Here is a 56,317-nt window from a genome sequence, read left to right as displayed (position 1 = left end):
GTCCTCGATCGCGCTCCTGTCACGCAGCAGCACCGGGAAGACCAGCAGGTCGGCGGCCTTGACCACGTCGGCCCTGAGATCCAGCCGGTCGGCCAGGTCGAGCGCGCCGGCCGCCTCCCTGAACGAGGTCACCACGCCGCCGGGGCCGCGCTGCGGACGTCCCACGCCGACCCGCCATCCGGCCGGGAAGCGGGCCCGTACGTGATGGGTGAACTCCCCCACTGCGGCCGGCAGCGTGGCCGGCGCCACGCAGACCAGCAGATCGTCGCGCACCGCCACCAGCACGTTGTGCGAGCCGAACCGGGCGATCAGCTCGCGCTCGATCCGCCCGGGATCCGCCCCCTCGCCCGCGGCGGAGCCGTCGAGCATGCCCCTGGCCACCGCCACCACGTACGACTCGGCCAGCCGCAGCCCGAAGTGCTCGGCCCGCTCGGCCAGCCGCTCGGCGCGGCCCTGCAGCAGGTCGTCGACGAACTCCCTGCGGGCCGTCTCCTCGCCGCGGATCGCCGCGAGCTGCGCCTGCTCGTACCCCTCCATCAGCGCGGACACCGCCCTGCGCAGGGCGGCGAGCACCCCGGGGCCCGCCGTGCCCTCGCCTGCGGCCAGCGCCGCGTCGACCAGGGCCCGCAGCGGGACGCCCAGCTCGGCCGCCGTGGCGCCGGCCGCGCGGTAGTCGTCGAGCGCCTTGCGGTCCGGCATGCGGCCGGTCGCGGCGGCCTGCGCCAGCGCGTGAAGATGCCCGCCGAGCAGGTCAGCGGGCATCCGGGGGCTCGTCATCACACTCCTACGTCACGCCTGTCGAAGGCGAGGACCGCGGTGAGCGCGAGCACGGCCGTCGCCCCCGCGAGCACAAGGTAGTCCCCGACCGGCAGACCTTCATAGACCGGCCGGCCCTCGGCGTAGTAGTGGAACGGCGAGACCCACTTCAGCCACGAGACGGCGGCGACGTCCTTGCCGATGGTGACGACCATGTAGCCGATCACCACCCACACGCCGACCGCGGTGGTGGCGTAGAGCCTGCGCCCGGTGGCCGCGCCGACGGCCAGCGCCACCGTGCCGAAGAACAGCGCCAGCAGGTACACGCCGAGGTGCGCGGCCACCACGTTGCCGAACGGCACCCCGAGCTCCACCGCCTCGCCGACCGCCCACAACACGGCCAGCGTCACCACGGCCACCACCAGCAGCGACACCAGCAGCCCGGCGAAGCGGTCGAGCACCAGCCGCTTGCGCTCGATGGGCAGGGTGATCACCAGTTCCAGCGTGCCGGATTCCTCGGGGAGCACCAGCGCCCGGTTGGCCAGCACCGTGGCGAGCACCACGAACAGCAGCGGGACGAAGAGCTGGTAGACCACCGACTGCAGGAATCCGGCGCCGGAGGCCAGGTCCTGGAAACCGCCCATCGCGTCTCTGAGCAGCCCCGGGTACTTGGCGGACACGAGAGCCTCCATGCTCGCCGCGTCCTGCTTGAAGTTGCCGTAGATCCCCACGTACATGGCGACGAAGGCGGACAGTCCGATCGTCCACCAGATGAGCGCCCGCCGGTACTCACGCAGACTCTTGGCGAACATGGTGCCGCTCCTCCTCGCTGTAGTACGTCAGGAAGATCTCTTCCAGGTCGGGTTCGGCGCTGACCAGGTGCACCACGGTGAAGCGGGCGGCGGCCTTGATCAGCGCGTCCGGCCGGCCGTCGATCGTGCAGCGCACGCTCGCGCCCTCCACGCGCAGCTCGCGCACGCCGGGCAGGTCCTCGAACGCCGCACGCGGCACCGGGGACTCGAAGTGCAGCTCCACCCGGCGCACCGCCTTCTCGCGCAGCGCGGTCACGTTCTCCACCGCCACCAGCCGGCCGCCGCGGACGATGCCGACCCGGTCGGAGACGCTCTCGACCTCGGCCAGCACGTGCGAGGACATCAGCACGGTCCGGCCCGAGGTGCGCACCTCGCGCACCATGGCCAGGAACTCCTGCTGCACCAGCGGGTCGAGGCCGCTGGTCGGCTCGTCGAGTATGAGGAACTCGGGCTCGTGCATGAACGCCTGGATCAGCCCGACCTTCTGCTTGTTGCCCTTGGAGAGCTTGCGGATCTGCACCGACAGGTCCACGTCCAGCCGCTCGGCCAGCTCCTCGATCCTGCCGTCGGGCACGCCGCCCCTGATGCCGCCGAGGAAGCGCAGGTAGTCCCTGGCCCGGTCGCGGCCCTCCAGTGCCAGCTCGCCCGGCAGGTAGCCGGTCCTGCCGCGCAGCGCCGCCTCGCGCGGGTCCAGGCCGAGCACCCTGACCTGGCCGCCGGTCGGCCTGATCACGTCGAGCAGCAGCCTGATCGTGGTGGTCTTGCCGGCGCCGTTCGGCCCCAGGTAGCCGAAGATCTCGCCCGGTTGGATGTCGAGCGTCAGGTCCTCGAGGCCCCGGCGCCTGCCGTAATACTTGGTCAGCCCTTCGGCCTGCACCACTGCTGTCATGGCGGCATCGTCGCGCCGGGACCGCGGGCTCGTCATCGGCAGGTTCCGGCAGCGTGGCGGCGGGCTTCACTTCCGGCATCGGGCAACCACAATGAGGGGGTGGACACGGCGTTCGTGCTCGGTGGCGGGGGCGTGCTCGGCGCGCACGAGGTGGGCATGCTGCGCGCGCTCGACGAGGCGGGCATCAAGCCCGACGTGGTGGTGGGCACCTCCGTCGGGGCGCTGAACGGCGCGCTCGTCGCCGCCGACCCGGCCGGGGCGGTCGCCAGGCTGGCCGAGCTGTGGCGCTCCGACGTCGTACGCACCGCGTTCGCCGGCAACTGGATGACCAGGTTGTCCACACTGGCCAGGACCGGCACCCACCTGCATCCGATCGGCCCGCTGCGCCAGGCGCTCGGCGCGGCGGTGGGGGTGTCGCTGATCGAGGACCTGGCGCTGCCGTTCCAGTGCGTGGCGGCCTCGGTGGAGCGGGCCAGCGCGCACTGGTTCACCAGCGGGCCGCTGGTGGAGGCGGTGCTGGCGTCGTGCGCGGTGCCCGGGCTGCTGCCGCCGGCGGTGATCGGCGGCGAGCACTTCTTCGACGGCGGCCTGGTGCACAGCATCCCGGTGGGCCGGGCCGTGCGGCTCGGCGCCAAACGCGTGTACGTGCTGCACGTCGGGCGGATCGAGCGGCCGCTGACCGCGCCGCGGCGGCCGTGGGAGGTGGGCATGGTGGCCTTCGAGATCGCCCGCAGGCACCGGTTCGCCGAGGAGATGGCCGCGCTGCCGCCCGGGGTGGAGGTGCACGTGATGCCGGCGGGCGTGGGCGAGCCGCTGTCGCCGCTGCGTTACCGGGATCTGTCGCAGATCTCGAAATACATGGAGCGGGCCTATGCCGCGTCTTCCCGCTATCTGCGTACCAGGGGAGGATGAGGGCGAGACCCTTCAGGGAGGCCGACGTTGCTCCCCCCACGCATCATCAGGCGGTTGATCCTCGCTCCTCTGGTCATCGTGGTGACCGTGTTCATGCTGGTCACCCTGCCGTTGTGGCTCGTCGTCACGGCCGCGGCCTCGCTGCGGCTGCCGCCGCCGCAGCGGCGCGGAGCCAGGTTCGTGTGGTTCGCGGTGGCGTGGCTGACGCTGGAGTCGGCCGTGCTGATCGCCTGCCTGTGGTTGTGGGTGGCGGGCGCGTTCGGCCGCGACCGGCATCAGGCCCGGCACTACGGGCTGATCAGGTGGTTCCTGGCCAAGGTGTACGGGGCCGCGGTGCGGATCTTCCGGTTGACGGTGGAGATCGAGGAGCCGGAGGTCACCGAGGAGGAACGGGCGGCGCGGTTGTCGCGGCCCATCGTGGTGTTGGCGCGGCATGCCGGCCCAGGCGACTCCTTTTTACTGATTTATCACCTTTTATCCCTTTATACGCGGCAGCCGCGCATCGTCATGAAGGCCGCCCTGCAGTTCGACCCCTCGCTCGACGTGGTCGTCAACCGGCTGCCGAACGCCTTCGTCCCGCGCCGGACGGCGCAGAGCGGCGTGGTCGAGGAGATCCGCCGGCTGGCCTCGACGATGGGCGAACGCGACGCGCTGGTGATCTTCCCGGAGGGCGGGAACTTCACCCCGCGCCGCCGCCGGCTGGCCATCCGGCGGCTGGAGGAGAAGGGGCTGGCCGAGGAGGCGTCGCGGGCCCGCGGCATGGACCATCTGCTGCCGCCCCGGCCGAACGGCTCGATCGCGGCCATCGAGGCCTGCCCGTCGGCCGACGTCGTCTTCGTCGCCCACACCGGCCTGGACGACCTCATCACGCTCGGCGACGTCTGGCGCAAGCTGCCGGTCAGCGCGCGGATCACGGCCAAGTGGTGGCGGGTGCCCGCCGATCAGGTGCCCAGGGAGCGCGAGGCGCAGATCCGCTGGCTGTTCGACCACTGGGAGCGGATCGACGCCTGGATCGGCGAACAGCGCATGGCCCGCACCTGAGCCGGGCGGACGGGGCAGAAAGCGATTTCCATCATGGGAACAAACGCCCGAAAATATGGAAAACCGGTGGCTCCCCAGCCGGGGCGATCAATGCTGATCTGAAGGGGTCATCCCACCCGACCGCGAGGAGACCCGTGAAGATCCGCAGCCTGCCCGCCGCAGCCCTGCTCGCGACCGCCCTGGGCGCCGCCGTCCTGGCCGGCGCCGTGCCCGCCGCCGGCGCCGCGACCGTCCCGGCCGGAGCGCACGCGCTCTCGCCGCTGCCGCCCGACTGGTACTGGTCCAGCCACTACGCCACCTTGGCCGACTGCCGGGCGGCCTTCACGGACGAGGCCCAGAACGGCCAGTACACCGGCCTCGCGCCCTGCCGCTGGTACAACGGCGACCGGTACCGCCCGGCCGGCTACTACTTCCTCTACTACATCCCCTGACCCACGCTCAGCCGATGGCGGCGATCTCGATCCTGGCCGGGTCGTCCGGCGCCACCAGGCACGGCAGCACGACGCCGCCCCGCTCCAGGCGGTCCTCCATGGCCCGGGCGGGACGGGCGGCGCGCTCGATCTCGTACGCGCCGCCGGACCGGGGCGTCACCCGGAGCTTCAGCCACCAGACGTAGCGCCCGTTGAGCTTGTTCTCGGTGTTCTCGGCGGTCAGGACCGCGGCCTCGCAGGGCAGCGCCGCCGCGCGCTCGGCCGCCGAGAACGTGCTCAGCATGGCCGACTCCAGGCCCGCGAACGAGAAGTGGCCCAGCGCCAGCATCCCCGCGGCTAGGAATAAGATCCCGGCTCCCGCGTACGCCCCGACCCGGGTCTCCGGCCGCCGCCTCAGCCTGAGGAACAACACCACGCCCACGATCACCGCGATCACGGCGACCATCCCGAAGACGTTCGATGCCATCGTCGTTCCCTCACCGTGGGCGGTTGTGATCGCCTAGATCCTGGCGGCTCGGGCGCCCGACGGGCAAGCGCCCCATCAGGCGGGGGCGTCAGGCGGGGGCGCCGGGCGGGAGCACCGGCACGGCGGGCGGGCCGTCTTCGATGAGGCGGAGCAGCGCGTCGGTGTCGAGGTGGCGCTCCACCAGGTCGCCGAGCGCGTCCAGCCGCTCCTCCCTGAGCCTGGCGAAGTCGGTGTCGGGCGCGGGCGTGAAGTCGCGGCCCGCGCGGGCGGCCACGTCGGCCAGGAACGCGCGGCGGAAGCCGTCGTTCTCCATGGCCCCGTGCCAGGTGGTGCCCCAGACGTCGCGCACCCGGCAGCCGTCGAGGAACGGCTCGCCGCCCTCGACCACCGCCCGCCCGTGATGGATCTCGTACGCCGACACCACCTGCCCGTACGCCTCGCCCACCGGCCGGGCCAGCCGCTTGTCCCGGTCGAATCGCACGCGCACGGGCAGCAGCCCGAGCCCGTCCACCCGGCCGGCGCCCGATTCGACCTCGTCCACGATCTCCCTGGCCAGCATCTGGAAGCCGCCGCAGATGCCGAGCACCGGCCCGCGCCGCTCCAGCAGCGCCCCGGCAATGCCGCTCGCGCGCAGCCAGGCCAGGTCGGCGACGGTGGCGCGGGAGCCGGGCAGGACGACCAGGTCGGCGTCGTCCAGTTCGGCCGGGTCGGTGACGAAGCGCACCACCACGCCGGGCTCGGCGGCCAGGGCGTCCAGGTCGGTGAAGTTCGAGATGCGCGGCAGGCGCACCACGGACACCCGCAGCGTCTGCCGCCCGTACGGCCGCCCGCGCACGACCGCGCGGCTGTCCAGGGCCAGGGAGTCCTCGACGTCCAGCCAGAGCCCGTCCAGCCAGGGCAGCACCCCGTAGACCGCGCGCCCGGTCAGGCGGCGCAGCTGGTCGAGGCCGGGTTCGAGCAGTTCGAGCGCGCCGCGGAACTTGTTCACCACGAATCCGGAGATGAGGGCCTGGTCGGCGGGCTCCAGCAGGCCGACCGTGCCGTAGAAGGAGGCGAACACGCCGCCGCGGTCGATGTCCCCGACCACGATCACCGGCAGGTTCGCGGCCCTGGCCAGCCCCATGTTCGCGATGTCGCCCCGGCGCAGGTTGATCTCGGCCGGGCTGCCCGCGCCCTCGCAGACGACCACGTCGTACTGCTTCCTGAGCCGCTCCAGCGACTCCAGCGCGGTGGCGCGCAGCAGGTCGCGTAGCTCGCCGTACTCCATGGCGTCCACGTCGGCGACCGGCCGGCCGAGTAGCACGACCTGGCTGCGCCGGTCGCTGCCCGGCTTGAGCAGGATCGGGTTCATGTCGGCGACGGGTTCGAGCCCGGCGGCCTGCGCCTGCATGGCCTGGGCCCGGCCGATCTCGGCGCCGCCTGCGGTGACGTACGAGTTGAGCGACATGTTCTGCGCCTTGTACGGCGCGACGCGGACGCCCCGGCGGGCCAGCCAGCGGCAGATTCCCGCGGTCACCACGCTCTTGCCCGCGTCCGACGTGGTTCCCGCCACCAGCAACGCCCCGTTCATGCGGATCAGGCTACATCTCGCGAAAAATCACCCATTTACGAAATCTGTGACTTCTGCCACTCTGGCTAGAACGGATGCCTAGAACAGCATTCTAGATTTTCCTACTGGAAGGATGGGCATGGTCGGGACGTTGGGTTCTCCGCGCGCCGGCGCCATCGACGCGCGGACCAGGGCGCCGTTCGGCTGGGCGCCACTGGTCGTGCTCTTCATCGTCGGACTCGTCGACCGCATCGAGCACAACCTGCTGGCGGGCGTGCTCCCCGAACTGAAGACCGAGTGGGCGCTGAGCGACACCACGCTCGGCTCGATCCCCACCGCCGCGGCCCTGGCCGGCGTGCTCGTCGCGCTGCCCGCCGGATACCTCGCCGACAGGCTCAACCGCACCCGCATCATCGCGGTGGTGGTCTTCGTCTGGGCCATCGCCACCCTCGGCTCCGGGCTGGCCACCGGGTTCGTGATGTTCTACCTGATGCGCGTGCTGCTGGCCGCCGCGGAGACCATCGACAACCCGGCCTCGGGCAGCCTGCTGGCCGACTACTACCCGCCGATCACCCGCGCCAAGGCCTACGGCCTGACCCGGGTCACCACCTACCTCGGCGGCCTGGGCACGATGCTCGGCGGCGTGCTGGCCGACACCTTCGACGACTGGCGCGTCGCCTTCTACATCATGGTCGTCCCCGGCCTGCTGACGGCGCTGCTGGTCTGGTTCCTGCGCGAGCCCGCGCGCGGCGAGCTGGACAGGCAGGTGGCGCTCGCCCAGCCGGGCGCCGCGCCCGCCCCCGCCCCCGCGCACCCCAAGATCACCAGGGCCACCTTCCTGCCACAGCTGCTCCGGGTGCTGACCGTGCCGAGCCTGGTGTTCGTCTGCGCCGGGCTCTCCCTGCTCACGCTCGGCCTGGCCGGCATCTTCTACTGGCTGCCCATGCTCATGGTCCGCGCCTACGGCGTGGGCACCGGGTCGGCGGCCTCCCTGACCGGGCTGATCACCATCGCGGGCACGCTGATCGGCACCCTGGCCGGCTCGTGGCTGGGCCGCAAGTGGCACGGCACCCGCAAGGGCGGCCGGCTGCTGGCCGGCGGCGGCGGCATCACCGCCGGCTCCGCCGTGCTGGCCGTGGCGCTGGCCATGGACTCCGTCACCTGGCTCACCGTGCTGACGCTGCTCGCCTGCTGCCTGATGTCGCTGGCCATCCCGAACATGACGGCCTGCCTGGCCGACGTGGTCCCGGCCGGCGTGCGCGGCATGGGCTTCGCCGTCCTGCAACTGCTCACCACGCTGGGCGCCGCGTTCGGGTCGCTGGTGGTCGGCGCGGCCTCGGACGGGTTCGGCTCGCTCACGGCCGGCATGTACCTGCTGATCGTCCCCATGGTGGCCGGCGGCCTGCTCACGCTGGGCGCGCGGGCCTCGTTCGAGCGCGACGCCCAGAAGGTGCTGGACGCCGCCCGCTTCTGAGCATGGCGCGAGTGATCCCGCACCGCCGATAATTCCTCCGCAAGCCACCCCGATGGCCTTCGCTGAGAGGCGGCGCGGAGATGACGTCAGAGGTGCCTTCCGGCGGGCCGTACCGGCTGGCCCGCCGGGTCGTGTCGCGATCGCCGCGATTACCCCTGCTGGCCGGGGTGGCCGCGGCGGCCTGCGCGGCGGCGGCCCTGGTCACCGGCGCGTGGCCGGAGCTCGCCACCGCGGCCGGATTCGTCAGCGGCGCGGGGCTGACCCTGGCCGGGCTGCGCGGCGTGGCCGCCGCGCAGAACGCCGAGCTGACCAGGCTGGGCGAGCTGGTGGAGCGCCGGGCCGAGCAGGTGACCGCGCTCAGCCACGAGCTGCGCACCCCGCTCAGCATGATCAAAGGCGGCGTCGACCTGCTGCTCGAACGCACCCCCGGCCCGCTCACCGCCGCCCAGGAACGTTTCCTGACCACCGTCGACCAGCAGTGCGGCCAGGTGATCGGCCTGTGCGAGAGCCTGCTCACCCAGGCCAAGATCGAGGCCGGGCTCTTCACCCCCCGGCTGGAGAAGATCGACGTCTCGGTCGTCGCCCGCGACGTGGTCACCGCCATGCGCGCGCTGTGCGCCGAGCGGAACCAGCGCATCACGCTCGACACCCCGCAGGTCACCCCGCTCATCGCGGCCGACCCGATGCTGGTCGCGCAGGCGTTCACCAATCTGCTGTCCAACGCCGGCCGGTTCACCACCGAAGGTGGCAGCATCGATGTACGGGTGATGGTCATCGACACGGGGATCGCGGTGTACGTCACCGACGACGGCGCGGGAATGACGAGAGAGCAGCGCCGGCGGCTGTTCCACCGGTTCGCCACCGGGCGGCCGCTGGCCGACGGCACCGGGCTCGGGCTGGTCATCACCAAGACGATCGTCGAACTGCACGGCGGATCCATCATGGTCGACACGACCTCCATGCGCGGCACCACGTTCCTGTTCACCCTGCCGAAGGGGGCACCATGAGCACCGTCCTGGTCGTCGACGACGAACCGCAGATGCGCACCATCGTGGAGTTCGCCCTGCAGACCCACGGTTTCACCGTGCACACCGCGCCCGACGGCGCGACCGCGCTCAACCTGCTCAGCCGCCGGCACGTCGACCTGGTCGTGCTCGACGTGCTCATGCCCGTGCTCGACGGGCTCACCGTCTGCGAGCGCATCAGGGCCACCTCGGACGTGCCGATCATCCTGCTCACCGCGCTCTCCCAGCACGAGGACGTCATCGCCGGCCTGGAGCGCGGCGCCGACGACTACGTGGCCAAGCCGTTCCACCCGCGCGAGGTCGCCCTGCGCGCGGCCGCGCTGATCCGGCGGGCGAACAAGGACACCGGGAAGGACACCATGAAGGCCGGCAAGCTCGGCATCGACGCCAGGCAGCGCGTCGCCACCTTCGACGGGGTGCCGCTCGACCTGCCGTACACCGAGTTCGCGCTGCTCGCCCACCTGGCCAGGTACGCCGGGCAGCCGCAGTCGTGGCGCGACCTGCTGCGCGCGGTGTGGGGCACCACCGAGCTGATCGGCGGCCGCGACATCGTCAAGAGCACCGTCTACCGGCTGCGCTCCCGGCTGGCCGCGCTGCCGGGCGCCGCCGGATACGTGCAGACCGTGCGCGGCGTCGGCTACCTGATGCCGGAAGATCCAAAGGCCGGGTAACGCCGCCGTCACCAAGCCTCACCGACCTGTTACCGGCGATGACCTCCGCGCGGCCTAGGTTCTGATCACGGGAATCCAACGGCCCGTCCGAGGAGGTCATCTCATGGCTTCACCGCATCGCCGCCGCCTGCGTCCGGCTCTGGTGTTCACCGCTGTCGGCGTCCTGGTCTGCGCGGGCTGCGTCCGCCCGGCCGGCGGGGCGCGTACGGAAGAACCGAACAAGGTGACGGTCGCCTGCGGCGCGACCGAGGAGTGGTGCGCGGCGATGACCGCGGCCTTCACCGCCAAGACCGGGATCGCCGCCGAGTTCGTCCGCCTGTCCAGCGGCGAGGCGCAGGCCAGGATCCTGGCCGCCAGGGACAACCCGGAGTTCGACGTGTGGCACGGCGGCCCGGCCGACGGGTACGCGGCGGCGGTCGGCCACGGCCTGCTGGAGCGGTACGTCTCGCCGAACGCGGCCGACATCCCGGCCAGGTACAAGGACGCGGACGGCCGCTGGACCGGCGTCTACGTGGGCGTGCTCGGCTTCTGCGACAACACCAGGGTGCTCGGCGAGAAGCGGGTGCAGGCGCCGCGCTCGTGGCAGAGCCTGCTCGACCCGGCGCTCAAGCAGAACGTCGGCATCGCGCACCCGGTCACCTCCGGCACCGCGTACACCGCGCTGTGGACGCAGGTCACGCTGAACGGCGGCGCGGCGGACGCGGCGTTGCGGTACATGAAGCAGCTGCACCCCAACGTGCTGCAGTACAGCAAGTCGGGGGCCGCGCCCGCGCAGCAGGTCGCCAGGGGCGAGATCGGCGTGGGCGTCGTCTTCTCCCACGACTGCGTGGCCACCAGGGAGCAGGGGTTCACCGACCTGACCGTCACGTTCCCCACCGAGGGCACGGGCTACGAGGTGGGCGGCGTCGCGCTGATCAAGGGCGGGCCGTCGCCGGCCGCCGCGAAGAAGTACATCGACTGGGCGCTCACCCCGGCGGCGCAGGAGATCGGGCCGACCGTCCGGTCGTACCAGGCGCCGACCAACCCGAAGGCCAAGCGGTCCGACAAGGCCGTGGACCTGTCCGCGGTCAAGCTCATCGACTACGACGCGGCCGCGGCCGGCGCGCTCAAGAGCGACCTGATCAGGCGTTTCGACGCCGAGGTCGCGCAGGCACCGAAATCCTGACCCCGGCCCGGGCGGCGATACAGGGGCCCGTCGCCCGGGCCGGTTCACCAGCGGGGAGAACGTTCATGACCACTGTGCTGCCCTCTTCGGAATCACCGCCGGCCGCCGAGTCGCCGCCGGCCGCGCCGCGCCGCCGGCGCCGCGAGCCGGTGGTCGTGCTGGCCATCGCCGGCTGCGTCGTGCTCGTGGTCGCGGGGAGCGTCGTCCCGCTCACCGCGGTGCTGAGCGCGGCGCTGTCGGGCGAGGCCATGCCGCACTACGTGCGCTTCTTCACCTCCGCCGTCGGCCTGCGCATCCTGTGGAACACGCTGGTGCTCGGCGTGCTGACCGGGCTGTGCGGCACCGCGATCGGGTTCCTGTTCGCGTTCACCCAGACCAGGCTGGACGTGCCGGGCAAGCGGGTGCTGCACGTCATCGCGCTGGTGCCGGTGGTCAGCCCGCCGTTCGCGGTGGCCACGGCCACGATCGTGCTGTTCGGCCGGCGCGGCCTGGTGACGCACGGCCTGTTCGGCCTCTCCTACGACATCTACGGGCTCGACGGGCTGGTGTTCGTCCTGTCGCTGTCGCTCTTCCCGGTGGCCTACCTGGGCCTGCTCGGCATGATGCGGGGCCTGGACCCGGCCATGGAGGAGGCCGCCATGACCATGGGCGCCTCCCGCTGGCGGGTGTTCCGCACGGTGATGTTGCCGCTGCTCGCGCCGGGGCTCGCGGCGCCGTTCCTGCTGCTGTTCGTGGAGGCCATCGCCGACCTGGCCAATCCGCTCGTGCTCGGCGGGGACCACACCGTGCTGGCCGGCCGCGCGTACCTGGCCGTCACCGGCGAGTACGACACCACCAGCGCGGCCGTCTACAGCCTGATCCTGCTGGTGCCCGCGCTCGGCGTGTTCGCCGCGCAGCGATACTGGCTGAGCAGGAAGGTCCGGGCCACCGTCACCGGGCGGCCGTCCGGCAGCGTGCACCTGGTCACGAGCTGGGTGCGCTGGCCCGTCTACGCGCTGGCCGTGCTGGTGGCGCTGGTCATCGTCGCCGTGTACGGCACCGTGGTGGCCGGCGGGATCACCCGGGTGTTCGGCGTCGACTACGCGCTGACCTTCGAGCACCTGCGCGAGGTGCTGCTCGGCGTCGGGCGCGAGGCGCTGAAGGACACCACGCTGCTGGCCGCGATCGCGACGCCGGTGGCCGGGGTGTCCGGGCTGGTGATCGCCTGGCTCGCGGTCCGGCACCTGCCCAGGGCCGGAGGCTGGCTCGACCTGGCGGGCACGCTCGGCGTGGCCGTGCCGGGGACCGTGCTCGGCATCGGCTACCTGCTGGCCTACCGTCCGGACCGGTACGTGGGCGACTGGCTGGTCGTGCCGGGAATCGTGGGCGGCGGCGCGGTCGGCGGCGGCGCGGTCGCGATCGTGCTGGCGTACATCATCCGGTCCGTGCCCGCGGGGCTGCGTACCGGGACGGCGGCGCTGTCGCAGCTGCACCCCAGCCTGGAGGAGGCGTCGGCGGACCTGGGCGCGGGGCCGCTGCGCACGTTCCGCCGGGTCACGCTGCCGCTGATCCGGCCGGCCCTGCTCACCGGGCTCGGCTACGGCTTCGCCCGCTGCATGACCTCGATCTCGACGATCATCCTGCTGGTCACGCCCGGCACCAGCATCATCACCTCGCAGATTCTCAGCGCCGCCAACACCGGCCGCTACGGCGTCGCCTTCGCCTACTGCACCGTGCTGACCGCGCTGGTGCTGGCCGGGTTCGGGGTCATCAGGCTGATCGTCGGCCGGGCCCCCACGCTGCACAGAGTCTCTTCGGAAAGGCAGGGCGGATGACGGCCGTCACCTGGCAACCCCAGAACCGCGCGGAGACCCGGCCGGGCCGGCTCCACCTCGACCGGCTCACCAAGGCCTTCCACGCGGCGCGCGGCTCCGACCCGGTCGTCGCGGTCGACGCGGTCACGCTCGACGTGGCGCCCGGCGAGTTCATCACCCTGCTCGGGCCGTCCGGCTGCGGCAAGACCACCACGCTGCGCATCGTGGCCGGGCTTGAGACCGCCACGCACGGCCACGTCAGGCTCGACGGCCAGGTGATCGACGCGCTGCCGCCGCAGCGCCGGCCGATGGCCATGGTGTTCCAGAGCTACGCGCTGTTCCCGCACCTCACCGTGGGCGAGAACATCGCGTACGGGCTGCGTACCAGGCACCGCGGCAAGGACGAGACGGACACCGCCCTGCGTATCGCGCTGACCAGCATGAACCTGGTCGGTCTGGCCGACCGCAGCCCGCACGAGCTGTCCGGTGGCCAGCAGCAGCGGGTGGCGCTGGCCCGCGCGCTGGTCGTCCAGCCCAAGGTGCTGCTCTTCGACGAGCCGCTGTCGAACCTGGACGCCAAGCTGCGCGGCGCCATGCGCGCCGAGATCCGCAGGATCCAGCGCAGGCTCGGCATCACCAGCCTGTACGTCACCCACGACCAGGACGAGGCCATGACCCTGTCGGACCGGGTGGTGGTGATGAACCAGGGCCGCATCGAGCAGGTGGCCACCCCGGCCGACATCTACTTCAGGCCGGCCACCGTGTTCGTGGCCGACTTCATCGGCCGGGCCAACTTCGTCGAGGTCGTGCCCGAGCGCGTGGACGACACGGGCGCGGCGGTGACCGCGCTCGGCCGGCCGATGACCGTGCCCGCGCACCCCGAGGTGCGCCCGAACTCCCCCGCCTACCTGATGCTCCGGCCGGAGACGCTCTCCCTGGCCCCGGCCGGGGACGGCGGCACCGGGTCGGTGCTGCGCGCCACCTTCCACGGGCACAGCGTGGACTACGAGGTGGAGACGCGCGCAGGAACGCTGTCGGTGACCGTGCCCGGGCCTGATCCGCAGGGCCTGCTGGCCGAGGGCACGAACGTCACCGTCACCGCCGATCCGGCTCGGGCGTACGTGTTGACCAAAGCGCAGTAGTCTCGACGGGTCATCGGGGCGGATCGGCCGGCGGGAGTGCGGATGGAACGGTGGGACCGGTGGCGCTCAGCCACCTCACTGCGGTTGCTGGCGCTGGCCCTGGCCGCGCTCCCCCGGCTGCTCGACCTCCGGCTCCCCAGCCCGCCCATGGCCGAGGACGAGTGGGAGCACGCGTTCGTGGTGGGCAGCGTGCAGGTGGCCGACGGCTACTTCGATCCGCCGCTCGCCCAGCAGTGGTTCGAGTTCGTCGGGTCGTCCGGGCTGGTCGTGCTGGTGCTCGCGGTGGTGTTCGCTCTGCCCGACCGGCACACTCGCCCGGCCACCCGGTGGGCGGCCGGGCTGCTGGCCGCGTACGGCGTGATCAGCGGCTGGGTCGGGATGAGCGCGCTGGAGCACGCGGACAGCGCCGGGATGGGTGAGCAGTTCTTCCTCGCGCCGTTCTACTTCCTCAGCGCGCTGGCCCTGCTGGCGAGCCTGCGCGTGGCCCGCCGCACGACGCCGCCGGACTGACCCGGCAGTGTCGCCGGTCGGCGTTCCTGCCGGCTGCCGGTGACCTTCCGCGTCCAGAACGGTCGTACCGGCCTCCTACCATGACGGCCATGAGCACGCACGCATTCACGCTGGCCGCGAAGGGGCCGTTCGACTTCGGCGCCATGCTGCGTTTCGTCGAAGACTGGCCGGCCACCAGCGCGCTGCCCTCCGACGGGCGCACGCTGCGTTTCGCCTATTGCGCCGAGTCCGACTGGCGGCCGATCGGCGTGAGCGTGACCGCCGCGCCGGGCGGGGTCGAGGTCGTCACCACGCGGCCGGCGGGCCCGGCGATCCGGGGCGAGGTGGCGCGCATCCTGTCGCTCGACGTCGACGGCGCCGGCTTCGCCGCGCTCGGCGCGGCCGATCCGGTGCTCGGCGACGTGCAGCGGCTGCGGCCGGGGCTGCGTCCGGTGTGCTTCTGGAGCCCGTGGGAGGCGGCGTGCTGGGCGGTGATCGTGCAGCGCTCGTCGATGCACATCGCGGCCCGCATCAAGCAGCGCATCGCCGACCGCTACGGCGCGCGGGTCACCGTCGACGGGCACGAATACACCGCCTTCCCGCCGCCGGTGTCACTGCTCGACGCCGACGGGCTCGGCCTGCCCGCGCAGAAGGAGGAGTGGGTGCGCGGCCTGGCCCAGGCGGCGCTCGACGGCGTGCTCACCGCCGAGCACCTGCGCTCGCTCGACCCCGACGACGCCCTGGCCGAGCTGCGGGCCCTGCCCGGCGTGGGGCCGTTCTCCGCCGGGCTGATCCTGATCCGCGGCGCGGGCGCGCCCGACGCGTTCCCCGGCGACGAGCCGCGCCTGTTCGGGATCCTGCGCGAGGTCTACGGGCTGCCCGACGACGCCACGCCGGCCGCCTACCGGAAGCTGGCCGACGCCTGGCGGCCCTACCGCTCGTGGGCCTCCTTCCTGTTCCGCGCCACCGGGTATCAGAACCCGCGCTGACCAGGCGCCCCGGCGGAGTCCGCGCTGATCGGGCCCGCGCCGGAACCCGCGCTGATCGGCCCCGCGCCGGAACCCGCGCTGATCAGGCGCCGCGGCCGACCGCCAGTTCGGCGGTGTGCGTACGGCCGCGCGACCCGGCCAGGTTCACCGTGATCGCCGGGCGCTCCCCCGGCACCACGGTGACCGTCGGGTCGGCCGCGATCAGGCGGTGCGCCGGGTGGTCGAGCGTGACGGTCACGCCGCTCACCGTACGGCCCGGGTCGGAGACCGCCACCGTGATCCGGCCGGCCGCCTGCCTGACCAGCACCGCGCACGGCGCGCTCGCGGTCACGCCGCCCGCCGCGCCCGCCGCCCAGAACGTGGCCGCGAGCAGGACGCCCCGGCCGACCGATCTGCCGTGCGCGCGCACGGCCTGCACCTCGGCGGTGTTGGCCAGCACCTCGGCCCGGTCGAACGCCTCGGTCTGCGCCAGGCTCGCGGTCGGCAGCAGGATGTAGGCGTAGGCCGCGTTCGCCGGGTTCGCGCCGTGGTCCAGCCAGAGCGTGACGTAGTCGCGTGCCACCTGCCCGTTCCCGCCGCCAGTCGAGGCGCCGTCGTTGATCGCCCGCCAGCTGTCGGCACGCCGCTCGCGCAGCGTGCGCAGCCCGCTCGAACCGGACGGGAAGACGTAGCCGCCGACGCCGTCGAGGTGCGCCCAGCGTCCGTCCTGGCCGGTGGTCAGCTCGGCGGTGGTGCCCCGGTTCTCCACGACCGTCTCGATCGGGCGGCCGTCGCCGCTGGTGATGCCCGCGCCCAGGCAGACCACCGCGTCGTCCAGGAACACCCAGCTCTTCCTGGCCCGCAGCGTGGTGCCCGCCGCCATCAGGTCGAGGCTCGCCAGCCCGTACGTGCCCGCCGCGACGCCGCCGGCCCAGGCGTTGGCCGGGCGGAACGTGCCGGTGCCGCCGGACGAGACCGCCGGGTCGCGGTGCCTGGTGTCGACGGTGGTGCCAGGCAGCCGGTAGGAGTTCACCGTCGGCCAGTAGTCGTCGGCGTAGTGCCCGGTGTCGGTGTGCAGGTAGGTGACGCCGTCGCCCTGGTACCAGGCCCGGTAGTTCTCGCCGTTGCCGCACTCGTACATGGCGATGCGTCTCGACGACAGGCTGAGCGCCATCGACCAGCCCGGACGGCGGTGCACGACCCGGTCCATGGCCGCGAACACGTGGTGCGCGGTGGGCCTGGGCACCGGGGTGAGCCGGGCGTCGGCGAGCACGGCGCCGGCCCTGGCGGTGGCGGCGATCCCGGCGCTCGCCAGGAACTCACCCCGCTCGATCCAGCCCTTGGCCAGGCAGCGGAACCGGGTGGCGTACGGCTCGGGCGCGCCGGCGGCGAGTTGCAGGATGGCGTCCACGGTGTCGCGTCCGGCGTCGGAGTCGCGGTTGAACTGCCGTGACACCGCCCGGCCGCGCACGCTGTCCATCATCAGGCCGTCGTGGATCCACGGCGCGTAGGTGCGTTCGACCGCGTCGAGCACGACGGCCACGGCCGGGTCGGTGACCTGCCAGGGCGAGCCGCCGAGCAGGCCGAGCACGGCGCTGACCGACTGCAGCAGCACCACGCCGTACGAGCCGGTGTAGGCCACCACGTCGTGCTGGATGAACGAGCCGTCGGCGTAGTAGCCGTCGCCCGAGCTGACGTAGCCGAACAGGGTGCGCCGGCCGCCGTCGCGCACGTCGGACAGGCCGTCGCGGGCGAGCGCCAGCTTGGCCGGCTCGTCGCCGACCGCGCCGCGCAGCGCCACGATCAGCGCCTTGTCCGCCCGGTTCGCGCCGGTCTCGGCGAAGTTCGCGAGGTTGGTACGGCGGTCCGGGTTGGGGCAGAACCGGTCGACGGCCCTGATCCAGGCGGCCCGCTGCGTATCGCTGATCACCTCGTGCATGAGGACGCAGGTGTCCATCAGCGCCCGGGGCGCGCCGATCTCCCAGTGCCACCAGTTGCCGGTCTCGCGCTTGGACTCGTTGTAGGCGCGGGCGTGGAGGAAGTCGAGCCCGCCGAGTAGGTCGGCGGTCAGCGTGTCGTCGCCGTGCAGGGCCGAGCCGGGCGTGGCCCAGGCGACGGCCAGGGTGCGCAGCCGCTGGTAGCTGCTCGCGATGTCGCCGGACACGCCGGTCAGCGGCAGGTCGGCCCAGAGCGAGGTGCGGCCCGCGGCGGTGTTCAGTCCGGCGCGCAGCTCGGTGGCGGCGGCGTTCAGCCTGGCCAGCGGCGCGGCGAAGGCGGGGTCCGCCGGGTCGAAGGGGACTCCGGTGATGAGCGCGGCGGCCTTGGCGCGCAGCGCGGCGTACGTCTCGGGCGTGGGAGCGGCGGCATTGGTGGCGGGGGTGGCAGTGGCGGGGGTGGCCGTGTCGGCGGCGGCCGGGGTGCCGCCGAGCAGCGCCGCGCCGGCGCCTGCGGCCAGCGTGCCGAGGAAGGCCCGGCGTCCTGGACGAATGGACGGCATGCTCTCTCCTGCAACGTGGGGGGATGCACGCAGAGTATGTAAGCGCTTTCCGAAGCCGTCAACGGCTTTCCCGATCTTTCTGCCGCTTTCCATCGCCTTACTGCGGCGCTCCGGTAAAGCCGGATAGAAAGCGCTTGCTGTCCAACCGCTCGCCGCTTTCCCGCATCAAAGACGTCAGGGAACTCGATCACGGGGGTTGTCGATGGGACGCGTTCCACTGCTGCCGGGCGACCCCCGGCAGATCGCGGACTACTGGCTCGCGGGCCGCCTGGGGGCGGGCGGCCAGGGCGTGGTGTACGAGGCGTACGACGCGGCGGGCGCCCGGGTGGCGGTCAAGGTGCTGCACGGGACCATGAGCAGGCTGGACAAGGAGGTCACCGCGACGCGCCGGGTGGCGTCGTTCTGCACCGCCAGGGTGCTGGCCGTGGGCGGCGACGGTGACGGCGAGGGGGCCAGGCCGTACCTGGTCAGCGAGTACGTCGAAGGCCCCAGCCTGCGCCAGGCGGTCGCCGGCGGGCCCGTCTTCACCGGCGACGACCTGCGCAGGCTGGCGATCGGCATCGCGACCGCGCTGCTGGCCATCCACCGGGCGGGCGTGGTCCACCGGGATCTGAAGCCGGAGAACGTCCTGCTGGGCGCGGACGGGCCGCGGGTCATCGACTTCGGCATCGCCCGTACCGAGGACATGTCGCTGACCGCGTCGCGGCAGGTGGCGGGCACGCCCCGGTACATGGCACCGGAGCTGCTGCACGGCGACAGGGCCGGGCGGCCGGCCGACGTGTACGGGTGGGGCGCGGTGGTGCTGTTCGCGGCCACCGGGCGCGACCCGTTCGAGGGCGAGCACCTCGGTTACGTGATGAACCAGGTGATCACCGCGGATCCGGACGTGTCCGTGCTGGCCGAGCCGCTGCGCACGCTGGTGGCCGCCGCGCTGCGCAAGGACCCGGCCGCGCGGCCGACGGCGGAGACGCTGCTGCGCGGGCTGCTGGGCGGCACCGGCACGCCCCTCGACCAGGCACCCCCCGATGACCCGTCCCTCGACCAGGCGGCCCCCGCGGGCGGCGGGGACTTGCTTCGGGCGGGCAGCGATGCCGCCGCCGAGGTCCGGCCACGGGACGCCGAAGGCGACCCCGCGCTCGCCGACCTGGCCGAGCAGGCGTACGCCGGGCTGGACGAGGCGGGCCGGCGGCTCGCGCCGCACCTGCTGCTGCGCCTGGTGAGCCCGCTGCAGCAGGCCGCCGACGTGCTGCGCCCGGCCGGCGCCGACGAACTGCTGCACGGCGACGACCCGGACACCGCCGAGCGGGTCCTGACCGCGTTCGACGGGCTGCTCGTCCGCCAGGACGACACGGTCATGCTGGCCAACGCGGCGCTGTTACGCGCCTGGCCCCGGCTGCGCGAGTGGGTCGACGCCGACCGCGACGGCCTGCGCCTGCACCACGAGCTGAGCAACGCGGCCCGCCTGTGGCGCGACAACGGCGCCAAGACCGCCGACCTCCACCAGGGCACCTCACTCGACCGGATGCTCGAACGGGCGGCCGACGGCCGGCAGCGCCTGCCGCTGACCCCGGTCGAACGCGGTTTCCTGGCGGCCTGCATCGCCCACCGCAGGACCCGGACCAGGCGCAGGCGGACGCTCACCGCGGCGCTGGCCGTGCTGCTGCTGATCTCGCTGGGCGCGGTGTTCGTCGTCGACCAGCAGCGCCGGACGATCGCCGAGCAGGGCGAGACGGTCAGCAGGCAGCTCAGGGAGGCGGTGGGCCGCCGCCTGCCAGGTGAGGCGGCGGCGCTGCGCGCGGCCGACCCGGCGGTGGCGATGCTGCTCTCGGTCGCCGCGCACCGGCTGGCCCCCGGGTCGCGCGAGGTGCGGGCCGGGCTGGCGGCCGCGCTCGGCCAGCGGGAGCTGTCGGCCTTCACCGAGCCGGGCGCCGACGCCGACGCCTCGGTCTACCACCTGGTGGACGGCAGAACCCTGCTGGCCACCGACCTGAACCCGCCGCACGCGGTCCGGGTGTGGGACCTGGAGACCGGGCGGCACACCACGCTCGCCGCCGACCGCCTGCCCAAGCAGGAGGTCACGGTCACGCCGGACGGCCGCACGCTGGTCATCGGCAACGAGGCGGGCGTGCGCCTGTGGGACATCGGCTCGGGCGAGCAGGTGGGCCCGGCCTTCGGCCCGTCGGGGGCGGGCGTGACCATCGCGGAGGACCTGCGCTTCAGCCGCGACGGCAGCGTGCTGGCCATCGACAGGGACGGCGTCGAGTTCTGGGACGTGCGCACCCGGACCCGGCTGTTCCACCGCGAACGCGGCAAGATGGTCGTCCTGCCGCCCGCGGTCGTCTCCGCCGACGGCCGGCTGGCGGTGGCCGTGCTCTCGGCCGAGCAGGGCCTGCGGCTGGTGGACGTCCGTTCCGGGAAGACCCGGCCGCTGCCGGGCAAGGAGCACCGGTACCACCCGGAGTCGGGTGTCCACGCGGCCGACTTCAGCCCGGCCGGGCGCCTGCTGGCCGCCACGGACGGCTCGTCGATGTCCGTCACGGACGTCGGCACCGGCAAGACCGTCAGCCGGGTCGCGTCCACGCCGGGGCTGGCCGAGGTGCGCTTCAGCGGTGACGGCAGGTTCGTGGCGGGGCTCACGTCGTCCGGGCTGGTCAGGTTGTGGACCACGGCCGAAGGCGCGGAGGTGATGCGGTACCGGGTGCGCGGGCAGAGCGGGTCGCTGGCGTTCGGCGCGGGCGATCGCACGCTGCGCGTGCTGACCGACCAGTCGGCCGTGCTGACGCTCGACGTCTCACGCTTCACCCACCCCCCGCTCGCCATGCCCGGCGCCGCCGCGGCCGGGCCGATGTCGGACGACGGCCGGCTCGCGGTGGCCTGGCGCGGCGGCGGCGAGTCCTGGGAGCTGAACGTCGTGGACGTGGCGCGGCGCGCCCCGCTTCCCGGCGTGCGCATGACGGCGACCGCGCCGGGCGTCGAGAGCCTGCCGGTGACCGCGCTCAACGCCGACGGACGGGTGCTGGCCGTGGTGGTCGCCGACCCGCCGTCGGTGGCGCTCTGGGACACGGCCGCCGGCCGCCTGCTCGGCTCGGTCCCCGCGGGTGAGCTGCGCGGCGAGCCGGTCTGGTCGTGGGGGCTGGCCCTGAGCGCCGACGGCCGCACGCTCGCGGTCTCCGCGTTCACCACCTCGCGGACGTGGCTGTGGGACGTGCCCGCCCAGCGCCGCGTCAAGACGTTGGACGAGGTCGGCGGCGCGATCCTGGCCTTCGACCCCGGCGCACGCCGCCTGTGGGCCTTCGCCGGTTTCACCAAGGTGGTGGACCTGCGTACCGGCCGGGTCGAGGAGCCCACGCAGAGCAGGAACGCCCCGCCCGGCCCCTTCACCGCCTTCCATCCGGCCGGCCGGGTGCTGGCCGTGAGCGACCCGCAGCATGGACAGGTGCGCTTCCGCGCCACCTCCGACCTGGCCCCGACCGGTCACGTGCTGAACGCCCACGACGACGCCGTCACCGCGCTGGCGTACTCGCCGGACGGGACCGTGCTGGCCACGGCCGGGCTCGACCACCGGGTGCGGCTGTGGGAGCCGGACACCGGCCTGAGCCTGGGCACGCTCACCGCCGACCACATGGGCGGGATCTCGTCCGTGGCGTTCAGCCCGGACGGGAGCAGGCTGTACAGCATCGACCGGCTCGGCGCGCTGTTCGCGCATCCGCTCGCCGGGCCGCAGGTCGCGGCGGCGGTCTGCGCCCGGGTGGGCCGGGATCTCACGGACGGCGAGCGGCGGCGGCACCTGAAGGAGTTCCCGGCGCTGGAGGTGTGCCCTGGACATGCTCGCTGACGACCGGGTGTCGCGATCGCGGCGAGCTGTCTAGGGTTCGTGTCATCGGGGTGTTCGCCGCATCCCAGGTGTCCGGTGTGTTCGCCTCGTCCAGTTGTCCGGAGTGTTCGCAGAAGGAGCGACATGGCGCAGCCGAGCAGTCGTGAGAGCACGCAGGTCGTCGTCATCGGGGCCGGGCCGGCCGGCCTGACCCTGGCCAATCTGCTGATGCGGGCCGGCGTCGCGTGCGTGGTGCTGGAACGGCAGAGCCGGTCCTACGTCGAGCAACGGCAGCGGGCCGGCGTGCTCGACTACGACGGCACCCGCATCTTCGACGAGTGGGGCCTGGCCGACGCCGTGCTGTCCGGCATGCCCAGGGACAGCACGCTGGAGATCCGCGTCGACGGGGAACCGCGCTTCCTCGACATCCCCACGCTGTCCGGCGGCCGGGCCGGCGTGATCGTCCCGCAGCAGTTGCTCGTCGGCCGTCTCATGAAGGCCCTGCTCGACGGCGGCGGCGACCTGCGTTTCGAGGCGGCCGAGGTGCGCCCGCGCGACCTCGAAGGCCCCCGGCCCACGGTCGCCTACCGTGACGCGGACGGCGTCCAGCACGAGATCGTCTGCGACTACGTGGCCGGGTGCGACGGCCAGCACGGGGTCAGCCGGGCCGTCATCCCCGAAGGGGAGCTGACCACTTACGCCTACGACCACGGCATCGGCTGGCTGACCGTGCTGGCCGAGGCGCCGCCGCCGCGCCACCCGCTGTTCGCGATCACCTCGCACGGCTTCGCCGCGCACTTCCCCCGTGGCCCGCGCGCCAGCCGCTTCTACCTCGAATGCGCGCCCGCCGACGTGCCCGGCGACTGGGCCGACGAGCGGATCTGGGACCAGCTCCGGTTACGGCTCGGCGACCAGGGGCTGCCCACCGGGCCGATCGGCGAGAAGTCCGTGGTGGAGATGCGCAGCTTCGTCGCCGAGCCGATGCGTCACGGCAGGCTCTTCCTGGTCGGCGACTCCGCGCACATCGTCACGCCGATGGGCGGCAAGGGCATGAACCTGGCCATCGGCGACGCGAACGTCCTGGCCCACGCGTTGCGCGCGGCCGTGCGCGACGGGGACGACAAGCAGCTCGACGCGTACTCCGACACGTGTCTCCAGCGGGTGTGGAACTACCAGGAGTTCTGCCGCTGGCTGACCGAGATGACGCACGAGGCCGGCGACGACCGGCTGGCCGGGGCCTTCCGCCGGCGGCTGGCCAGGGCGCGGCTGGAGCGGCTGTTCACCTCCGAGGTGGCCGGCCGGGCCTTCGCCGACCTGGTGGCGGGCGGCTGACCGGGCCCGCTCAGGCCGCCTTGCTGGCGCCGCCCGCCTTCTTGGAACTGGCCGCCTTCCTCACGCCGCCCGCCTTCCTGGCACTGGCCGTGGGCAGGGCCGGCGGCAGGAGGCGGTTGTTGCGCACCAGCCAGGTGGCGCGCAGCAGGTCCGGGGTCAGGTAGCGGTCGTCGCCCAGCGGCCGGACGTAGCGCCTGAACTGCGCGTGCAGGTAGCGGGTGCCCACGCCGAGCGGCAGCGGCCTCATCCGGGCCGCGATGAGGTCGATGCCCTGGGCCGACATGAGGAACTGCACCGCCAGCACGGTCTCCAGCCGGTCGAGGTTGGCGTGCAGGTTCCTGACCGAGGCCATGGCCATCGTGTTGTGGTCCTCCTGGCCGTTCTTGGCCGGGCGTGACAACGTCCCCGCGGGCGTGGCGCGTATCTGCATCTCCGGGACCAGCGCGGTGGCCACGGTCTGCACCTGCACCAGGCCGGAGTTCAGGCCGACCGCGCCGCCCGCCAGGTTGGCCGGCAGGCCGTAGCTCCAGCTCGGCGACAGCAGCCGTGCGGACAGCTCCTGCGAGAGCACGCCGAGGTCGGCGATCTCCGCGTTCAGCGTGTCGGCGGTGTGGCCCATGATGGAGCCGTCCCAGTTGCCGCCCATCACGAACTCGTGGCCCTTGCCGTCCTTGCGGCGGAAGACCAGCGGGTTGGAGGTCGAGGAGTTGGCCTCCCTGATCAGGGTCGTGCGCGCGTCGCCGAGCACCTTCCTGAGCCCGGCCATGATGTGCGGGGCGGCGCGAACGGACACCGCGTCCTGCACACGCGGGTGGTAGTTGGCCGGGTCGAGGCGCTTTCGTCCCTCTTCGGTCATCCAGCCCGAGCCGGCGACCAGCGCGCGCAGCCGCGCGGCGATCGCGTTCTCCTCCGGGATGTGCCGCTCGGCGTGCGTGCGGCCGTCGAGTGAGCCGCGCTCGGCCCTGGTCGCCTCCAGGAACAGCGCGAACGCGCCTTCCGCCTGGTCGGCGAGCGCGTCTGCGCGGTGCACGGCGTGCAGCAGCGACGCGGCCACGACCGTGCTGCCGCTGATGATCGGCAACGCCTCCCCCGCCTCCAGGACGAAGTCCCTGGGCAGCCCGGCCAGCGGCAACATGGCCGAGGCCGGACCCTGCCCGCCCCGGTAACGCACCGGCGCGTCCTCGCCGATCGCGGCCAGCCCGGCCGCCGCCTGCGGCTGCAGATCACCGGTGCCGAGCGAGCCGATCTGCGGCATGACCGGCACGACACCGGCGTTGACCATGGCCAGCAGGCGTTCCGGCACCTCCGGCCGGACCCCCACCTTCCCCCTGGCCATCTGGTTGGCCTTGAGCACCAGGGCCAGCCTCGCCACGTTGTCTGGCAGGGCCGGGCCGACGCCCGCGGCGTGCGAGCGCAGCGTGTTGCGCTGGAACAGCCGCTGCTCGTCCACGGTCAGCGGACGGTCCTTCAGCGGGCCCAGCGCCTGGTTCCAGCCGTAGACCCGCTGGCTCTCCAGCGCCGCGAGCGCGCCTTCGCGCGCCTGGGTCATGCGGGCGCGGGCGGCGGGGGCGAGCCGTACCGTCAGCGGACGGCCGTCGAGGACGGCGAAGGCGTCCCTGATGGAGAACGCGCCGCCGGTCAGCACCAGCTCGACCGGCTGGGCCGCGGAGCGCGTCGCGGGTGGCGCGGGCCGGGCATCCGGGGCGGCCTGCGGCGGCCTTCCCGGGTCCGCGACGGCCTGACCAGGCACGACGGCCGCGGCGACCAGCACCGCGCCCGTGACGATCCGTCCAGCGTTCGACATCCGTGCCTCCTCCGGCCACCACGACGAAGATCAACGCAACTTCGTGTCTAGCCCTCGCGGACGCGGCGCCGAGCACGGCGCGGCACCCGCCGGAGAAGTGCTGACCCATCCTCGACCGGCCGTTGACATCACCCCACGAACCGGACGACGGAGGTCCTGACGGTCACAAGCGACGGGTCCCGGCGGTCAGCGGTGCGGCCTCGCCGATCGCCCGTGCCTGGCGGCCGCGCGCCGGCGTTCGCCCCGGTCGTGCCAGGCGCCGCGGACGTACACCGGCTCTCCCGGCCCGACCAGCTTGAACAGCCGCTTGGACGTGGCCAGCGGCAGCCGCACGCACCCGTGCGAAGCCGGCCGGAGCGGCACCTGCGACGAGCCGTGCATGGCGATGCCGCCGTTGAAGTACATCGCGTTGAACATCGAGCCGAGCGCCCCGGTGGACCAGCCCGGAGAGCGGGCGCCGACCCGGAAGTCGCCGATCGGGGTGTTGGCCACCCGGCACCGGCCGCCGTTGCAGAACTCGATCCCGGCCCCGGTGGAGACGTGCGAGACGAGGACCGGGCGATCCCTGCGGTAGACGGTCAGGAGCTGGGTGCGCAGGTTGATCTCGACCCGGTCGTCCGGGCCGCGCGGCACGAGCGGACGCCGTCGCCGCGGGCGCTCCAGCGCCTGCCACTCCGCGGTGCTCACCTCGCCGCGCGGCGTGAGTCCCTGGCTCTTCTGCAGGGTCCAGACCGCGTAGCGGGTCTGGACGTCGTAGTTCCCGTTGATCCGGCCCCAGTAGAACCCGCCCTGGTGCAGCTTGCGCTGCAGGCGTTCGACTTCGGCGCTGCGATCGCCTGGGGCCACCACGGTGTCGGCCGCCGCGATCCCGCCCGGGACCAGCGGCGCCGTGCAACTGACGACGAGGACGGCGAACCACCGCATTTTGATCACGTATGTGGATTTGCCGTGATCAGGGCATGATGATCCTGGAAAAACGGTCATCTTCGGTAAATTTCTCGGGACGGTCGGTGCGGCGTACCGGCCATTCCCGCACCGGCCCGTCGGTGCGGCGCGCAGACTTTTCGCGGACAGCCGGTCAGTGCCGTGCACCGGCCTTTCGAGGACAGCCGGTCTGTGCGGTGCGCCGGCCTTTCGGGGACAGCCGTTCGGCGCGGTGCGCCGGCCTTTCCTGGGTCCTGCCCTGAAACGCGTGCGCGCGGGTGGACGCCTTTCGTGTGGCGTCCACCCGCGCGTTTCATCCCGGCCCGATCAGGGGCGGCCGGCGGACGCCGGCGGGATCAGCGGTCGCGGCGTTCAGTTGGGCGGGGTCAGGTCGATGAAGTCGCTGCAGTTGCCCGGCCAGGGATCGTTCATGCCCGTTCCCGGCGTCGGGTTGAGCCGGCACTCCGTCTGGAAGACCTGCCCGGACGCGGTGCGCACGGTCACGTGCAGGCGCCCGAGCCTGTTGGCCAGCGAGACGCCCGTGACGCCGCCCGGGTAGTTGTCGATCGACGACAGGTCGTGCCACGTCGGCGTGGTGCGCGGGTCGCGCACCAGGGTCCGGCCGTCGCCGGGCGCCTGCGCGACGAACTTGCGGTTGCCGTGGAAGGCCGTGTCGACGCTGGAGCCGGCGGTCCCCGCCGGACCCGCCGGGCCCTGCGGACCCTGGGGACCCTGCGGGCCGGTCCGGCCGTGGCAGCGGTGGTGGCAGCCGCGGTGCCACGGACGCCAGTGGTTCCAGTGCCGCCAGCCGCCGCCGCACCAGCGGTGTCCGTGACAGCCACGACCGGCCACCAGCGGCGGTTTCTCGTCGCTCTTGACGGCCTGAGCCGTCACGCGGGTGGTCAGGTCGGCGTTCGCCCCGGCGACCGCCGGAGTGAACGGGACGAGGGCGGCGGACGCGGCGAAGACGACATACGTCAGCCGGATCATCGGGTTTGCGGGCATGGGACTTCCGTCTCTCTCGCAGGAATCAGCTGTGGTGCCAGGCCCCGGAGGGAGGTGACGATCCGGAATGCCATGGTCACGTTGTGCTTACCCGCGTGATCGAGTGCGGTCGGCATGCCCGCGCTAATGCCTGGCTAAAGCTTCCGCCGCGCACCGCCAGGCGACTCGCCTTCGACCGTCCGCAGTGGGAGTCGGCGGTTCAGCGCGGGCATGGCCGGCCCGCGTGCGCGGCCTCGGCGGCCAGGTCGATGATCAAGTCGAGCTTGTCGCGTGCCTTGACCAGCTCGCCGATCCGGCTCTCGATGCGGTCGCGCTCGCCGCCCAGCCGCCGGAGCAGCTCGGGGGTGACCTCGCCGGTCACCACGCACGGCATCAGGTCGGCCATCGACTTGCTGGCCAGCCCGGCCGCGTAGAGCTGCTGGATCAGCCAGACCCGCTCCACCGCGTCTTCGGGGTAGTGCCGCTGGCCGCTGGCGCTGCGTTCGGCGACGAGCAGGTGCTGCTCCTCGTAGTAGCGCAGGGCCCGCACGCTCACGCCCGTCTTGGCGGCGAGTTCCCCGATGCGCATGACGGCCTCCCTGGTGATTCGCGTCACAACATTTGCCTCTGACGTCAACGTCAGGTTTTAGCGTATCCGCGAATCACTCGTCACTGAGAACTGCCTGGAGGCAGCCATGCGTATTTCCGGCTCGACCGCGCTCGTGACCGGCGCCAACCGCGGCATCGGCCTGCGTTTCGCGCGGCAACTGCTGGAGCGCGGCGCGAAGAAGGTCTACGCCGCCGCGCGCAATCCCGAGCACGTCGACGTCCCCGGCGTCGAGGCGCTGCGGCTGGACATCACCGACCCGGCCTCGGTCGAGGCGGCCGCCGCCGTCGCCGGCGACGTGACGCTCCTGATCAACAACGCCGGCATCAGCACGGGCACCAACCTGATCGCCGGCGACCTCGCCACGATCCGCCTGGAGATGGAGACCCACTACTACGGGACGCTCGCCATGGTGCGTGCCTTCGCCCCGATCCTCGGCCGCAACGGCGGCGGCGCCGTGCTCAACGTGTTGTCCGCGCTGTCCTGGTTCTCCCACGACGGGGCCAACGCGTACAGCGCCGCGAAGGCGGCCGAGTGGAGCCTGACCAACGGCGTCCGGCTCGAACTGCGCGGCCAGGGCACGCTGGTGACCGGCCTGCATCTGGGCGCCGCCGCCACGGACATGATGGCCGGGTACGAGGGCGAGATGATCGACCCCGAGGACGTGGCCCGCGCCGCGCTCGACGGCATCGAGGCCGATGAGCTGGAGGTGGTCGTCGACGAGTGGAGCGCCAAGGTCAAGGCCGCGCTCGCCGCCGACCCCGCCAGGTTCTACGGCCGCTGACCCGCCCGGACGGCCGCCGACCCGCCCAGGCCGCCGCTGACCCGCGCAAACGCCTGCTGGTCCGGGCGAGCGACCGCGACCCCAGGCGGTTCCGGTGCTCGCACCGATTCCGCCGGACCGGCCCCCCTGTCATCATCGCGGCATGGGTGCCCCCTCCTGGCCGGCGATCCACTCGCCGGCCGCGCTCACCGCCGCGGCGATCGCGGTCGGAACGTACCTGTCCGGCTTCCGTTACGGCGGCAACAGCCCGATCTTCGTGCTCCCGCTGGCCGCAGCGGCGATCGTCTGCTCGTTCTGCGCCGCCGCGCTGACCAGGGCGGGCCGGCCGCGCACCGGCCGGTGGGTGGCCGCGACCTGCTGGGCACTGCTCGCCTACCTGGTCACCACCGCCGTCGCCGCCGAGTACGCGGGCGCCAAGGGCCACACCGACGCCCTGGCCTGGCTCGCGGTGACCTGGCACGCGGCCGGATACATCCTGCCGATCACCCTGTTACAGGTGGCCCTGCTGGTGGCCGGGTCGCGTCCGGCCTGGGCGGTACGGCTGGTGCTCGGCTACGGGATCGCCTTCGCCCTGCTGGCGATGGCGGTGTTGCCGGTGGGCGAGCCGTACTCGCGGATCAGGCCGTTGTGGGAGCTGCCGGAGGCGGCCGGGCCCGCGGCGCTGCCGTGGATGGCGTCGGTGCTGGTGGCGCCGGTGCTGCTGTGGCGGGCGGCGCCCGCGGCCCGCGGCGAGGAGCGCCTGCGGCTGCTCGTCCTGGCCGCGTGCGCGCTGGTGCCGATCGTCACCGTGCTGCTCTGCGCGCTGGCCGCGGCGATGGCGGGCGGCTTCGGCGTGCTGACCCCGGCGGCCGGTGAGGCGGCGCTGGCGGTGGGGTTCTGCGCGCCGTTCGCCGTGTGCCCGCTCCTGCTAGTCGCGGTGGCGCGGCACGGCGGCGCGCGCTGGGCGGGCCGGGTGCCGTCGTTGATCGGCCTGGTCGTGGGGCTGCTGTTCGCGCTGCTGGTGGTGGCGGCGGGCGCGGTGCTCGGTGACCTGCTCGGCGCCGGGGCGGTGCTGCCGGTGGTGCTGGTGACGCTGGCGGTGGCCGCGCTGGCCGTCCCGCTCGACCGGTGGGTGGTGCGGGCGCTGGTGCTGCGTACCGACCCGGTCAGGGCGCGGGCGGCGCGTCTCGTCCGGGAGGCGGGCGAGACCAGCCGGCCGGCCGAGACCGCCAGGGACATTCTGCGCGCCGCGCTCGGCGACCCCAGCGCGGGCCTGGCGCTGCGGCTGCCCGAGGGGCGCGGCTGGGTGGACGCCGACGGCGCGGCCATGGCGGAGCCGCCGCCCGGCGCGGTGCCGATCGGCACGCGGGCGTACCTGATGCATCGCGGCGCGGCCGCGGACGCCGGCGGCGGCGTAGCCGAGGTGGCCGAGCTGGTCGAACGGGCGGTGCTCCAGGCCGCGGTACGCGAGCAGGCCGGCCGGGCCGAGTCGGCGGCGGCCGAGGAACGACGGCGGCTCGAACGCGACCTGCACGACGGCGTGCAGGGCCGGCTGCTCGCGCTCGCGCTGGAACTGCGGATGGCCTGGCGGCGCTTCCCGGACGCCGAGACGCGGAACCTGCTCACCGGCGCGAGCGACAACCTGGCCACCGCGATCGAGGAGCTGCGCGCGCTGGTCGCGGGCAACGTGCCGGAGACGCTGAGCAGGCATGGCCTGCGGGTCGCGCTGGCCGACCTGACCGGCGCGATCCCGCTGCCGATCACGCTCAACGTGCCGGCCGAGCGGCTGCCGCCACGCGTCGAGAGCGTGGCGTACCTGGTGGTGTGCGAGGCGGTCACCAACGCGCTCAAGCACGCCGGCGCGAGCTCCATCACCGTGGACGTGACGGTCACCGGCGGCCACGCCCGGGTGAGCGTCACCGACGACGGGAGCGGCGGCGCCGACCCCCGGGCGGGCACCGGCCTGCGCGGGCTGTCGGAACGGGTCGAGGCGGCCGGCGGCCGGCTGCTGGTCTGCGACCGCCGGCCGCGCGGCACGGAACTGGAGGTGATCCTGCCGTGCGGGTCGTGATCGCCGAGGACCTGGTGATGCTCAGGCAGAGCATCGCCAGGCTGCTGCGTGCGGACGGCATCGAGGTCGCCGCCGAGGTGGGTGACGCGGCGAGCCTGGTGTCGGCCGTCGTCGCCGAGCGGCCGGACCTGGTGATCGCGGACGTGCGGATGCCGCCCACGTTCACCGACGAGGGCGCCCGCGCGGCGGTGCTGCTGCGCGAGCGCTTCCCCGAGCTGGCCGTGGTGATGCTCTCGCACGTCGTGGAACCGGCGCTGGCCATGACGCTGGCCGCGGAACGTCCGGCGCGGTTCGGCTACCTGCTCAAGGACCGGGTGCTCGACCTGGACGACTTCGTGGCCGCCGTCCGCCGGGTCGCGGCCGGCGGCACCGCGATCGACGCCCAGGTCGTCGACCACTACCTGGCCGGCCCGAGCACGCCCACCGGCCCGGGCACGCTCACCGGCCGCGAGCGCGACGTGCTCGGGCTGCTGGCCCAGGGGCTCAGCAACGTGGCCATCGCCGGCCGGCTGGTCATCTCCGAGCGGACCGTCGACTCGCACGTCGCGTCGATCTTCACCAAGCTGGCCCTGCCGCCCGACGCCGACCACAACCGCCGGGTGCGTGCCGCGCTGATGTGGCTGAACCGGTGTTAGCTCGGATGTGGCGGCCGGGCCCGCGATCGTAGCGTCGTTCCCGTATCACCCCCCGACGATGGAGGAGAACGACGTGGACCTGATCGCACCCCCGTCCGCGCAGGTCACCCGGGTGCACCGGGCGCTGGCACTGCTCGCTCCCGCGGGCCCGCTGGCGATGGCGGCCTGGGCGCTGCTGGTGCCCTACGCCGTGGCCGACGCCCCGGACGTGTGGATACCGAAGGCGGCCGCCGGCGTCGGCCGGCTGCAACTGGCCATGTGGATGCTGCTGGTGTTCGCGCTCACCGCCGGGGTGGGCGCGATCGTGACCGGCCTGGTGGCCAGGCGCGGCTCGCCCGGGCTGGGCACGGCGGGGATGGCGCTGACGTACGTGGGATTCGCCGCGCTGGGCTTCAGCGGGGCCGGGTACGACGCGGCGGCGGTCGCCTCCCGCCAGGCGGGCCTCGGCCAGGCCGCAACCGAGCGGCTGCTGGCCGGGCTGGACGCCTTCCAGGCGCCGGCGCTCGGCGGGGCGGTGTTCGTCCCGCTGATGTTCCTCGGGATCGTCCTTCTCGCGGTGGCGCTGTGGCGCGGGCGTCAGGTGCCCCGGTGGGCCGCGGCGCTCATGCCGGCCTCGTTCCCGCTGGTCATGGCTGGTGGATTCGTGGCCATGCCGGTCAACGCGCTGGGCTGGCTGCTGCTCGCCACCGGGTTCGGCGCCGCCGGCGCGGCCTGGGTGCGCCCGCGTCCGGCGCCCGCGGTGTGACGGCCGCTGGTCTGCGTACTTTTACCTGGAACGCCGCCGCCCCGGACACCGATCATCTGGTGTGCTCCTCAGCAATCGAGCCGTGTTCGCCAGCTCGGACCTCGACGAGGTCCGGGACGAGGTGGCCAAGGTGTTCTGCCCGCACCGACTGGACCTGGCCGGAGACGCCGCCCTGCTGGCGGCCCAGTTCAACTCGGTCCAGCTCGGCTCGGTACGCATCAGCTACCTCGACTACGGGGCCGACGTGCACATCGAGCCCGGCGACCTGGACACCTTCTTCCTGGCCATGATCCCGCTCACCGGGCGCAGCCTGATCCGCGCCGGTGACAAGGAGATCGTCTCGACGCCGTCCCTGGCCTCGCTGCCCTCACCGACCCGCCACCTGGACATGCGCTGGGCGGCGGGCTGCCCGCAGCTGCTCATCAAGTTCGAGCGCACCGCGCTCGAACGCGCGCTGGAGCAGCTGCTCGGCGAGCCGCTGGACGAGCCGATCATCTTCGGCCTGGGCGTGGACATGACGCTGGGCTGGACCAGGTCCTGGCGCGGCATGGCCGACCTGCTGGTCAGGGAGGCCGAGCACGACGACGGGCTGACCGCCCAGCCCCTGGCCGTGGCGCATCTGGAGAACGCCATGATGAGCCTGCTGCTGACCAGCCAGCCGTCCAACTATCTGGAGCGGCTGACCGCGCCCCGGCCGCCCGCGCTGCCCAAGGTGGTGCGGCGGGCGATGGAGTTCATCGAGGGACACGCCCATCTGCCGCTCACCACCAGCGACGTCGCCGCCGCCGTCGCGGTGAGCAGCCGTTCGCTGCAGGAGGGGTTCCGCGCCCATCTCGGGCTGACCCCGATGGCCCACCTCAGGTCGGTGCGGCTGGTGCGGGTGCACGAGGAACTGGCCGTCGCCGACCCGGCCAGGGCGACGGTGACCACGGTGGCCGCCCGCTGGGGCTTCCTGCACCAGGGACGTTTCGCCGCCATGTACCGCGAGAGGTTCGGGCAGCAGCCGTCGGAGACGCTGCGCCGCGGTTCCGCGTCAGGTGGATGAGATCCGCGCTCAGCGGATGGCTCGGGCGGCGGCGCCGGCCGTACCTTTCATGTCAGGCGCCGACCACCACTCAACTCCTGACGGAAAGGGACCACCCACCATGCGAAACATCCTCGTCGTCGGCGCCGGGCAGGCCGGCCTGCACCTGGCGCTCGGCCTGCTCAAGCAGGGCTACGACGTCACCGTCGTCTCCAACCGCACCCCCGAGTCCATCCGCGACGGCCGGGTGCTGTCCAGCCAGGCCATGTTCGGCACCGCCCAGGCCCACGAGCACGCGCTCGGCCTGGACTTCTGGGCCGGCGAGTGCCCGCCGATCGAGGGCATCGCGCTCGCGGTGCCCTCTCCTGAAGGCGGCAAGGCGCTCGACTGGGCGGCCCGGCTGGACGTCCCTGCCCGCTCGGTCGACCAGCGGATGAAGATGCCGGCCTGGCTGGCGGAGCTGGAGCGGCTCGGCGGCAAGCTGGTCGTGCACGAGGCCGGCGTCCAGGACCTGGAGGGTTACGCCGCCCAGTACGACCTGGTGCTGGTCGCGGCCGGCAAGGGGGAGATCGCCTCGCTGTTCGAGCGCGACCCGGCACTCTCGCCGTACACGACGCCGCAGCGGGCGCTGGCGCTCACCTACGTCCACGGGCTGGCGCCCAGGCCCGACTACTCGGCGGTCTGCTTCAACCTGCTGCCCGGGGTGGGCGAGTACTTCGTCTTCCCGGCGCTCACGCGCACGGGCCCGTGCGAGATCATGGTGTTCGAGGGCCTGCCCGGCGGGCCGATGGACTGCTGGGCCGACGTCCGCACCCCGGCCGAGCACCTGGCGCGCAGCCGCGAGATCCTGCAGCGGTTCTTCCCCTGGGAGGCCGAGCGCTGCGCCGGGATCGAGCTCACCGACGCGGGCGGCACCCTGACCGGCCGTTTCGCCCCCACGGTACGCAGGCCCGTCGCGGTGCTGCCGTCCGGCGCGCCCGTGCTCGGCGTCGCCGACGTGGTGGTGCTCAACGACCCGATCACCGGGCAGGGCAGCAACAACGCCGCCAAGTGCGCCGCCGCCTACCTGGCGGCCATCGTGGAGCGCGGCGACCGGCCGTTCGACACGGAGTGGATGCGCGAGACGTTCGACCGGTTCTGGGCCGACGCGCAGCACGTCACCGGCTGGACCAACACCCTGCTCGCCCCGCCGCAGGCGCACCACCTCGCGCTGCTGGGCGCCGCCGGCGAGCACCCGCGGATCGCCTCGCGCTTCGTCAACGGCTTCGACGACCCCAGCGACTACGCCGACTGGTACCTGGACGCCGGCCGCGCCGAGGCCTACCTGAACCGGGTCGCGGCATGAGATCGCTGCGTGAGGCCTTCGGGCAGTTCGCGACCGGGGTCGCCGTGATCACCACGGTGACCCCGGAGGGGACGCGTGCCGGGGTGACCGTCAACTCGTTCACGTCGGTCTCGCTCGATCCGCCGCTGGTGTTGTGGTGCCTGTCGGAGCGGGCGCCCAGCGCGCCGTCGTTCCTGCGGGCCGGGCAGTTCGCCATCAACGTGCTGGCGGCCGGGCAGGAACACCTGTCGCGGCGGTTCGCCACCGGGGCGGCCGACAAGTTCGCCGGGGTGGAGCTGCTCGGCACGCCGCTGCCGCTGCTCGCCGGGACGCTGGCCCATTTCGTCTGCCGTACGGTGCGCGTGCACGACGGCGGCGACCACCACATCTTCGTCGGCGAGGTGGAGCGTTACCAGCGGGCCGAAGGCGACCCGCTGGTCTTCCACGCCGGACGCTACCGGGAGTGCATGCCGGAGCTGGCCATCGGCCGCGCGTCGTAGAGCCGGCTTCGGCGAAGCCGGCTCTACGGCGCCGAATCAGTGGGCCTGCTCGTACTGTTCCACGACGGAAGCGGCGATGCGGCCGCGCTCGCTCACCGGCAGCCCCTGGGCCTTGGCCCAGCGCCTGATCTCGGTGGCCTTCTCACGGCTGACGGCCCGGGCGGACACGCCGCCGCCCCGCCTGCCGCGCACGCCCCGCTCGGCCCGGACCGGGCGGGCCTTGGCGATAAAGGGGGCCAGGGCCTTCTCCAGCTTCTCCCGGTTGGACCCGGAGAGGTCGATCTCGTAGTTGGTGCCGTCGAGAGCGAACCTCGTGGTCCCCTCGGCGTCACTGCCGTCGATGTCATCGATAAAGGACTCAACAATGCGCTTCGCCATAGGGTGCTCCAATTACGTTTACGGTTGCAGGGTACTGTAGCCCCCTTCAGCAGATCATGCATCTTCTTGCGGCAGCCTTTCGCGCACGTGGCGCGGCTCTCTCGGTTCTCCAGGTGGGGAGCACAGCGAAAGGCTCTTTTGCCACCGTTCCGCTATGTTGAAGCTCAATTCAAAGGCCATGGCCAATGGCTGGAATGTCCGTGGAGAGGCCGCTCTTGGCGTATCGGGGGTGCGCGGGGGCCCGGAAACGCAAGACGCCCCGCGTCACGCGGGGCGTCTCGGAAAAAGCTGGGGGGCCGGCCGGGTCAGCGGTCGAGGTGGTTCTTCAACGCGTCGAGCGGGCCGTCCCAGTCGCGGGCCAGCGCGGCCAGGAACTGCTGGGCCACCTGCATCGGCGCGGAGCGCAGCCGGTAGCGCACCCGCCGCCGCTCCCCCGGTTCCGCCGTCACCAGACCGGCCTCCGACAGCAGGGCCAGATGCTTGGCGATCGCCTGCCGGGTGATCGGCAGGCGGGCGGCCAGGTCCGTCGCCGTGGCCGGGCCGCCCGAGGCCAGCGCGGCCAGGATGGCGCGCCGGCTCGGGTCGGCCAGGGCGATGAAGACCTGCTCGGCGATCGCCTCGACGTCAGGCGGCATCGAGGTGGCCGGCCAGTTCGCCCAGTTCGTGCCCCCATCCGTCGTGGTGGGCGTCGTACGCCTTGCGGTAGGCGTCCTCAGGCAGTTGCGCGAAGCCGGTCTCGACCATGCGCAGCCTGGTGCCCGCGCCGGCCGGTTCGAGGGTGAACTCGACGTACGTGCGGCGCGGGTCGTCCTTGGGCAGCCCGAAGATCTGCCAGGTGAACCCGAACACGACGGGCTCCTCCACGCGTTCGACGCGCAGGTCGGCCGTGTGCCCGTCGTTCCAGCGCATCTGGGCGGCGCCGCCCGGGCGCAGGTCGATGCTCGCCTCGTGGCCCAGCCAGGCGCTCAGGCCCTCGGCCGTGGTGAGCGCGGCCCACACCTCGGCCGGCGGCCGGGCGACCTCGATGGTCCGCTCGATGCGATCAGGAAAACCCATGACAGCCTCCTCCGATAGGTAGCAATGTAACGGTCTCGCGGATCAGGTCCGCTCCGCCGCCGGCCGAGCGGGTCAGGTCCGCCCCGCCGCCGGCCGGGCCGCGTCACGCGTGCGCAGCCCGAACCAGATGAGCGCCACGCTGAGGAGCGTCACGACCACGTTCACGCCGAGGGCGAGCCGGATGCCGGTCAGCTCCGCGCTCTGGGTGGCGGCGACCGCGCCCAGGATCGGGATGCCCACGGTCAGCGCCACCTGCTGGGTCATCGAGGTCAGGCCGGTGGCCAGACCCTGCTCCTCGTTCGGCAGCCCGGAGGTGCTGGTCACGGTGTGCGCCACGATCGCGCTCACGTGCCCGAAGAACCCGATGAACAGGGCCGGGACGATGATCGCCAGCGCCCACGTCCCCGCCCCGATGAACATCAGCGGGATCGTCGCCAGCCCCTGCACGCTCAGCCCCGTGACCAGCACGACGCGGCTGCCGAAGCGCCCGATGAACCGCCCCGCGATCACCCCGGCGACCACCGAGGCCAGTCCGGGCACGCCCAGGATCAGCCCGGTGACCAGCGGGGACATCCCCAGGACGCGCTGCAGGTAGAGGGTCAGCAGGAAGATCATGGCCGGCTCCATCGTGAAGATCACCAGGCCGGCGTAGTTGCCCCACTTCACGGTGGGCCGCTTGAGAATGCGGATGGGCGCGAGCGGCGCGGGCGAGCGCAGCTCGATCACCCAGAACGCGGCCAGCAGCGCCAGGCCGGCCACGGCCGCGACGGCGTTCTTCTCGATGACCGCGTAGATCACCGCCAGCAGGCCGCCGGTGACGGTCACGGCCCCGGGCAGGTCGGCCCGCACCCGGTCGGGCAGCCGGCTCTCGCTGATCAGGAACGGCGTCAGCAGCAGGATCGCCACCGCGACGGGGACGTTGATGAAGAACGCGGCCCGCCAGCTCAGCAGGCTGACCAGGGTGCCGCCGACCAGCGCGCCGACGGTGAATCCGCCCGACAGCAGCGCGCCGTTCAGCCCGAGCACCCTGGCGCGCAGCGGGCCCTCCTCGAACGTGGTGGTGAGCAGCGACAACGCCGCGGGCAGGGTCATCGCGGTGGCCAGGCCCTGCAGCACCCGCGCGGTCAGCAGCGCCTCGGGGCCGGTCGCGAAGCCGCCCAGCAGTGAGGCTCCGGTGAGCACGACCATGCCCAGCAGCAACATCCTGCGGCGGCCGAACAGGTCTCCCATGCGGCCGAAGGCCAGGGTGAAGCCGGCCGCGGGCAGCGCGTACGCGGAGGTGATCCAGGGTAATTCGGCCAGCCCGAGCCCGACGCCCGCCCCGGCCTCGGGCAGCGCGACGTTCAGGATCGAGAAGTCGACGGACAACATGAAACTGGCGCCGAGCAGCACGAACGCGATCAGACGCCGCCTGCCGTCGAGGCGCGGCGGCGCGGCGGTGTCGATGGTCAGAGCGGGAACAGCCATGACAGCCTCCAGTTAGTAGCAACCGAACGGTTGCCACATTATGGCAACCAATTGGTTGCGTCAAAGGATTGCGCCGTACGCGAACGTCGACCAACCAGCCGATTGCAAGCCGCTTGCTAGTGCGGTCGGCGATCATCGCTGCGTGCCGCGCATGCGCTCGGGGACGCCGAACGGCGGGCGACGCATGCCGGCGAAGGGCGGATCGGGGACCGCCCGGAGCCGAGCCGACGCTGCACCCGGATCACTCAGACCGCGCATCGCAAGAAACACGAGGTGAGAAATGGCGACGCCGACGATCAGCGTGTCCACGCTCAACGGGCGCCACCACAAGGCCGCGCTCACGTTCTACCTGATCATCGTGGTGGCCCACTGGGCCGAGCACGTGGTGCAGGCCATCCAGGTCTACGCCTGGGGCTGGCCCATGGCCGAGGCCCGCGGCGTGCTCGGCATCCCCTTCCCGTGGCTGGTGACCTCCGAGTGGATGCACTACGGCTACGCGTTAATCATGCTCATCGGCCTGATCCTGCTCCGTAAGGGCTTCACGGGCCTGTCGCGCACCTGGTGGAACATCTCGCTCGGCATCCAGGTGTGGCACCACCTGGAGCACCTGCTGCTGCTCCTGCAGAAGATCATCGGCGTGAACCTGGCCGGCCGGCCGGTCCCGACGAGCATCCTGCAGCTGGTCTGGCCCCGGATGGAGCTGCACCTGTTCTACAACGCCCTCGTCTTCGTGCCGATGGTGGTGGCGATGCTGCTGCACCGCCGCGCTTCCGAGCACTCCGCCGGTGCGACCTGCACCTGCGCGGTCTCCCACCACTAGGCAGGGCTGCTCATGACGGTCATGGCGGTCCAGAAGCGGCGGGTGAGCGGCTTCTCCGTGGTGCTGGCCGTGGTGGGGGTGCTGCTGCTGCTCGCCTCCGTCCCCGAGTTCGGCCCGGCCATCCGGGCGGCGCGCGGGGACGGGGTGAGCGGCGCGTTCACCGCCAGGCAACTGCAGTGCATCCAGCACCCCGGGCACGAGTCCTGCGTCTGGACGGGGGACTTCGCCTCCGGCGACGGGCAGATCAGGCGCCAGGGCATCGAGATGTACGGCAGCGACCGCGGCACGCTGACGGCCGGGCAGATCGTCCAGGCCGTCGACACCGGGCGCGAGACCCGCGTCTACGGGCCCGACGGCTCGGACGAGTGGGTGTTCACCGGCCTGCTCGCGCTGGCCGGGCTCGCGGTGCTGGTCGTGGGCGTCAGGCGGATACGCAAGCCGCGCCCGGCCGCCGCCGCGCCGCCGGACGAGACCCCCGAGCTGGACGAACCCGCCCCCGAACATACGTAAACCTTCCGATGCCCGTCACCATGGGCGAAACCATGATGGGCCGATGCACGCCACCGATCTGGTCCCGCTGTCCCTCATGCGCTTCACGGCGTCCGCGGGCGGCTGGACCAGCGAGGAGCGGCAGATCGGCTTCGCCGCCACCCAGCTCATCCCGTCCTGGACCGGGCGCACCGCGCCGGGCACCTGGATCGAGGTGGAACTGCAGGCCACGACGGTCTTCGGCACCCGCACGAAGTGGTACGTCATGGGCCGCTGGGACGAGCACGGCGAGCACCGCACCTCCGTGCCCGGCCAGGGCGACGACGACGGCGACGTGGCCGTCGACACCTTCGTCGCGCGGCGGCCGGTGACGTCCTTCCGTACCCGGGTCACCCCGCACGGCGCTGGCGCGCGGGTGACCTCGCTGAGCGTGCTGGCCTCGGCCGTCCCGGCGCGCGCGGTGACTCCCAGCCCGCCGGCCGGGCAGGACGCCGTCGAGCTGGCCGTGCCCCCGCTGTCCCAGTACGCGCACGCCGGGCTGCACCCGCAGTGGGGCGGCGGCGCCGGCTGGTGCAGCCCGGTGTCGCTGGCCATGGTGCTCGGTTACTGGGGACTCGGCCCCGCGCCCGCCGACCTGACGTGGGTCGCCGACGGTGACCCTGGCCCGGCCGTGGTCCACGCCGCGCGCGGCACGTACGACCACAGCTACCAGGGCACCGGCAACTGGCCGTTCAACATCGCCTACGCCGGCTGCTTCGGCCTGACCGGATTCGTCACCAGGCTGCGCTCGGCCGCCGAGCTGGAGCGCCTGGTGCGCGCCGGCGTCCCGGTGATCACCTCGCAGTCGTTCAAGGCGCACGAGCTGCCCGGATCCGGTTACGACACCGACGGGCACCTGATGGTCGTGACGGGTTTCACCGCCGCCGGCGACGTCGTGGCCAACGATCCGGCCGGTCCCGAGCAGGGCCTGGTGCGCCGGGTCTATCCCCGGGCCGCCTTCGAGAACGTCTGGCTGCGGAGCCCTGGCAGCGGCGGCGTGGCCTACGTCCTGCACCCGCCCGGGCACCCCCTGCCCGAGGCCCCCGACGGCAACTGGTGAGTCGCCGGGAATTCACCTTCTCGCCAGGGACGGGCGGACACTCCCGTGTCATCATATGTCAGGACATATGCATGTCAGGGAGAAAGGGAGAACGATGCGACGCACCCCCCGGCCGCTCCTCGTGGCACCGACGTTCGCACTCGCCTGCGGCCTGGCCGGCCCCGCCGCCGGCGCCTCCGCACCCTCCATCGACCCGCAGGTGGAGACGCCCGCCCTGTACGACGACGAGGCCGGCGGCAACGCCAACGGCGACGACCCGGCGATCTGGCTGCACCCGTCGGACTCCGGCGACAGCGTGGTGGCCGCCACCGCCAAGGAAGGCGGCCTGTACGTCTACGACCTCGACGGCGAGCAGCTCCAGCACTTCCCCGCACCCGCGCCGCCCGGCCCCGACGACGAGCCCGGGCGGTTCAACAACGTCGACGTCACCTACGGCTTCGCCGGCCGTGACCTGGCCGTCGTCTCCGACCGCGGCCGCGACACGCTGCGCTTCTACGCCATCTCCGACGGCCGGCTCACCGACGTGACCGACCCGGCCGCGCCCTTCGTGTTCAACACCAGCCAGGAGGAGGTCAACGAGGCCAGGACGGTCTACGGCCTGGCCGCCTGGAAGGACGGCACGGGCACCTACGCCCTGGTCAGCCGCCGGCACACGACCTCGATCGGCCTGGTCAAGCTGCTGGCCAAGCCCGGCGGCAAGGTCGGCTACCAGGTGATCAGGACGCTGGACCTGCCCGCTTCCTTCACCCTGCCCAACGGCCAGACGTGGGCCCCCTGCCTGGAGCCCGGCGAGCTGGCCCAGGTCGAGGGCATGGTCGTCGACCAGCAGCGGGACGTGCTCTACGCCGCCCAGGAGGACGTCGGCATCTGGCGCATGCCCGCCGGCCTGACCGGGACTCCGGTGCTGGTGGACAAGGTCAAGGAGTACGGCGTGCCCGGCGTCTACGACCCGGAGACGGAGGAGTGCGCGCCCGGCGCCGACCCCGGCTTCGGCGGCGCCCACCTGTCCGCCGACGTCGAGGGACTGACCATCTACCACCGGGAGAACGGCAAGGGCTACCTGCTGGCCTCGAGCCAGGGTGACGACCACTTCGCCGTCTACCGCAGGGAGAGCGGCAACGCCTTCATCGGCCGCTTCCGCATCGGCGCGGACGACGGCATCGACGCGGTCGAGCACAGCGACGGCGCGGCCGTGCTCAACGTCCCGCTGGGCGACTTCGACGAGGGCCTGTTCGTGGCCCACGACGGCGCGCAGACCCCGGCGCAGCCCGATCGCGAGAGCACCAACTTCAAGTTCGCCGAGTGGGACGACATCGCCGACGAGCTCGACCTGGACGTCGACACCGGCGGCTGGAACCCGCGCGACTGACACCCGCACGCGACCTGGCCCCACCCACCGGCGGGGCCAGGTCCTTCCCTGCGACAGCGTCCAGCGCGGCAGGTCATGCCGCCGGGCGGACGGCGTAGCCGGACAGCGCGGGCTCCAGCGCGCCGAAGGCGACGCGGGCGTGCCCGTCGAGCGTGCGCGCGATCTCGTCGTCGGCGTGCCCGTCGAGCGTCAGGCGCAGGGTCTCCTCGAACAGCAGCCGGTGCACGCCGCCGAGCAGCGTCGCCGCGACGCGGGGCAGGAGGTCGCCAGGGGCCGCGCCGGTCTCGTCGGCGAGCGTGGCGGCCAGCGCCTTCTCGCGGTCGTCGTGGAACTCGCGCAGCCGGGCGGTCAGCGCCGGGCTCTCAGTGATCATCTCGGCGAACCTGGGGCCGGAGAAGCCGATGACCGGATCATGCTCGGCCACCGCGGCCAGGTAGGCGCGGCGCAGCGCGGCCAGCGCGGATTCGCCCGGCCGGCGCTCGCGCACGGTCGTCGCGGGACCCTGCACGAAGGCGTCGTGCAGATCGAGCGCCAGGTCCTCCTTGCGGGGGAAGTAGTTGGTGACGGTCATCTTGGCCACCTGGGCGGCGGCCGCCACCTCGGCGATGGTCACGTGGTCGAAGCCGCGCTCCAGGAACAGCCTGGTGGCCTGGTTCGAGATGTTCTCCCTGGTCTGGCGCTTCTTCATGGCCCGGAGGCCGGACGTCTGCTCGCTCACGGGATCACTATACCTAGGTTCGTCCCAAAATTGTTCTTGACATCTTTTTAGGTCTGACCTAAGTTTAGGTCGTGCCTCGCCAGTGGTCGTCCGGCGGGGACCCGTCGAAAGGACTTGCGCGTTGACCGTGACCGATTCGGTGAGCGAATACCTCAAGCAGATCGCCCGCACCCCGCTGCTGACCGCGCAGCAGGAAGTGGAGCTGGGTGCGCGCATCGAGGCCGGGGCGAACGCCCGGCGCCGCCTCGACGAGCACCCCGGCGGGTTCACCCCCGCCGAGCGCGACAGCCTGGAGCGCCTGGCCGAGGACGGGCAGCGGGCCAAGGACCACATGATCGAGGCCAACCTCCGGCTGGTCGTCTCGATCGCCAGGCGCTATGCCGCGACCGGCGCCCTGCCGCTGCCCGACCTGATCCAGGAGGGCACGATCGGCATGATGCGCGCGGTGGAGAAGTTCGACCACCGGCGCGGGCTGAAGTTCTCCACCTACGCCACCTGGTGGATCAAGCAGGCGCTCGGCCGCGCCCTGGACGACCAGAGCCGTACCGTGCGCATCCCGTCGCACGTGGCCGAGCTCGTCAACCGGGTGGCCCGCGCGCGGCGCGCCCTGCTGCAGGAGCGGGGCGCCGAGCCGACGTCCGCGCAGCTCGCCGCGGAGCTCGACCTGAGCGTGGCGAAGGTCGAGCAGGCGCTGCGCCTGGCCAGGGAGACCGTCTCGCTGCACACCCCGATCGGCGACGACGGCGGCGAGCTCGGCGACCTGCTGGCCGACGACGCGGCCGGCCCCGCCGACGAGGTCTGCGCGGCGTCGCTGCGTCCCAGCCTGGAGGCGGTCATGGCGACGCTGACCGAGCGTGAGGCGGCCGTCATCTCCCAGCGCTACGGCCTGGCCGACGCGCGGCCGCGCACCCTGGACGAGATCGGCCGGGCGTTCGGGCTGACCCGCGAGCGCATCCGCCAGATCGAGGCCAAGGGCATGATCAAGCTGCGCCACCCCACCCGCACCCGCGCCCTGGCCGACCTGCTCGTCTGATCGTGGGCCGAGGCCAGCCGGTCGAGCGGGCCGGTCGAGCGGGCCGGTCAGCCGAGCAGTTCGGCCATGAGCGGCAGGGCGGACGGGTCGGCCAGGCGCACCGCGATGAGGGCGACGTCGTCGGTGAACCGCTCCCTGCGGTGCTCCAGCAGCCGGTCGCACATGTCCTCCAGCGACAGGTTCCGCAGCATGTCCGCGGCTCGGGCGAGGCTCTCCATGCCCTCGTCGATGTCGTGCTCGCGGTCCTCGATCAGCCCGTCGGTGTAGAACAGCAGCGTGGAGCCGGGCTGGACGATCTCCTCGTGGTCGGGCCGGGGCAGCTCGGGGGTGACGCCGAGCGGGTGGCCGCCGTCTTCGCGCAGGTAGCGGACCGGGCCGCCGGGCGGCACCAGCAGCGGGGGCGGGTGCCCGGCGTTGGACCAGCGCAGCCGCCAGCCGGACTCGCCGTGCTTCTCCAGCCTGGCCAGCGCGACCGTGGCCATCGGACCGCCGTGCAGGCCGTGCAGCACTTCGTCCAGCCGCTGCAGGATGCGGGACGGCGGCTTGCACTGCTCGTAGGCGATCACCCGCAGCATGTTGCTGATCTGGCTCATGACGGTGGCCGACCTCAGGTCGTGGCCCATCACGTCGCCGACCATCAGGCAGGGCACGCCGTCGGGCAGGATGATCGCGTCGTACCAGTCGCCGCCGATCTGCGGCACCTCGCTGGAGGGCAGGTAGCGCGCGCAGGCCGACAACGCGCCCAGGTCGGGCAGTTGCGGGAGCAGGCTGCGCTGGAAGTCCTCGGTGCTGCGCCGGATGCGGTCGTAGAGCCGGGCGTTCTCGATGGCGACGCCGGCCGCGCTCGCCAGGGCGCCGATGATCCGCTCGTCGTCGCCGGTGAACGTGCCGCCCGTCCGTTTGTCGGCGAAGTACAGGTTGCCGTAGACGGTGCCGCGGACCAGGATCGGCGTGCCCAGCAGGGAGTGCATCTCCGGGTGCCCCGGCGGGAACTGGCGGAAGCGGGGATGGGCCGACACGTCGTCCACGCGCAGCGGCCTGGGCTGGGCCATCAGCTCGTCGAGCAGGCCATGGGTGGTGGGCATCCGGCCGATGGCCGCGGGCACGTCTTCCGAGACGCCGCAGGTGAACAGGTCGGCGAACTCGCCGTTCTCGTTCAGCACGCCCAGCGCGCCGTACGTGGCGTCGACCAGGTCGGCCGAGACCTCCACGATCGTGCGCAGCGCCGTGTTCAGCTCCAGCTCCGAGCTGATCGCCAGCACCGCTTCGAGCAGGCGTTCCATCCGGCCGTGCAGATCGCGGATCTGCGCCAGACCCGCCTGCAGCCGCTGCCAGCCCTCGGCGCCCAGCGGCCCCAGGTCCTCGCCGAACGAGACACCCTCCTCCGGCCGTTGCGCGCCCACCTGACCCCCCGAGATGCCCTCGCTCCCCTCATGCCCGGCGGTGCCGGGCATCACACCTGGTCACGGGGGTGATCGTGGTCGGCGATGACCGGATCTGCCAGATAACTGTCGTTACCGTCATTTCGTGTGTTCCATGACAATCAGGTCATGTCCTCCGCGCACCGCGTCGTCATCGCGCTCTTCCCCGACGTCGACCTGCTCGACGTCACCGGCCCTGCCGAGGTGTTCGCCCTGGCCAACAGGATCGCCGGCCGGGAGCTCTACGACGTGCGGCTGGCCGGGCTCACTGGCGGGCACGTCACCACGTCGGCCGGGGTGCGGCTGGTGGCCGATCTGACGTTCGACGAGGTCGGCGACCGGGTGGACACCCTGCTGGTGCCCGGCGCGGTGCGGGTCACCCCCGGCGGGCCGGTCGCGCTGAGCGAGCCGGAGGTGGTGGCCTGGGTGCGGCGGACCGCCCCCGCCGCCCGCCGGGTGGCCTCGGTGTGCGTCGGCGCGCACATCCTGGCCGACGCCGGGCTGCTGGACGGCCTGACCGCCACCACCCACTGGTCCACCGCCGCGCAACTGGCCGCCGACCACCCGAATGTCACGGTCGACCCCGACCCGATCTTCGTACGGTCCAGCGGCCGGGTGTGGACGGGCGCGGGCATCAGCGCCTGCCTGGACCTGACGCTCGCCCTGGTGGCCGAGGACCACGGCGAGGAGACCGCGCTGGCGGTGGCCCGCGAGCTGGTCATGTACCTCAAGCGCCAGGGCGGCCAGAGCCAGTTCAGCGTGCCGCTCACCCACGCCTCCTCCGGCCGCAGGGACATCGACGACCTGCGCCTGTGGATCGCCGAACACCTCGCGGAAGAGCTCACCACGATCGAGCTGGCGGCCCGGATGGGGCTCAGCCAGCGCCAGTTCACCCGCGTGTTCAAGCAGCTCACCGGGGCCACCCCGGCCGCCTACATCGAGGCGGCCAGGGTGGAGGCGGCGCGCCGGCTGCTGGAGACCACCGATCTGCCGCTGCCGCGGGTGGCCGCCGACAGCGGGCTCGGCTCGGTGGAGACACTGCATCGCGCGTTCCGCCGCCGCCTGGGCACCGGCCCCGGCTCCTACCGCCGTCGCTTCCGCACGGTGGCCTGACCCCGTACCCGTCCATCGCACCCGCCGCCGCCCGGCGGCGGCGTCAGCCTGCGCGAAAAGATCCGCGCACCCAACGAAGGAAGATCAGTCATGAGTAACGTCTCCTCCACCCTCCGCCAGGTCTCCAGGCTGCCCGCCGAACCGGCCCGGCTGTCCGAGTCGACCCTCCTCCTGATCGACTACCAGAACACCTACCGCACCGGCGTCATGGCCCTGCCCGGCGCCGACCTGGCCCTGGCCGCCGGGGCTCGCCTGCTGGAGCGGGCCCGCGCCGCGGGGACGCGTGTCGTCCACGTGGTCAACGACGGCGGGCCCGGCACCCCGTACGACGTCCGGGCCGAGATCGGCGCCATCAGCCCGCAGGTCGCGCCGCGCGACGGGGAGCCGGTGGTGGTCAAGACGTTCCCCGACGCCTTCCACCAGACCGGCCTGCGGCAGGTGCTCACGGACCTGGACGCCGGGCCGGACCTGGTCGTGGCGGGTTTCATGACGCACATGTGCGTGGCCTTCACCGCGCAGGGGGCGTTCAACCTGGGCTACCGCCCGACCGTCGTCGCCGACGCCTGCGCCACCCGCCCGCTGGCCGGCCCGGACGGCGCGCCGCTCTCGGCCGAGGCCCTGCACGCCGCCGCCCTGACCACGATCGGCGACCTGTTCGGCGTGGTGGTGCCCACCGCGGACGCCCTGCCCGCCTGATTCGCCCTCCTGGTCCACCCCGGCGATCTCAACGGTCTCCGTCAGCGGGGTGTCCACCGCCGGGGCACACCAGCGTCACCGCGATCCCGTGTTGCCGCAGGTCGAACCTGAGCACTTCGGACACCCCGCGCAGGCCGAACCCGGCCGCGCCGGTGATGAGGACCCGCCTGCCGGACAGGGATCCGCTCGTCTCCGAGATGCCGGCCATCACGAACCCTCCTGTACCTGGATCTCCCCGACCTTCAGGTCACCGTGGGCGCACGACAGCCGGACGCCGTCGGCGTCGCGGACGAGCGTGCCCCACCCGGTCGGCAGCAGCAGCGGCCAGCGGCCGTGCGCGCGTGACGACAGGGTGAGCCGCCGGGTTGTCGCGTCGTAGCGGGCGCCGGACAGCGCGCCCAGCACCGACCACCCGGCCATCGCCCGCACGTAGTGGTCGCCGCACTCGATCTCGTTGTACGGGTTGCGCCGCCGCCCGTCGTACCTGGCCCACAGCCCGCCGAGGATCGCGTCGGCCTCCTCCGTCAGTCCCTCCCACAGGCAGTGCGCCGCGACCTGGTACTCGCTGCCGGTCCACACCTCGTCGCAGTACCGGGTCGGGACGTCGGGACGGCCGCCGCGCGGCCAGGTGCACATGAGCAGGCCGCGGTCGTCCCCGTCGGCGAAGACCCGGTACGGGTGCTCGAAGCCGTCGAACCCGGTGCGCAGGTTGTGCCGGACGACGGCACGCAGCGCGCTCACCACGTGCTCGCGCGGCAGCAGGTGGCCCAGGCCGAGGTGGTGTGCCCACCACTGGCCGATGAGCTGGTCGGACAGGCAGCCGTCCAGCCACTGGAACTCGGCGGATTCGCCGTCCGCCGGCCGCTGCACGTAGTACTCGCCGTTGAACAGCTCCGCGTCGTAGCGCGCGGCGCCCCTGGTGAACAGCTCGCGCAGCTCCGCCGCGAGCCCCGGCTCCCCGGTCAGCAACGCCAGTTCCTCGGCGGCGCGCAGCGCGGCCAGCCAGAGCGTGCCCATGTACGGGTTGAGCCCGCGCAGGTCGATGTCGTGCGTGGACGGCTGCACCCCGCGCAGCACCCCGGTGCCGTCCGGGTCCCACTTGGCCCGGATGTGGGCCAGCAGGCGTTTCACCCGGGGCCAGTACCGGTCGAGCCAGTCGGCGCCGTGCCGTACCTCGCGGTAGGTCTTGAGTATCGCGCCGAGCATGCCGTCGAGGGCGGGCTCGGCCGGGCCGCCGATGGGGGCGTCCCAGAGCTGGCGCAGGTAGGTGGGCACGATCACGCGGTGCGGCAGGCAGCCGTCCGGGGCCTGCACGACGTCGAACTCGGTGGCGCGCATGTCGCGTTCGAGCTCGGGGAACAGCTCGGCCGCGGCCTGCGCGTAGTTCCACACGTGAGTGCAGTTGAGCGGGCAGGAGCCACCCGTGTCGCCCGCCCACATGACGGTCGAGGCGCCGAGCACGCCCTCGAAGCCGAAGAACGCGCCGTCGGCGGTGCGGAAGCAGGACGGGCTGCGCAGGATCGCCGCCTGCGCGGCCAGGTGCTCGACCGCCTGGTCGGACAGGCTGCTGCCGGCCAGCGTGTCCACCCAGCGCAGCGAGGTCTCGCGGAGCCGGGACCACCGGTCGCGAACATACTCGGCGACGTCGATCGCGTCGGCGAACCTGGTCGCGTAGGCGTTGCCGAGCCAGAACCTGGTCGGGCCCCACGCCGGTTCCGGCACGCCGAACTGCACGAAGTTGGCGTAGCGGTTCGGGAAGTACCAGGTCATACAGATCCTGATATTTCGGGACTCGCCGGGTTGGAGGATCATCGGGGCGACGAGGCCGCCGTTCCAGGTCTGACCCGCCGGGCTGGGCAGGTGGCCCGGCTGCGGCCCGCTCGCCTGGTAGTCCGGCAGCCAGGACGCGTACCTCGCCTTCTCCGCCCCGGCGTGCACCGCCCGCCCGGCCAGGAAGGCGAGGAACTCGTCGGGATGCGTCCACTGCGGCAGCGCGGCGGCGTCGGACGCGTCCACGCCCAGCACCGCCTGGCCCGCTCCGGGCGCCGCCGGGTCGATCGCGGTGTTCTCCATGACCAGCGACGTCCAGCCGCGGGCGCGGCGGACCCGGTTGGTGTTGCCGCCGTACCCCGGCCCGCGCACGCCGTCGACGGGGGTGGCGCCGTCGTGGCCGACCGGGTTCTGCATGGCCGCCGCGAGCCACACCTGCGCCGGAAGCGGCCCGGGATTGGCGACGGTGAAGGTGAACAGCGCGGCGGGCAGCGAGCTGTCGTCCACCTCCAGCGGGATCAGCGGGTTGAACGCCTCCAGCTCCAGCTCCACCGGCAGCCCGTGGTAACGCACGTGCGCGAACGGGTACAGCCCGCGAAAGGTGGTCCCCCGCACCCCGCGATGCCTGGCCAGCAGCTCGCGCTGCCAGTCCGGCACGTGATCGTCGTCGACCAGCGGCGTGCCCGCCGACCCCGGCTCCGGCGGCGGGGCCTGGAGAACGAACCGCTCGTCGGCGGGCGGCTCCCACCGGCTGACGCGCAGCGCGAAGAAGGTGTGCGGCAGTGACCCGCGATGGTTGCCGACGTTCTGCAACTGCCACTGCCGCAGCCCGCCGTCGGCGCAGACGGCCAGGTTGCCGGTGCCGATGCCGCCCAGCGGCAGGGCCACGTGCCTGCCCTCGTCGTACGGGATCGGCCGGGCGCGGCCGAAGGCCGGGTTCACTTGAGCCCCGACAGGCGCACGCCGCGGATGATGTGCCGCTGGAAGATCAGGAACAGGACGACGACCGGCAGCGCGGCGAGCGTCGAGCCGGCCATGAGCAGCCCCGCCTCGGTCGTGCGTTCGGAGCGGAAGGTGGCCAGGTACTGCTGCACCGGGAACAGCGCCGGGTCGGTGATGGTGAGCACCGGCCAGACGTAGGAGTTCCAGAACAGCAGGAACGACGTGGCGGCGACCACCACGAACGCGCCCTTGGACAGCGGGATGAAGATGTGGCGGAAGACGCGCCACGGACCCGCCCCGTCGAGCTGCGCCGCCTCCTCCAGCGCGGCGGGCACCGACAGGAAGAACTGGCGCAGGAAGAACACCTGCAACCCCGACGCCGCGCCCGGGATGACCAGGACCGCCAGGCTGTCCAGCAGGCCGAGCTGGGTCACCACGATGAACGAGGTCAGCATGATCGCGATGCCCGGGATGAACATGGTGCCGATCACGATGATCCACAGGGTGCGCTTGAACGCGAACTCCAGCCGGGCGAACGCGTACGCGCCGAGCGCGTTGATCACCAGGGTCAGCGCCGCGAACAGGCTCGCGCCGGCGAAGGTCACCCCCAGGGAGCGGAGGAACGCCTCGTCCGACACCATGCGCGCGTAGTTGTCCCAGCGCCACACCTCGGGGAAGAACTGGAACGGCGTGGCCACGACCTCGGTCTTCGCCTTGAACCCGGCCACCGCCAGCCAGGCCAGCGGGAACAGCGCGGCGACGACGAACAGCGCGGCCAGGGCGTACCTGACGAGCGCTCCACCGAGATCTCTCATCCGTCCATCGCCTTCTCGGATCTGACCAGCCGGAAGATGACCGCCGACACCGCGCCGAGCACGCCGAGCAGCAGCAGCGCCGCGGCGATCGAGTAGCCGACGTACAGGTCGGTGTTGAAGTGCTGCAGGATGAACAGGTTCGGCAGGTTGGTGGAGTTCACCGGCCCGCCCTGGGTCATGACCAGCGGCAGGATGAGGAACTGCAGCGACGCCGCGAATCCGGTGACCAGCAGAAACAGGATCACGTTCTTCATCAGCGGCAGCGTGATGCGGAACATCTTCGTCCACGGGCCGGCGCCGTCCAGCGAGGCGCACTCGTAGTACGCCTCCGGGATGTCGAGCAGCCCGGCCAGCATGATCAGGGACGCCACGCCCATGCCGATCCAGATCGCCGGCACCGCCAGGGCGGGCAGCGCCGTGGCGGTGTCGCCGAGCCAGGGGACGGCCTCGACGCCGAAGAAGTCCAGGAACCAGTTCAGCACGCCGCCGCGATGGGTGTAGATGAGCGCGAACACGATGGCGGCGATCACCTCGGAGATCACCGCGGGGACGTAGATGGTCACCTTCAGCACCGCCGCCATCCGCCTGCTCACCGCCTTGACCAGGTTCGCGAACACGAAGGCGATCGTGACCTGGGCGGGCACCACCATGGCCGAGAAGAGCAGCCCGCGTACGACGGCGTCGACGAACTCGGCGTCGGTGAGCACGTCGAGGTAGTTCTTCAGCCCGACGAAGACGGCCGGGTCGTAGAAGCTCCAGGTGAAGAAGCTGATGTAGACCGCGTGCAGCAGCGGCCAGAGCACGAAGACGGCCAGGAGGACCAGCAGCGGCGCGAGCATGACGTACGCCGTCCGGTTCGCCCGCCTGGGACCGGCGCGGACGCCGGCGGCGCGCCGCGCGCGGGTGGCGGCGCGCAGTGACGTGACAGCCACGGGGGCACTCCCTTCCCCGCCGCCGGGCCGGGGGCCGGCGGCGGGCGCTCTGGTCAGGAACCCTGTCCGGCCAGGTCGTTCTTGGCGATCAGGTCCTTGATCTCGGCGTCGGCCGCCCGCAGCGCCTGGTCGACGTCCTTGCCCTGCATCGCCTGCTCCATCGCCTTGCCGAAGGCCAGGCTGATCGCCCAGTCGTAGCTGGGCTCGGGCTTGGCGTACTTGACCACCTGTTCCTCGATGGTCTTGGCCCAGGGGTTCTGCGCCGCCGCCGGGTCGCCGTTGATCGCGTCGGCCACCGCGGCCCTGGGCGAGTACTTGGAGAACTTGGTGGTCCTGAAGAACTCGGTCAGCAGCGCGGTGTCACCGGCCAGCAGCCAGGAGACGAAGTCGGCCGCCGCCTTGGCGTTCCTCGACCTGGCGTCCACGGCGAGCGTCCAGCCGCCGAGCGTGGCGGTGGGCTTGGTGGCGTCGCCGTCGAAGGAGGGCAGGGCCGCCGCGCCGATCTGCGGCACCAGGTTCGGGTAGTCCGACAGGAACACGCTCGCCGCCCACGAGCCGCAGACCATCATCGCGGTCTTGCCCTGGCCCAGCGGGTTGGCGTCCGCGTACGGCGCCAGCGGCTCCTTGGGCATGATCCCCTGCTGGTAGAGGGTCTGGTAGACCTGCAGCAACTGCTTGTACTTGGGGTCGGCGGCGCGCGGGGCCGACCAGTCGTCGCTGATCGGCAGGTGGCCTGCGGCGTTCAGCTGCAGGCCCCACGTCGACCAGCCCAGGTCGATCTGGTTGGCGGCGGTGACGAATCCGGCCACGTCCTTGGTGGTCAGCTTCCTGCCGTAGTCGATGACCTCCTGCCAGGTGGCCGGCGGGCGGGCGGGGTCGAGCCCGGCCTTGGCGAACAGGTCCTTGCGGTAGTACAGCACCGTGGACGGCTCGACCAGCATCGGGTAGGCGTACGTGCGGCCCTGGTAACGCACCGAGCCGACCACCGGCTCCCGCAGGCCGGCCCACTTGTCGGCCGGGATGAGCTGGTCGAGCGCCTGGATCTGGCCGGTGCGGGCGAAGCCGGGGACCTTGCTGTAGTTCACCGTGTAGACGTCGGGCGCCTTGCGCGCGGCCTGGGCGGCCTTCATCTTCTGGTCCCACACGTCCGCAGGCACGATCACGTGCTTGAGCACGACCTGGTTCTGCGCCTTGTTGAACGCGGCGACCGCCTTCTTGTACCAGGCGTCCTCCTGGTCGGTGAACTTCTGCTGCCACAGCGTGATCTCCGCCTTGCCGCCGCCCTGCGCGGGGGTCCTGCCGCCCGACCCGCAGCCGGCGGCCAGCGCCGCCGCGCCGGCCACGACCGCGATCAACCTGATGAGTGGTGTGCGCACGTCGTCTCCTTCCGGGGACGTGGGGGTGAGTCCGGGAATGCCCCGGAGCTGGAAATCGATTACCCCGATCTCATCGAGTGCGCCGCGGAGCCGCGCGCCGGGCGCGGCTCAGGGCTTGACCAGAGCGACGTCGTCGAGCTGCAGCCACATGTCGCCGTTGTCGGTCCAGATCCCGGCGAAGACCTCGACGGAGCCGCGCTGCCCGCTGTTGAAGGTGACGGTGAACTTGGTCCAGGCGCCGACCGCCCGGAAGTTGACCTCGGCGAACGGGAGCCCGCCCGGGTTCCGCACGCCGAAGAAGCCGTTGTCGTTGTTCGGTGAGGTCCTGAGCCGGCCGGTCAGGGTGTAGTTCGTGTTCCGCTCGACCGCGACGACCTGGTGCAGGTCGTGCCAGCCCCGGTTGTAGCGGACGAAGGCGTTACGGTCGGCGGTGAACGCCCAGGTGCCGTGGTCGATGCCGCCGTTGCCGCGCACCGCCCAGGGCGCCGACACCGTGCCCGTCGTCTGGCGTTCGAAGCTCGGGTCGCCGACGAGGTTCGGGTTGGTGATCGTCGCGTCGGGGTTCAGCCGGATCCTGATCAGGTACACGTTGTACGGCGTCCACTCCGACAGCGCCAGGTAGAGGTCGGGGCCCGGCGACCAGGGGTGCATGAAGCCGCCGTACAGGCCGGGGAAGTCCGCGGAACTGGCCACCACGGACGGCGCGCTCCACGGGCCGGTGGGCGCGGGCGCGCTGCGCAGCACCACGTCGCTGCCCCGCAGGTACGTCATCAGCCACTTGCCGGTGTAGGCGTTGAACTGCACCGACAGCTCCGACACCGGGGCCGCGACCACCGGGACGGCCTGCGTGTCCTGGCCGGTGCGCCAGGCGTCGCCGGTCCAGTACTGGTAGGCGGACTTGGTCAGCACCGCGGTCTCCGGCACCCTGGCCAGGTAGGCGGCGCCGTTGCGGCCGTTCGGGGTGCCGAACAGGTAGACGTAGCCGTCGCGGCGGACGAACGCGGCCATCTGGAAGTGGTTCGTCCCGCCCGGGTTGTCCCAGCGGGGGCCGCCGGTGACCCAGTTCTGGCCGTTGTCGTCGGAGTAGGCGATCGAGGCGTGGTTGGTGTCCCAGACGCCCGGGTCGCCCCAGTGCCGTACCGACATGTAGGCGAGGTACTGGCGTGTCCCCACCGACACCCCGGCCGTGGGGATCACCGTGATCTCGTCGCCGTCGATCTTCTTGCTCGGGATGAGCTGCTTGGCGTGGCCGGGCGCGTCGGTGGCCGCGCCGCTGAACGACATGCCGTCGGCCAGGTTCCGGTCCGTGCTGCGCAGGAGCACCTGGCTGCGCCAGTCGTCGCCGTTCGCGCCCGGCGGCCGCCACGTGTCGCCGAACGTGTCACCGAAGGCGGCCAGGATCTGACCGGCCCCGTTGTCCCACATGATGCCGAGATCGGTCGCCTTGACCTTCCAGTTCACGTCGGTGGCGCTGAGCGAGCCTGGCCCGGTCAGCTTGCTCACCACGACGGCCGGCGAGCGGGCGGCGGTCGCGGTGGTGGTCGCGGCGGCGGACGTGGCGGTGGCGGTCGTGGTGGCGGTGGTGGCCTGGGCGTGCGCGGCCGGGAGCAGGCCGGCCAACAGGATCAGCGCGATCGTGATGCGTAGGAGCTGCACCGGGCCCTCCTGGAAGGGGAATCGATTTCGCTACGAGACTCCGCAGAGGTGGACGTGCACGCCGAGCTCGGCGAACGCCGCGGCCTTGGCCGTCAGCGCCCGGTCCGCGCTCTCGGCGTCGGGGGCGTAGGCCACGTTGAGGTGGTTGGCCCGGTGGCGGGCCATGAACTGGTCGCGGGTGACCCCGTGCAGTAACGCGTGCATGATCGGCCACTGCGGGGTGGTGGCGTCGAGCCTGCGCCTGGTCTCCTCGTCGGGCAGCGCGACCACGGTGGCCCGGCCCAGGTCGAGGTGCAGGTCGCCGTCCATGATGAACACCCGCGACCAGACGATCTCGCCGGGTTTGGACACCCCGCTCAGCGTGCCGCCGCCCAGCGGGAAGTACATCGGCGGCTGCCGCATGCTCCACGACCTGTGGTAGCCGCCGTGGTGCGAGGCGGGCACCGCGCCGGAGATCTCGAAGACCCAGATGAACCGGCCCTCGTACGCCTCGCCCCAGCGCACGTCGTGCAGGGTGGTGGCGGGGTCGAGGCCCATCGCGGTCCAGATCCTGTTGGTGATCAGCGAGTCGACCGCGACGCCCTCGTCCACCTCGTTGAAGTGCGGCAGCGGGCGGCCCGGGTAGAGCTCGCGGGCGCCGTCGCGGCTGCGCACCGGCGGGCGCTCGACGTTGTTGAGCAGCCCCTCGGCCAGGTCGCTGGCCGGGACCACGTCCTTGAGTCCCTGCTGGTACTGGATGCCGACGGCGTCCAGGCCGAAGTCGTCGGCGATGCGCAGGGCCGCGACGTACATCTTGAACTGGCTGGTGAGCTGCGCCTCGGTGAGCTCGGTGGCGTCGTCGGCGCCGAGGTGGAAGGTCAGGCCCGCCTTGTCGAGCCAGGCGCGGACGGCGTGCGCCTCGGCGTCGCCGACCCGGTCCATCTCGGCGACGAGCGCGCTCTGCGACAGCCGCTCCTTGTAGATGCCCAGCGGGTTGAGCAGTTCGTCGTCGATGATGGCGTTGTACATCCCCATGCAGCCCTCGTCGAAAACGCCGATGATCGCCTTGTCCGCGACGAGCCGGCGCGCGATGGCCCGGCCCAGCTCGGACTCCGGCGTCGGGGGCAGTTCGGCCAGGTCCGGCAGGTCGGTGACGTGGCTGGTGTCGTGGGTCAGCTCGCCGGTGTCGAGCCAGGTCTTGAGCCCCTGCCTGCCCCATTCGTCGGTGAAGTCCGCGCTCCACAACACCGAGTACGGCCGGCCCGCCTTGGTCAGGCTGCCCGCCAGGTTCAGCAGGCCGACCAGGCCGGGCCAGCGTCCGCTCCAGTTGGCCACGACGAGGACCGGGCCGCGGTGGCCGCGCAGCCCGGCCAGCACGTGGTGGCTGTACTGCCAGACCGCCTCGACCACGATCAGCGGCGCGTCGGGGGGTAAGCGCTTGAACACCTCGATGCCGGCCCGCTGGCTGTCGATGAAGCCGTGCCCCTTGGCCGGGTCGACGTCGTGGCCCCGGCGCACCGTCCAGCCCAGGTCGCGCACCGCCGCCGCGAGGTCCCGCTCCAGTTTCTCCTGCACCGGCCAGCAGGTACGGTTCGCGCCCTGGCGCAGGTCGCCGCTGGCCACGGTGTAGACGACGCCGGGTTCGGCCGCCGGCGGCTCGATGAGCTGAGGGAATTGGTACATGGCCCGCCCTTCGCGTGGGTGCCGGTCCGATGTCTGCCTTCGCTTCGCCCGCTCGTGAGAAATCGATTGCTGATTTTTCCCAGAACGTAATCAACAGCGCGGACGGAGTCAACAGGCATCGGGGAATGAGGGTTTACTCGATGTTTCTTACAAGCGGTTGTTGCAGAAATATCCGCATAACCTGGCATAACGCCTGCGGGCGTTTGCAGTTTTAGCTGGACATCTTGACTGAGCCCTCAGCTTCCGGCTCACTGTGTCTGCAACCGGTTGGTATCTGAATCGTAGGGCGATCCCCGTTCCACCCCCCGAACCGCGAGCCCACGCTCGTAACGAATGGAGCCAACGTGCGCGAGAACCGACCCCTGGGCAGACGCCTGACGGTCGTGCTGACCTCCGGCCTCATCGCCACCGGCGGCCTGGTGGCCGCGCTGCACACGCCGGCCGCGGCCGCCCCGGCCGCCGGCGACTACCTGCTGGCCAACGCCGGGAGCGGGCTGTGCGCCGCCGTGCCCGGGCAGAGCACCGCCGACGGCGTGCAGCTCGTGCAGAGCGCCTGCGCCGAGGGCGCCGGGCAGGTGTTCACGCTCGTCGCCGCCGGGTCGAACTACCAGCTCAAGGCCAGGCACAGCGGCAAGTGCGCCGGGGTGCGCGACGCCTCGACCAGCGCGGGCAAGGCCGTGCAGCAGGAGACGTGCACCGGCGCCGCCTCGCAGACCTGGCAACTGGTCGCCGCAGGGGCGCACTACCGGGTGGTCAACGCCAACGGCGGCAAGTGTCTCAACGTCAAGGACAGCTCCACCGCCGCGGGCGCCGTCCTGCAGCAGAACTCCTGCGACTCGGTGGCCACCAAGCAGTGGTCGCTGCGCCCGGTGACCGGCGGCAGCCCGTCCCCCACCCC

At 72.5% G+C, this 56,317-nt stretch carries 51 protein-coding genes (1 of these 51 cut by a window edge); 28 read left to right on the top strand and 23 right to left on the bottom strand.

The window, feature by feature from the left end:
- The 3 genes in view from HII36_RS13285 to HII36_RS13275 are tightly spaced (each overlapping or abutting the next) and all read right to left on the bottom strand, a layout consistent with a single transcriptional unit that may run on beyond the window.
- Window positions 1-777 carry the 5' portion of a PucR family transcriptional regulator gene (locus HII36_RS13285; protein WP_173523445.1) on the bottom strand. 264 nt of this gene lie to the left of the window's left edge, so 777 of the gene's 1,041 nt are visible here — the first part of the coding sequence; its start codon is at window positions 775-777; its stop codon lies off the left edge, out of view.
- Window positions 777-1,568 carry an ABC transporter permease subunit gene (locus HII36_RS13280; RefSeq protein WP_173523444.1) on the bottom strand — a complete coding sequence of 264 codons (792 nt, stop codon included), beginning with the start codon at window positions 1,566-1,568 and terminating at the stop codon, window positions 777-779. Before HII36_RS13280 ends, HII36_RS13285 begins: the two co-directional genes overlap by 1 nt.
- The gene (locus tag HII36_RS13275; protein ID WP_173523443.1) at window positions 1,546-2,457 is read right to left on the bottom strand and encodes an ABC transporter ATP-binding protein; all 912 of its coding nucleotides are present in this window, start codon (window positions 2,455-2,457) and stop codon (window positions 1,546-1,548) included. Before HII36_RS13275 ends, HII36_RS13280 begins: the two co-directional genes overlap by 23 nt.
- Before the next feature lie 99 nt (window positions 2,458-2,556).
- On the opposite strand from HII36_RS13275, the gene HII36_RS13270 reads away from it, so the two are divergent.
- From HII36_RS13270 to HII36_RS13260, 3 genes are all read left to right on the top strand, one after another.
- Window positions 2,557-3,369 (top strand): patatin-like phospholipase family protein, encoded by an 813-nt coding sequence (locus HII36_RS13270; RefSeq protein ID WP_173523442.1) that lies wholly within the window; start codon window positions 2,557-2,559, stop codon window positions 3,367-3,369.
- 54 nt (window positions 3,370-3,423) lie between these two features.
- Complete coding sequence (locus HII36_RS13265; RefSeq protein ID WP_236003450.1) at window positions 3,424-4,410, top strand: 1-acyl-sn-glycerol-3-phosphate acyltransferase; 987 nt, start codon at window positions 3,424-3,426, stop codon at window positions 4,408-4,410.
- 134 nt (window positions 4,411-4,544) lie between these two features.
- Window positions 4,545-4,841, top strand: a complete 297-nt coding sequence (locus HII36_RS13260) for a hypothetical protein (protein ID WP_173523440.1) — start codon at window positions 4,545-4,547, stop codon at window positions 4,839-4,841.
- 7 nt (window positions 4,842-4,848) lie between these two features.
- On the opposite strand, the gene HII36_RS13255 is transcribed toward HII36_RS13260, so the two are convergent.
- Both HII36_RS13255 and HII36_RS13250 read right to left on the bottom strand, forming a co-directional pair.
- Entirely contained in the window at window positions 4,849-5,307 is a 459-nt protein-coding gene (locus tag HII36_RS13255) for a hypothetical protein (protein ID WP_173523439.1), read from the bottom strand.
- An 88-nt stretch (window positions 5,308-5,395) separates the two neighbouring features.
- A complete protein-coding gene (locus HII36_RS13250) occupies window positions 5,396-6,877 on the bottom strand; it encodes a cobyric acid synthase (RefSeq protein WP_173523438.1) in 1,482 nt (493 codons plus the stop codon).
- Between the two features lie 118 nt (window positions 6,878-6,995).
- Between HII36_RS13250 and HII36_RS13245 the strand changes: the two genes are divergently transcribed.
- The 8 genes from HII36_RS13245 to HII36_RS13210 all read left to right on the top strand — a co-directional run bounded on the left by HII36_RS13245 (window position 6,996) and on the right by HII36_RS13210 (window position 15,604).
- Entirely contained in the window at window positions 6,996-8,330 is a 1,335-nt protein-coding gene (locus HII36_RS13245) for an MFS transporter (protein WP_236003449.1), read from the top strand.
- 80 nt (window positions 8,331-8,410) lie between these two features.
- A complete protein-coding gene (locus tag HII36_RS13240; RefSeq protein ID WP_173523436.1) occupies window positions 8,411-9,337 on the top strand; it encodes a sensor histidine kinase in 927 nt (308 codons plus the stop codon).
- Entirely contained in the window at window positions 9,334-10,026 is a 693-nt protein-coding gene (locus tag HII36_RS13235; RefSeq protein WP_173523435.1) for a response regulator transcription factor, read from the top strand. Before HII36_RS13240 ends, HII36_RS13235 begins: the two co-directional genes overlap by 4 nt.
- A gap of 103 nt (window positions 10,027-10,129) precedes the next feature.
- Entirely contained in the window at window positions 10,130-11,191 is a 1,062-nt protein-coding gene (locus HII36_RS13230) for an ABC transporter substrate-binding protein (protein WP_173523434.1), read from the top strand.
- Between the two features lie 65 nt (window positions 11,192-11,256).
- Complete coding sequence (locus HII36_RS13225; protein ID WP_173523433.1) at window positions 11,257-13,005, top strand: ABC transporter permease; 1,749 nt, start codon at window positions 11,257-11,259, stop codon at window positions 13,003-13,005.
- Window positions 13,002-14,126 carry an ABC transporter ATP-binding protein gene (locus tag HII36_RS13220; protein ID WP_173523432.1) on the top strand — a complete coding sequence of 375 codons (1,125 nt, stop codon included), beginning with the start codon at window positions 13,002-13,004 and terminating at the stop codon, window positions 14,124-14,126. Before HII36_RS13225 ends, HII36_RS13220 begins: the two co-directional genes overlap by 4 nt.
- 42 nt (window positions 14,127-14,168) lie before the next feature.
- The gene (locus tag HII36_RS13215) at window positions 14,169-14,636 is read left to right on the top strand and encodes a hypothetical protein (RefSeq protein WP_173523431.1); all 468 of its coding nucleotides are present in this window, start codon (window positions 14,169-14,171) and stop codon (window positions 14,634-14,636) included.
- Between the two features lie 89 nt (window positions 14,637-14,725).
- Window positions 14,726-15,604, top strand: coding sequence for a DNA-3-methyladenine glycosylase family protein (locus HII36_RS13210; protein WP_173523430.1), 879 nt, complete (start codon window positions 14,726-14,728; stop codon window positions 15,602-15,604).
- An 82-nt stretch (window positions 15,605-15,686) separates the two neighbouring features.
- On the opposite strand, the gene HII36_RS13205 is transcribed toward HII36_RS13210, so the two are convergent.
- A complete protein-coding gene (locus HII36_RS13205; protein WP_173523429.1) occupies window positions 15,687-18,080 on the bottom strand; it encodes a polysaccharide lyase 8 family protein in 2,394 nt (797 codons plus the stop codon).
- Between the two features lie 202 nt (window positions 18,081-18,282).
- On the opposite strand from HII36_RS13205, the gene HII36_RS13200 reads away from it, so the two are divergent.
- Complete coding sequence (locus HII36_RS13200) at window positions 18,283-21,915, top strand: serine/threonine-protein kinase (protein ID WP_173523428.1); 3,633 nt, start codon at window positions 18,283-18,285, stop codon at window positions 21,913-21,915.
- Between the two features lie 123 nt (window positions 21,916-22,038).
- A complete protein-coding gene (locus tag HII36_RS13195) occupies window positions 22,039-23,226 on the top strand; it encodes a 4-hydroxybenzoate 3-monooxygenase (protein ID WP_173523427.1) in 1,188 nt (395 codons plus the stop codon).
- Window positions 23,227-23,236: 10 nt separating this feature from the next.
- Here HII36_RS13195 and HII36_RS13190 read toward each other — a convergent pair whose 3' ends face one another.
- The 4 genes from HII36_RS13190 to HII36_RS13175 all read right to left on the bottom strand — a co-directional run bounded on the left by HII36_RS13190 (window position 23,237) and on the right by HII36_RS13175 (window position 27,527).
- Entirely contained in the window at window positions 23,237-25,030 is a 1,794-nt protein-coding gene (locus HII36_RS13190) for an HAL/PAL/TAL family ammonia-lyase (RefSeq protein ID WP_173523426.1), read from the bottom strand.
- 186 nt (window positions 25,031-25,216) lie between these two features.
- A complete protein-coding gene (locus HII36_RS13185) occupies window positions 25,217-25,954 on the bottom strand; it encodes a L,D-transpeptidase family protein (protein WP_236003455.1) in 738 nt (245 codons plus the stop codon).
- Between the two features lie 372 nt (window positions 25,955-26,326).
- Window positions 26,327-26,959, bottom strand: coding sequence for a hypothetical protein (locus HII36_RS13180; protein ID WP_173523424.1), 633 nt, complete (start codon window positions 26,957-26,959; stop codon window positions 26,327-26,329).
- 199 nt (window positions 26,960-27,158) lie between these two features.
- Window positions 27,159-27,527, bottom strand: coding sequence for a MerR family transcriptional regulator (locus tag HII36_RS13175; protein ID WP_173523423.1), 369 nt, complete (start codon window positions 27,525-27,527; stop codon window positions 27,159-27,161).
- A 106-nt stretch (window positions 27,528-27,633) separates the two neighbouring features.
- Between HII36_RS13175 and HII36_RS13170 the strand changes: the two genes are divergently transcribed.
- The 7 genes from HII36_RS13170 (at window position 27,634) to HII36_RS13140 (ending at window position 34,607) form a co-directional block, all read left to right on the top strand.
- Window positions 27,634-28,329 (top strand): SDR family oxidoreductase, encoded by a 696-nt coding sequence (locus tag HII36_RS13170; RefSeq protein ID WP_173523422.1) that lies wholly within the window; start codon window positions 27,634-27,636, stop codon window positions 28,327-28,329.
- A gap of 142 nt (window positions 28,330-28,471) precedes the next feature.
- Entirely contained in the window at window positions 28,472-30,379 is a 1,908-nt protein-coding gene (locus tag HII36_RS13165; RefSeq protein WP_173523421.1) for a sensor histidine kinase, read from the top strand.
- Window positions 30,367-31,014, top strand: coding sequence for a LuxR C-terminal-related transcriptional regulator (locus tag HII36_RS13160; RefSeq protein WP_173523420.1), 648 nt, complete (start codon window positions 30,367-30,369; stop codon window positions 31,012-31,014). The genes HII36_RS13165 and HII36_RS13160 overlap by 13 nt, the downstream gene beginning before the upstream one ends.
- Window positions 31,015-31,072: 58 nt before the next feature.
- Window positions 31,073-31,759, top strand: a complete 687-nt coding sequence (locus tag HII36_RS13155; protein WP_173523419.1) for a hypothetical protein — start codon at window positions 31,073-31,075, stop codon at window positions 31,757-31,759.
- An 82-nt stretch (window positions 31,760-31,841) separates the two neighbouring features.
- Window positions 31,842-32,804, top strand: coding sequence for an AraC family transcriptional regulator (locus HII36_RS13150; RefSeq protein WP_328807700.1), 963 nt, complete (start codon window positions 31,842-31,844; stop codon window positions 32,802-32,804).
- 100 nt (window positions 32,805-32,904) lie between these two features.
- Complete coding sequence (locus HII36_RS13145) at window positions 32,905-34,128, top strand: styrene monooxygenase/indole monooxygenase family protein (RefSeq protein WP_173523417.1); 1,224 nt, start codon at window positions 32,905-32,907, stop codon at window positions 34,126-34,128.
- Complete coding sequence (locus tag HII36_RS13140; protein WP_173523416.1) at window positions 34,125-34,607, top strand: flavin reductase family protein; 483 nt, start codon at window positions 34,125-34,127, stop codon at window positions 34,605-34,607. The genes HII36_RS13145 and HII36_RS13140 overlap by 4 nt, the downstream gene beginning before the upstream one ends.
- A 36-nt stretch (window positions 34,608-34,643) precedes the next feature.
- Here the strand turns inward: HII36_RS13140 and HII36_RS13135 are convergent, their stop codons facing one another.
- The 4 genes from HII36_RS13135 to HII36_RS13120 all read right to left on the bottom strand — a co-directional run bounded on the left by HII36_RS13135 (window position 34,644) and on the right by HII36_RS13120 (window position 37,508).
- On the bottom strand, window positions 34,644-34,985 hold the full coding sequence (locus HII36_RS13135) for a histone-like nucleoid-structuring protein Lsr2 (RefSeq protein WP_173523415.1): 342 nt from the start codon (window positions 34,983-34,985) through the stop codon (window positions 34,644-34,646).
- A 305-nt stretch (window positions 34,986-35,290) separates the two neighbouring features.
- Entirely contained in the window at window positions 35,291-35,620 is a 330-nt protein-coding gene (locus tag HII36_RS13130) for an ArsR/SmtB family transcription factor (protein WP_173523414.1), read from the bottom strand.
- Complete coding sequence (locus HII36_RS13125; protein ID WP_173523413.1) at window positions 35,610-36,041, bottom strand: SRPBCC domain-containing protein; 432 nt, start codon at window positions 36,039-36,041, stop codon at window positions 35,610-35,612. Before HII36_RS13125 ends, HII36_RS13130 begins: the two co-directional genes overlap by 11 nt.
- A 72-nt stretch (window positions 36,042-36,113) precedes the next feature.
- The gene (locus tag HII36_RS13120) at window positions 36,114-37,508 is read right to left on the bottom strand and encodes an MFS transporter (RefSeq protein ID WP_173523412.1); all 1,395 of its coding nucleotides are present in this window, start codon (window positions 37,506-37,508) and stop codon (window positions 36,114-36,116) included.
- Window positions 37,509-37,788: 280 nt separating this feature from the next.
- Between HII36_RS13120 and HII36_RS13115 the strand changes: the two genes are divergently transcribed.
- The 4 genes from HII36_RS13115 to HII36_RS13100 all read left to right on the top strand — a co-directional run bounded on the left by HII36_RS13115 (window position 37,789) and on the right by HII36_RS13100 (window position 41,285).
- Window positions 37,789-38,328 (top strand): hypothetical protein, encoded by a 540-nt coding sequence (locus HII36_RS13115; RefSeq protein ID WP_173523411.1) that lies wholly within the window; start codon window positions 37,789-37,791, stop codon window positions 38,326-38,328.
- A gap of 12 nt (window positions 38,329-38,340) precedes the next feature.
- On the top strand, window positions 38,341-38,838 hold the full coding sequence (locus HII36_RS13110; RefSeq protein ID WP_217369469.1) for a hypothetical protein: 498 nt from the start codon (window positions 38,341-38,343) through the stop codon (window positions 38,836-38,838).
- A 43-nt stretch (window positions 38,839-38,881) separates the two neighbouring features.
- Window positions 38,882-39,916, top strand: a complete 1,035-nt coding sequence (locus HII36_RS13105; RefSeq protein ID WP_173523409.1) for a peptidase C39 family protein — start codon at window positions 38,882-38,884, stop codon at window positions 39,914-39,916.
- A gap of 94 nt (window positions 39,917-40,010) precedes the next feature.
- Window positions 40,011-41,285, top strand: coding sequence for a phytase (locus tag HII36_RS13100; RefSeq protein ID WP_173523408.1), 1,275 nt, complete (start codon window positions 40,011-40,013; stop codon window positions 41,283-41,285).
- A 73-nt stretch (window positions 41,286-41,358) separates the two neighbouring features.
- On the opposite strand, the gene HII36_RS13095 is transcribed toward HII36_RS13100, so the two are convergent.
- On the bottom strand, window positions 41,359-42,003 hold the full coding sequence (locus HII36_RS13095) for a TetR/AcrR family transcriptional regulator (protein ID WP_328807699.1): 645 nt from the start codon (window positions 42,001-42,003) through the stop codon (window positions 41,359-41,361).
- Window positions 42,004-42,130: 127 nt separating this feature from the next.
- On the opposite strand from HII36_RS13095, the gene HII36_RS13090 reads away from it, so the two are divergent.
- The gene (locus HII36_RS13090; RefSeq protein WP_328807704.1) at window positions 42,131-43,036 is read left to right on the top strand and encodes a sigma-70 family RNA polymerase sigma factor; all 906 of its coding nucleotides are present in this window, start codon (window positions 42,131-42,133) and stop codon (window positions 43,034-43,036) included.
- Between the two features lie 47 nt (window positions 43,037-43,083).
- Here HII36_RS13090 and HII36_RS13085 read toward each other — a convergent pair whose 3' ends face one another.
- Window positions 43,084-44,490, bottom strand: a complete 1,407-nt coding sequence (locus HII36_RS13085) for a PP2C family protein-serine/threonine phosphatase (RefSeq protein ID WP_173523406.1) — start codon at window positions 44,488-44,490, stop codon at window positions 43,084-43,086.
- A gap of 96 nt (window positions 44,491-44,586) precedes the next feature.
- Between HII36_RS13085 and HII36_RS13080 the strand changes: the two genes are divergently transcribed.
- Window positions 44,587-45,570 carry a GlxA family transcriptional regulator gene (locus HII36_RS13080; protein WP_173523405.1) on the top strand — a complete coding sequence of 328 codons (984 nt, stop codon included), beginning with the start codon at window positions 44,587-44,589 and terminating at the stop codon, window positions 45,568-45,570.
- Window positions 45,571-45,660: 90 nt separating this feature from the next.
- Window positions 45,661-46,266: a cysteine hydrolase family protein gene (locus HII36_RS13075; RefSeq protein ID WP_173523404.1), complete on the top strand. Its 606-nt coding sequence runs from the start codon at window positions 45,661-45,663 to the stop codon at window positions 46,264-46,266.
- Between the two features lie 28 nt (window positions 46,267-46,294).
- Here HII36_RS13075 and HII36_RS13070 read toward each other — a convergent pair whose 3' ends face one another.
- From HII36_RS13070 to HII36_RS13040, 7 genes are all read right to left on the bottom strand, one after another.
- The gene (locus tag HII36_RS13070; protein WP_217369467.1) at window positions 46,295-46,474 is read right to left on the bottom strand and encodes a hypothetical protein; all 180 of its coding nucleotides are present in this window, start codon (window positions 46,472-46,474) and stop codon (window positions 46,295-46,297) included.
- Entirely contained in the window at window positions 46,474-48,978 is a 2,505-nt protein-coding gene (locus HII36_RS13065) for a GH116 family glycosyl-hydrolase (protein ID WP_173523403.1), read from the bottom strand. The genes HII36_RS13070 and HII36_RS13065 overlap by 1 nt, the downstream gene beginning before the upstream one ends.
- On the bottom strand, window positions 48,975-49,793 hold the full coding sequence (locus tag HII36_RS13060; RefSeq protein WP_173523402.1) for a carbohydrate ABC transporter permease: 819 nt from the start codon (window positions 49,791-49,793) through the stop codon (window positions 48,975-48,977). The genes HII36_RS13065 and HII36_RS13060 overlap by 4 nt, the downstream gene beginning before the upstream one ends.
- Window positions 49,790-50,725 (bottom strand): carbohydrate ABC transporter permease, encoded by a 936-nt coding sequence (locus tag HII36_RS56530; protein WP_217369466.1) that lies wholly within the window; start codon window positions 50,723-50,725, stop codon window positions 49,790-49,792. Before HII36_RS56530 ends, HII36_RS13060 begins: the two co-directional genes overlap by 4 nt.
- Window positions 50,726-50,778: 53 nt before the next feature.
- A complete protein-coding gene (locus tag HII36_RS13050; protein ID WP_173523401.1) occupies window positions 50,779-52,101 on the bottom strand; it encodes an ABC transporter substrate-binding protein in 1,323 nt (440 codons plus the stop codon).
- 108 nt (window positions 52,102-52,209) lie between these two features.
- On the bottom strand, window positions 52,210-53,757 hold the full coding sequence (locus tag HII36_RS13045; protein ID WP_217369465.1) for a DUF4185 domain-containing protein: 1,548 nt from the start codon (window positions 53,755-53,757) through the stop codon (window positions 52,210-52,212).
- Window positions 53,758-53,787: 30 nt separating this feature from the next.
- Window positions 53,788-55,419, bottom strand: coding sequence for a fucose isomerase (locus HII36_RS13040; protein ID WP_173523400.1), 1,632 nt, complete (start codon window positions 55,417-55,419; stop codon window positions 53,788-53,790).
- A 344-nt stretch (window positions 55,420-55,763) separates the two neighbouring features.
- Between HII36_RS13040 and HII36_RS13035 the strand changes: the two genes are divergently transcribed.
- A partial coding sequence (locus HII36_RS13035; protein ID WP_328807698.1) for an RICIN domain-containing protein occupies window positions 55,764-56,317 on the top strand: 554 nt, incomplete at its 3' end.

Origin of the sequence: Nonomuraea antri, from assembly GCF_013283785.1 — a bacterium.
Taxonomy (GTDB): Bacteria; Actinomycetota; Actinomycetes; order Streptosporangiales; family Streptosporangiaceae; genus Nonomuraea; species Nonomuraea antri.
Note: the sequence above shows the minus strand (reverse complement) of the source record. Positions and strands in the feature narration are given on the sequence as shown.

Coding starts and splice junctions, on each gene's coding strand:
- HII36_RS13245 (WP_236003449.1), top strand. CDS start 6,996: ATGGTCGGGACGTTGGGTTCTCCGCGCGCCGGCGCCATCGACGCGCGG.
- HII36_RS13130 (WP_173523414.1), bottom strand. CDS start 35,620: ATGCCGCCTGACGTCGAGGCGATCGCCGAGCAGGTCTTCATCGCCCTG.
- HII36_RS13255 (WP_173523439.1), bottom strand. CDS start 5,307: ATGGCATCGAACGTCTTCGGGATGGTCGCCGTGATCGCGGTGATCGTG.
- HII36_RS13225 (WP_173523433.1), top strand. CDS start 11,257: ATGACCACTGTGCTGCCCTCTTCGGAATCACCGCCGGCCGCCGAGTCG.
- HII36_RS13185 (WP_236003455.1), bottom strand. CDS start 25,954: ATGCGGTGGTTCGCCGTCCTCGTCGTCAGTTGCACGGCGCCGCTGGTC.
- HII36_RS13210 (WP_173523430.1), top strand. CDS start 14,726: ATGAGCACGCACGCATTCACGCTGGCCGCGAAGGGGCCGTTCGACTTC.
- HII36_RS13110 (WP_217369469.1), top strand. CDS start 38,341: ATGACGGTCATGGCGGTCCAGAAGCGGCGGGTGAGCGGCTTCTCCGTG.
- HII36_RS13100 (WP_173523408.1), top strand. CDS start 40,011: ATGCGACGCACCCCCCGGCCGCTCCTCGTGGCACCGACGTTCGCACTC.
- HII36_RS13125 (WP_173523413.1), bottom strand. CDS start 36,041: ATGGGTTTTCCTGATCGCATCGAGCGGACCATCGAGGTCGCCCGGCCG.
- HII36_RS13230 (WP_173523434.1), top strand. CDS start 10,130: ATGGCTTCACCGCATCGCCGCCGCCTGCGTCCGGCTCTGGTGTTCACC.
- HII36_RS13240 (WP_173523436.1), top strand. CDS start 8,411: ATGACGTCAGAGGTGCCTTCCGGCGGGCCGTACCGGCTGGCCCGCCGG.
- HII36_RS13085 (WP_173523406.1), bottom strand. CDS start 44,490: ATGCCCGGCACCGCCGGGCATGAGGGGAGCGAGGGCATCTCGGGGGGT.
- HII36_RS13170 (WP_173523422.1), top strand. CDS start 27,634: ATGCGTATTTCCGGCTCGACCGCGCTCGTGACCGGCGCCAACCGCGGC.
- HII36_RS13040 (WP_173523400.1), bottom strand. CDS start 55,419: ATGTACCAATTCCCTCAGCTCATCGAGCCGCCGGCGGCCGAACCCGGC.
- HII36_RS13140 (WP_173523416.1), top strand. CDS start 34,125: ATGAGATCGCTGCGTGAGGCCTTCGGGCAGTTCGCGACCGGGGTCGCC.
- HII36_RS13195 (WP_173523427.1), top strand. CDS start 22,039: ATGGCGCAGCCGAGCAGTCGTGAGAGCACGCAGGTCGTCGTCATCGGG.
- HII36_RS13275 (WP_173523443.1), bottom strand. CDS start 2,457: ATGACAGCAGTGGTGCAGGCCGAAGGGCTGACCAAGTATTACGGCAGG.
- HII36_RS13280 (WP_173523444.1), bottom strand. CDS start 1,568: ATGTTCGCCAAGAGTCTGCGTGAGTACCGGCGGGCGCTCATCTGGTGG.
- HII36_RS13220 (WP_173523432.1), top strand. CDS start 13,002: ATGACGGCCGTCACCTGGCAACCCCAGAACCGCGCGGAGACCCGGCCG.
- HII36_RS13205 (WP_173523429.1), bottom strand. CDS start 18,080: ATGCCGTCCATTCGTCCAGGACGCCGGGCCTTCCTCGGCACGCTGGCC.
- HII36_RS13200 (WP_173523428.1), top strand. CDS start 18,283: ATGGGACGCGTTCCACTGCTGCCGGGCGACCCCCGGCAGATCGCGGAC.
- HII36_RS13180 (WP_173523424.1), bottom strand. CDS start 26,959: ATGCCCGCAAACCCGATGATCCGGCTGACGTATGTCGTCTTCGCCGCG.
- HII36_RS13115 (WP_173523411.1), top strand. CDS start 37,789: ATGGCGACGCCGACGATCAGCGTGTCCACGCTCAACGGGCGCCACCAC.
- HII36_RS13235 (WP_173523435.1), top strand. CDS start 9,334: ATGAGCACCGTCCTGGTCGTCGACGACGAACCGCAGATGCGCACCATC.
- HII36_RS13155 (WP_173523419.1), top strand. CDS start 31,073: ATGGAGGAGAACGACGTGGACCTGATCGCACCCCCGTCCGCGCAGGTC.
- HII36_RS13175 (WP_173523423.1), bottom strand. CDS start 27,527: ATGCGCATCGGGGAACTCGCCGCCAAGACGGGCGTGAGCGTGCGGGCC.
- HII36_RS13165 (WP_173523421.1), top strand. CDS start 28,472: ATGGGTGCCCCCTCCTGGCCGGCGATCCACTCGCCGGCCGCGCTCACC.
- HII36_RS13250 (WP_173523438.1), bottom strand. CDS start 6,877: ATGAACGGGGCGTTGCTGGTGGCGGGAACCACGTCGGACGCGGGCAAG.
- HII36_RS13080 (WP_173523405.1), top strand. CDS start 44,587: ATGTCCTCCGCGCACCGCGTCGTCATCGCGCTCTTCCCCGACGTCGAC.
- HII36_RS13145 (WP_173523417.1), top strand. CDS start 32,905: ATGCGAAACATCCTCGTCGTCGGCGCCGGGCAGGCCGGCCTGCACCTG.
- HII36_RS13105 (WP_173523409.1), top strand. CDS start 38,882: ATGCACGCCACCGATCTGGTCCCGCTGTCCCTCATGCGCTTCACGGCG.
- HII36_RS13075 (WP_173523404.1), top strand. CDS start 45,661: ATGAGTAACGTCTCCTCCACCCTCCGCCAGGTCTCCAGGCTGCCCGCC.
- HII36_RS13135 (WP_173523415.1), bottom strand. CDS start 34,985: ATGGCGAAGCGCATTGTTGAGTCCTTTATCGATGACATCGACGGCAGT.
- HII36_RS13190 (WP_173523426.1), bottom strand. CDS start 25,030: ATGTCGAACGCTGGACGGATCGTCACGGGCGCGGTGCTGGTCGCCGCG.
- HII36_RS13120 (WP_173523412.1), bottom strand. CDS start 37,508: ATGGCTGTTCCCGCTCTGACCATCGACACCGCCGCGCCGCCGCGCCTC.
- HII36_RS13070 (WP_217369467.1), bottom strand. CDS start 46,474: ATGGCCGGCATCTCGGAGACGAGCGGATCCCTGTCCGGCAGGCGGGTC.
- HII36_RS13060 (WP_173523402.1), bottom strand. CDS start 49,793: ATGAGAGATCTCGGTGGAGCGCTCGTCAGGTACGCCCTGGCCGCGCTG.
- HII36_RS13215 (WP_173523431.1), top strand. CDS start 14,169: ATGGAACGGTGGGACCGGTGGCGCTCAGCCACCTCACTGCGGTTGCTG.